General features: G+C 57.5%; 57 protein-coding genes, 3 tRNA genes and 1 pseudogene (2 of these 61 only partly in view). 29 read left to right on the top strand and 32 right to left on the bottom strand.

Features of this window, described 5'->3' with window-relative positions:
- Positions 1–337: the beginning of an AAA family ATPase gene (locus CLV87_RS12870; protein ID WP_099245897.1), read on the bottom strand. Its footprint begins 503 nt before the window's first position; the window shows 337 of its 840 coding nt (coding positions 1–337); its start codon is at positions 335–337; its stop codon lies off the left edge, out of view.
- 507 nt (positions 338–844) lie between these two features.
- On the opposite strand from CLV87_RS12870, the gene dksA reads away from it, so the two are divergent.
- The 4 genes from dksA (at position 845) to CLV87_RS12850 (ending at position 4,690) form a co-directional block, all read left to right on the top strand.
- Positions 845–1,267 (top strand): RNA polymerase-binding protein DksA, encoded by a 423-nt coding sequence (gene dksA, locus CLV87_RS12865; RefSeq protein ID WP_099245895.1) that lies wholly within the window; start codon positions 845–847, stop codon positions 1,265–1,267.
- 100 nt (positions 1,268–1,367) lie between these two features.
- On the top strand, positions 1,368–2,543 hold the full coding sequence (locus tag CLV87_RS12860) for an FAD-dependent monooxygenase (RefSeq protein WP_099245892.1): 1,176 nt from the start codon (positions 1,368–1,370) through the stop codon (positions 2,541–2,543).
- Positions 2,544–2,732: 189 nt separating this feature from the next.
- A complete protein-coding gene (locus CLV87_RS12855) occupies positions 2,733–3,701 on the top strand; it encodes an XdhC family protein (RefSeq protein WP_099245890.1) in 969 nt (322 codons plus the stop codon).
- On the top strand, positions 3,698–4,690 hold the full coding sequence (locus CLV87_RS12850; RefSeq protein WP_099245888.1) for a molybdopterin-binding protein: 993 nt from the start codon (positions 3,698–3,700) through the stop codon (positions 4,688–4,690). The genes CLV87_RS12855 and CLV87_RS12850 overlap by 4 nt, the downstream gene beginning before the upstream one ends.
- 82 nt (positions 4,691–4,772) lie before the next feature.
- Here the strand turns inward: CLV87_RS12850 and infC are convergent, their stop codons facing one another.
- Positions 4,773–5,267 (bottom strand): translation initiation factor IF-3, encoded by a 495-nt coding sequence (gene infC, locus CLV87_RS12845; RefSeq protein ID WP_235871921.1) that lies wholly within the window; start codon positions 5,265–5,267, stop codon positions 4,773–4,775.
- Between the two features lie 274 nt (positions 5,268–5,541).
- Here infC and CLV87_RS12840 point away from each other — a divergent pair, with 274 nt between their 5' ends.
- On the top strand, positions 5,542–6,666 hold the full coding sequence (locus CLV87_RS12840) for a hypothetical protein (RefSeq protein ID WP_099245887.1): 1,125 nt from the start codon (positions 5,542–5,544) through the stop codon (positions 6,664–6,666).
- 69 nt (positions 6,667–6,735) lie between these two features.
- Here the strand turns inward: CLV87_RS12840 and CLV87_RS12835 are convergent, their stop codons facing one another.
- The 7 genes and pseudogenes from CLV87_RS12835 to cobA form a co-directional block, all read right to left on the bottom strand.
- Positions 6,736–7,215, bottom strand: a complete 480-nt coding sequence (locus tag CLV87_RS12835; RefSeq protein WP_099245886.1) for a hypothetical protein — start codon at positions 7,213–7,215, stop codon at positions 6,736–6,738.
- Positions 7,216–7,303: 88 nt separating this feature from the next.
- Positions 7,304–8,152 carry a ferredoxin--NADP reductase gene (locus tag CLV87_RS12830; protein ID WP_099245885.1) on the bottom strand — a complete coding sequence of 283 codons (849 nt, stop codon included), beginning with the start codon at positions 8,150–8,152 and terminating at the stop codon, positions 7,304–7,306.
- 128 nt (positions 8,153–8,280) lie between these two features.
- Complete coding sequence (locus CLV87_RS12825; protein WP_099245884.1) at positions 8,281–8,661, bottom strand: DUF934 domain-containing protein; 381 nt, start codon at positions 8,659–8,661, stop codon at positions 8,281–8,283.
- Positions 8,658–9,464, bottom strand: coding sequence for a phosphoadenylyl-sulfate reductase (locus CLV87_RS12820; protein ID WP_099245883.1), 807 nt, complete (start codon positions 9,462–9,464; stop codon positions 8,658–8,660). Before CLV87_RS12820 ends, CLV87_RS12825 begins: the two co-directional genes overlap by 4 nt.
- Positions 9,465–9,467: 3 nt before the next feature.
- Positions 9,468–11,144 carry a nitrite/sulfite reductase gene (locus CLV87_RS12815; protein ID WP_099245882.1) on the bottom strand — a complete coding sequence of 559 codons (1,677 nt, stop codon included), beginning with the start codon at positions 11,142–11,144 and terminating at the stop codon, positions 9,468–9,470.
- Between the two features lie 87 nt (positions 11,145–11,231).
- Positions 11,232–11,531: a DUF2849 domain-containing protein gene (locus CLV87_RS12810; RefSeq protein ID WP_099245881.1), complete on the bottom strand. Its 300-nt coding sequence runs from the start codon at positions 11,529–11,531 to the stop codon at positions 11,232–11,234.
- Positions 11,531–12,274: pseudogene (cobA, locus tag CLV87_RS12805) on the bottom strand (uroporphyrinogen-III C-methyltransferase); the annotation flags it as partial. The pseudogene cobA and the gene CLV87_RS12810, both read right to left, overlap by 1 nt.
- Before the next feature lie 199 nt (positions 12,275–12,473).
- Between cobA and CLV87_RS12800 the strand changes: the two are divergent.
- The 6 genes from CLV87_RS12800 to CLV87_RS12775 all read left to right on the top strand — a co-directional run bounded on the left by CLV87_RS12800 (position 12,474) and on the right by CLV87_RS12775 (position 19,535).
- Entirely contained in the window at positions 12,474–12,929 is a 456-nt protein-coding gene (locus tag CLV87_RS12800) for an Lrp/AsnC family transcriptional regulator (protein ID WP_099245877.1), read from the top strand.
- A 52-nt stretch (positions 12,930–12,981) separates the two neighbouring features.
- Positions 12,982–14,715, top strand: coding sequence for a sensor histidine kinase (locus CLV87_RS12795; RefSeq protein WP_099245875.1), 1,734 nt, complete (start codon positions 12,982–12,984; stop codon positions 14,713–14,715).
- A 20-nt stretch (positions 14,716–14,735) separates the two neighbouring features.
- Entirely contained in the window at positions 14,736–15,983 is a 1,248-nt protein-coding gene (locus CLV87_RS12790; protein ID WP_099245873.1) for a sigma-54-dependent transcriptional regulator, read from the top strand.
- A 244-nt stretch (positions 15,984–16,227) separates the two neighbouring features.
- Positions 16,228–17,232 carry a TRAP transporter substrate-binding protein gene (locus CLV87_RS12785; protein WP_099245871.1) on the top strand — a complete coding sequence of 335 codons (1,005 nt, stop codon included), beginning with the start codon at positions 16,228–16,230 and terminating at the stop codon, positions 17,230–17,232.
- A 192-nt stretch (positions 17,233–17,424) separates the two neighbouring features.
- Positions 17,425–18,153, top strand: a complete 729-nt coding sequence (locus tag CLV87_RS12780) for a TRAP transporter small permease (protein ID WP_099245870.1) — start codon at positions 17,425–17,427, stop codon at positions 18,151–18,153.
- Between the two features lie 5 nt (positions 18,154–18,158).
- Positions 18,159–19,535 carry a TRAP transporter large permease gene (locus CLV87_RS12775; RefSeq protein WP_099245868.1) on the top strand — a complete coding sequence of 459 codons (1,377 nt, stop codon included), beginning with the start codon at positions 18,159–18,161 and terminating at the stop codon, positions 19,533–19,535.
- Between the two features lie 190 nt (positions 19,536–19,725).
- Here the strand turns inward: CLV87_RS12775 and tpiA are convergent, their stop codons facing one another.
- The 6 genes from tpiA to CLV87_RS12745 all read right to left on the bottom strand — a co-directional run bounded on the left by tpiA (position 19,726) and on the right by CLV87_RS12745 (position 23,125).
- A complete protein-coding gene (gene tpiA / locus CLV87_RS12770) occupies positions 19,726–20,469 on the bottom strand; it encodes a triose-phosphate isomerase (RefSeq protein WP_099245866.1) in 744 nt (247 codons plus the stop codon).
- 107 nt (positions 20,470–20,576) lie between these two features.
- On the bottom strand, positions 20,577–20,900 hold the full coding sequence (locus tag CLV87_RS12765; protein WP_099245864.1) for a TfoX/Sxy family protein: 324 nt from the start codon (positions 20,898–20,900) through the stop codon (positions 20,577–20,579).
- Positions 20,901–20,903: 3 nt separating this feature from the next.
- Entirely contained in the window at positions 20,904–21,281 is a 378-nt protein-coding gene (locus CLV87_RS12760) for a HesB/IscA family protein (RefSeq protein ID WP_099245862.1), read from the bottom strand.
- A 27-nt stretch (positions 21,282–21,308) separates the two neighbouring features.
- The gene (locus tag CLV87_RS12755) at positions 21,309–22,055 is read right to left on the bottom strand and encodes a DUF3307 domain-containing protein (protein ID WP_099245860.1); all 747 of its coding nucleotides are present in this window, start codon (positions 22,053–22,055) and stop codon (positions 21,309–21,311) included.
- Positions 22,056–22,095: 40 nt separating this feature from the next.
- Complete coding sequence (locus tag CLV87_RS12750; RefSeq protein WP_099245858.1) at positions 22,096–22,713, bottom strand: hypothetical protein; 618 nt, start codon at positions 22,711–22,713, stop codon at positions 22,096–22,098.
- Between the two features lie 49 nt (positions 22,714–22,762).
- A complete protein-coding gene (locus CLV87_RS12745; protein ID WP_099245856.1) occupies positions 22,763–23,125 on the bottom strand; it encodes an SUF system Fe-S cluster assembly protein in 363 nt (120 codons plus the stop codon).
- A 158-nt stretch (positions 23,126–23,283) separates the two neighbouring features.
- On the opposite strand from CLV87_RS12745, the gene CLV87_RS12740 reads away from it, so the two are divergent.
- On the top strand, positions 23,284–24,072 hold the full coding sequence (locus CLV87_RS12740) for a winged helix-turn-helix domain-containing protein (RefSeq protein WP_176556032.1): 789 nt from the start codon (positions 23,284–23,286) through the stop codon (positions 24,070–24,072).
- Between the two features lie 133 nt (positions 24,073–24,205).
- Positions 24,206–24,781 (top strand): tetratricopeptide repeat protein, encoded by a 576-nt coding sequence (locus CLV87_RS12735; RefSeq protein ID WP_099245852.1) that lies wholly within the window; start codon positions 24,206–24,208, stop codon positions 24,779–24,781.
- A gap of 21 nt (positions 24,782–24,802) precedes the next feature.
- Here CLV87_RS12735 and CLV87_RS12730 read toward each other — a convergent pair whose 3' ends face one another.
- Positions 24,803–25,573 (bottom strand): polysaccharide deacetylase family protein, encoded by a 771-nt coding sequence (locus tag CLV87_RS12730; protein ID WP_099245850.1) that lies wholly within the window; start codon positions 25,571–25,573, stop codon positions 24,803–24,805.
- Positions 25,574–25,832: 259 nt separating this feature from the next.
- Between CLV87_RS12730 and CLV87_RS12725 the strand changes: the two genes are divergently transcribed.
- A tRNA-Asp gene (locus CLV87_RS12725) sits at positions 25,833–25,909 on the top strand.
- A 36-nt stretch (positions 25,910–25,945) separates the two neighbouring features.
- Positions 25,946–26,022: transfer RNA gene (locus tag CLV87_RS12720), tRNA-Asp, on the top strand.
- Between the two features lie 360 nt (positions 26,023–26,382).
- Here CLV87_RS12720 and CLV87_RS12715 read toward each other — a convergent pair.
- Positions 26,383–26,952, bottom strand: a complete 570-nt coding sequence (locus CLV87_RS12715) for a YcbK family protein (RefSeq protein WP_099245848.1) — start codon at positions 26,950–26,952, stop codon at positions 26,383–26,385.
- Between the two features lie 353 nt (positions 26,953–27,305).
- On the opposite strand from CLV87_RS12715, the gene CLV87_RS12710 reads away from it, so the two are divergent.
- The 4 genes from CLV87_RS12710 (at position 27,306) to CLV87_RS12695 (ending at position 31,647) form a co-directional block, all read left to right on the top strand.
- On the top strand, positions 27,306–28,943 hold the full coding sequence (locus CLV87_RS12710) for a L,D-transpeptidase family protein (RefSeq protein WP_235871920.1): 1,638 nt from the start codon (positions 27,306–27,308) through the stop codon (positions 28,941–28,943).
- A 109-nt stretch (positions 28,944–29,052) separates the two neighbouring features.
- Positions 29,053–30,144, top strand: coding sequence for a UDP-3-O-(3-hydroxymyristoyl)glucosamine N-acyltransferase (lpxD, locus tag CLV87_RS12705; protein WP_099245846.1), 1,092 nt, complete (start codon positions 29,053–29,055; stop codon positions 30,142–30,144).
- A 37-nt stretch (positions 30,145–30,181) separates the two neighbouring features.
- Positions 30,182–30,442, top strand: a complete 261-nt coding sequence (locus tag CLV87_RS12700) for an acyl carrier protein (protein WP_099245844.1) — start codon at positions 30,182–30,184, stop codon at positions 30,440–30,442.
- A complete protein-coding gene (locus tag CLV87_RS12695; RefSeq protein WP_099245843.1) occupies positions 30,439–31,647 on the top strand; it encodes a beta-ketoacyl-[acyl-carrier-protein] synthase family protein in 1,209 nt (402 codons plus the stop codon). Before CLV87_RS12700 ends, CLV87_RS12695 begins: the two co-directional genes overlap by 4 nt.
- 384 nt (positions 31,648–32,031) lie before the next feature.
- Here CLV87_RS12695 and mnmA read toward each other — a convergent pair whose 3' ends face one another.
- A complete protein-coding gene (gene mnmA / locus CLV87_RS12690; protein WP_099245841.1) occupies positions 32,032–33,174 on the bottom strand; it encodes a tRNA 2-thiouridine(34) synthase MnmA in 1,143 nt (380 codons plus the stop codon).
- 121 nt (positions 33,175–33,295) lie between these two features.
- On the opposite strand from mnmA, the gene sciP reads away from it, so the two are divergent.
- The 4 genes from sciP to recG all read left to right on the top strand — a co-directional run bounded on the left by sciP (position 33,296) and on the right by recG (position 38,656).
- Positions 33,296–33,574 carry a CtrA inhibitor SciP gene (sciP, locus tag CLV87_RS12685; RefSeq protein ID WP_099245840.1) on the top strand — a complete coding sequence of 93 codons (279 nt, stop codon included), beginning with the start codon at positions 33,296–33,298 and terminating at the stop codon, positions 33,572–33,574.
- Between the two features lie 93 nt (positions 33,575–33,667).
- Positions 33,668–34,384 carry a response regulator transcription factor CtrA gene (gene ctrA, locus CLV87_RS12680; RefSeq protein WP_099245838.1) on the top strand — a complete coding sequence of 239 codons (717 nt, stop codon included), beginning with the start codon at positions 33,668–33,670 and terminating at the stop codon, positions 34,382–34,384.
- 70 nt (positions 34,385–34,454) lie between these two features.
- On the top strand, positions 34,455–36,569 hold the full coding sequence (ligA, locus tag CLV87_RS12675) for an NAD-dependent DNA ligase LigA (RefSeq protein WP_099245836.1): 2,115 nt from the start codon (positions 34,455–34,457) through the stop codon (positions 36,567–36,569).
- On the top strand, positions 36,566–38,656 hold the full coding sequence (gene recG / locus CLV87_RS12670; RefSeq protein WP_099245834.1) for an ATP-dependent DNA helicase RecG: 2,091 nt from the start codon (positions 36,566–36,568) through the stop codon (positions 38,654–38,656). The genes ligA and recG overlap by 4 nt, the downstream gene beginning before the upstream one ends.
- 433 nt (positions 38,657–39,089) lie before the next feature.
- On the opposite strand, the gene CLV87_RS12665 is transcribed toward recG, so the two are convergent.
- Positions 39,090–40,493 (bottom strand): methyl-accepting chemotaxis protein, encoded by a 1,404-nt coding sequence (locus CLV87_RS12665; protein WP_099247740.1) that lies wholly within the window; start codon positions 40,491–40,493, stop codon positions 39,090–39,092.
- Positions 40,494–40,550: 57 nt separating this feature from the next.
- Positions 40,551–41,003 carry an iron-sulfur cluster assembly scaffold protein gene (locus CLV87_RS12660; protein WP_099245832.1) on the bottom strand — a complete coding sequence of 151 codons (453 nt, stop codon included), beginning with the start codon at positions 41,001–41,003 and terminating at the stop codon, positions 40,551–40,553.
- A gap of 68 nt (positions 41,004–41,071) precedes the next feature.
- Between CLV87_RS12660 and hisI the strand changes: the two genes are divergently transcribed.
- Entirely contained in the window at positions 41,072–41,431 is a 360-nt protein-coding gene (gene hisI / locus CLV87_RS12655; protein ID WP_099245830.1) for a phosphoribosyl-AMP cyclohydrolase, read from the top strand.
- A 19-nt stretch (positions 41,432–41,450) separates the two neighbouring features.
- Here hisI and gluQRS read toward each other — a convergent pair whose 3' ends face one another.
- The 3 genes from gluQRS to CLV87_RS12640 are packed head-to-tail and all read right to left on the bottom strand — an operon-like array spanning position 41,451 to position 44,479.
- On the bottom strand, positions 41,451–42,314 hold the full coding sequence (gene gluQRS / locus CLV87_RS12650) for a tRNA glutamyl-Q(34) synthetase GluQRS (protein ID WP_099245828.1): 864 nt from the start codon (positions 42,312–42,314) through the stop codon (positions 41,451–41,453).
- Positions 42,311–43,651, bottom strand: a complete 1,341-nt coding sequence (gene trmFO / locus CLV87_RS12645; RefSeq protein WP_099245826.1) for a methylenetetrahydrofolate--tRNA-(uracil(54)-C(5))-methyltransferase (FADH(2)-oxidizing) TrmFO — start codon at positions 43,649–43,651, stop codon at positions 42,311–42,313. Before trmFO ends, gluQRS begins: the two co-directional genes overlap by 4 nt.
- A gap of 51 nt (positions 43,652–43,702) precedes the next feature.
- Complete coding sequence (locus tag CLV87_RS12640; protein WP_099245824.1) at positions 43,703–44,479, bottom strand: enoyl-CoA hydratase; 777 nt, start codon at positions 44,477–44,479, stop codon at positions 43,703–43,705.
- 89 nt (positions 44,480–44,568) lie between these two features.
- On the opposite strand from CLV87_RS12640, the gene CLV87_RS12635 reads away from it, so the two are divergent.
- Positions 44,569–44,967 carry a PaaI family thioesterase gene (locus CLV87_RS12635; RefSeq protein WP_099245822.1) on the top strand — a complete coding sequence of 133 codons (399 nt, stop codon included), beginning with the start codon at positions 44,569–44,571 and terminating at the stop codon, positions 44,965–44,967.
- Positions 44,968–45,034: 67 nt separating this feature from the next.
- On the opposite strand, the gene speE is transcribed toward CLV87_RS12635, so the two are convergent.
- From speE to CLV87_RS12620, 3 genes are all read right to left on the bottom strand, one after another.
- Positions 45,035–45,892 (bottom strand): polyamine aminopropyltransferase, encoded by an 858-nt coding sequence (gene speE / locus CLV87_RS12630; protein ID WP_099245820.1) that lies wholly within the window; start codon positions 45,890–45,892, stop codon positions 45,035–45,037.
- Positions 45,889–46,395: an adenosylmethionine decarboxylase gene (gene speD, locus CLV87_RS12625; protein ID WP_099245818.1), complete on the bottom strand. Its 507-nt coding sequence runs from the start codon at positions 46,393–46,395 to the stop codon at positions 45,889–45,891. Before speD ends, speE begins: the two co-directional genes overlap by 4 nt.
- A gap of 287 nt (positions 46,396–46,682) precedes the next feature.
- On the bottom strand, positions 46,683–46,910 hold the full coding sequence (locus tag CLV87_RS12620; RefSeq protein ID WP_099245816.1) for a DUF1127 domain-containing protein: 228 nt from the start codon (positions 46,908–46,910) through the stop codon (positions 46,683–46,685).
- 95 nt (positions 46,911–47,005) lie between these two features.
- Here CLV87_RS12620 and CLV87_RS12615 point away from each other — a divergent pair, with 95 nt between their 5' ends.
- The 4 genes from CLV87_RS12615 to CLV87_RS12600 all read left to right on the top strand — a co-directional run bounded on the left by CLV87_RS12615 (position 47,006) and on the right by CLV87_RS12600 (position 50,664).
- The gene (locus CLV87_RS12615; RefSeq protein ID WP_099245814.1) at positions 47,006–48,418 is read left to right on the top strand and encodes an aminotransferase-like domain-containing protein; all 1,413 of its coding nucleotides are present in this window, start codon (positions 47,006–47,008) and stop codon (positions 48,416–48,418) included.
- 176 nt (positions 48,419–48,594) lie between these two features.
- Positions 48,595–49,053 carry a 50S ribosomal protein L13 gene (gene rplM / locus CLV87_RS12610; protein WP_099245812.1) on the top strand — a complete coding sequence of 153 codons (459 nt, stop codon included), beginning with the start codon at positions 48,595–48,597 and terminating at the stop codon, positions 49,051–49,053.
- Positions 49,054–49,056: 3 nt separating this feature from the next.
- Positions 49,057–49,545 carry a 30S ribosomal protein S9 gene (rpsI, locus tag CLV87_RS12605; protein WP_099245810.1) on the top strand — a complete coding sequence of 163 codons (489 nt, stop codon included), beginning with the start codon at positions 49,057–49,059 and terminating at the stop codon, positions 49,543–49,545.
- 165 nt (positions 49,546–49,710) lie between these two features.
- Complete coding sequence (locus CLV87_RS12600) at positions 49,711–50,664, top strand: hypothetical protein (protein WP_099245808.1); 954 nt, start codon at positions 49,711–49,713, stop codon at positions 50,662–50,664.
- Here CLV87_RS12600 and CLV87_RS12595 read toward each other — a convergent pair.
- The 6 genes from CLV87_RS12595 to CLV87_RS12570 form a co-directional block, all read right to left on the bottom strand.
- The gene (locus CLV87_RS12595; protein ID WP_099245806.1) at positions 50,661–51,278 is read right to left on the bottom strand and encodes a TetR/AcrR family transcriptional regulator; all 618 of its coding nucleotides are present in this window, start codon (positions 51,276–51,278) and stop codon (positions 50,661–50,663) included. The genes CLV87_RS12600 and CLV87_RS12595 overlap by 4 nt on opposite strands.
- Positions 51,279–51,303: 25 nt before the next feature.
- Positions 51,304–52,173: a polyphosphate kinase 2 gene (ppk2, locus tag CLV87_RS12590; protein WP_099245804.1), complete on the bottom strand. Its 870-nt coding sequence runs from the start codon at positions 52,171–52,173 to the stop codon at positions 51,304–51,306.
- A gap of 89 nt (positions 52,174–52,262) precedes the next feature.
- A complete protein-coding gene (locus tag CLV87_RS12585; protein WP_099245802.1) occupies positions 52,263–53,213 on the bottom strand; it encodes a homoserine O-succinyltransferase in 951 nt (316 codons plus the stop codon).
- 59 nt (positions 53,214–53,272) lie between these two features.
- Positions 53,273–54,136, bottom strand: coding sequence for an ATPase (locus tag CLV87_RS12580; RefSeq protein ID WP_099245800.1), 864 nt, complete (start codon positions 54,134–54,136; stop codon positions 53,273–53,275).
- A gap of 176 nt (positions 54,137–54,312) precedes the next feature.
- Positions 54,313–54,387 (bottom strand) — tRNA-Asn (locus CLV87_RS12575).
- 108 nt (positions 54,388–54,495) lie between these two features.
- Positions 54,496–55,015, bottom strand: the 3' portion of a protein-coding gene (locus tag CLV87_RS12570) for an MBL fold metallo-hydrolase (RefSeq protein WP_099245798.1). The gene runs 398 nt beyond the window's last position; the window shows 520 of its 918 coding nt (coding positions 399–918); its start codon lies off the right edge, out of view — the gene reads right to left on this strand; it ends in the stop codon at positions 54,496–54,498.

Here is a 55,015-nt window from a genome sequence, read left to right as displayed (position 1 = left end):
GCAAAACCACCTTTTGATCCGCCTCAAAGGCCTGCCATAGCTTGCCCTTGCGGATGTAGTTTTTCACGTCATTGACGCGCTCATCACCCAATTGGCTGTCGCGCAAACGGCTGACCGCATCATATTCATACAGACCCTGCTGCGCCTTGGTGGTGGATTTGATGTTCCATTCGATCATCGGTGCCCCAAGCGCCTGCGCCACTTGACGGGCCAGCTCGGTCTTGCCGGTGCCCGGTTCGCCCTTGACCAAAAGCGGCCGTTCCAAGGTCACCGCCGCGTTCACCGCCATGGTCAGATCATCGGTGGCCACATAGGTTTCAGTGCCTTCAAAACGCATCACAAACTCCTGCTTCCTCGGGGCGCGTTGCGTAAAATCCTGATTGGGCCTTACGCAAGGTTTCAGGGCAGGGGTAGAGCGCCGCCGCAGCCTTTGCAAGTCACGCCGTAACGTCTTTTGCGCAAAGCCACTTGGTTTTAGCTTGGCCTGCATGCTGGTAACGCCTTGGGTGACATGAGTCTTTTTTCAGCGTTAGTCTTTTCCAAAGACGAGCACGAGATTTTCCTGCCAACCCCTTTTCTTTTCGATGTTTTTTTAAGCGCGGCTAGGGTCTTGTGCCTGAAATTTAACAGCCCTCTGAGGCAAAATTAACTTTATCTCCAAGTCTTGGCGTGATTATCCAAGCCTCGACATGGCACAGCAGGGGCGGAAATAGCCGCGTCCGACATGGGTGATTTTTGCCTAGTGACATCCCCCCGGCCATGCGGTAGATGCAGCGCCGAGGGGCCCCAATAGTCTGGAGAGAATTTTGACATGACGGATGTTGGCGGAGAACACGGGGGAACGATGAAACCTGAAAACTTCCTGCCGGAGGATTATCGTCCGGTCGAAGACGAACCTTTCATGAACGAGCGCCAGGTCGAGTATTTCCGACGCAAGCTCTTGGCATGGAAAACCGAATTGCTGGCCGATAGCCGCGATACCATCGAAACTTTGCAAGAGGGCACGCGCAACATTCCTGACGTGAATGACCGCGCATCGGAAGAAACCGACCGCGCCCTTGAGCTGCGCACCCGCGACCGCCAGCGCAAGTTGGTGAACAAAATCGATGCCGCCCTGCGCCGCATTGATGAGGGTGAATATGGCTATTGCGAAAAAACCGGTGAGCCGATCAGCCTGAAGCGTCTGGACGCGCGTCCGATTGCAACCATGACGCTCGAAGCGCAGGAACAGCATGAGCGGCGCGAGAAAGTCCATCGCGACGATTGATCCGATACCTGTCCAGCAATGGGCATGGCAAAACGGATGACAAGACTGAGCGCCGAGGCCTGAACAGGTCTCGGCGTTGCTATTTCAAGGGGGGGCGGACATGGCGATTGCCGGTCAGGGGATCACGATCATTGGCGGCGGTATTGGCGGGCTGACACTGGCTTTGGCCTTGCATGCCAAAGGCGCTGAGGTCCGGGTTCTTGAACAAGCGGACGCCATTCGCGAGGTCGGGGCCGGTATTCAGGTCAGCCCAAACGGCTTTGCTGTTCTGAACGCCTTGGGGCTGGGCGACGCCTTTGGCAAAATCAGCGTGACCGGGCAGGCGGTGTCTTTGCGCGATTATAAAGCGGGGCGCGAAGTGACGCGCTTGGATCTGACCGGGTTGCCCGACCCGCAAAGCTATCGCTTTGTGCACCGCGCTGATTTGATTGAGCTTCTGGCCACATCCGTGCGCGAATCTGGCGTGACCTTGCGTCTCTTGCAAAAGGCAGAGACTGTGGTCGCGGGGGCGCGCCCGCGGGTGGAATTGGCCAATGGCGATCATGTTGAGGATGACCTGATCATCGGCGCGGATGGGTTGCACTCGGTCCTGCGCCCGGTGCTGAACGGGGTCGCCGCGCCGTTTTTTACTGGTCAGGTGGCCTGGCGCACCGTGGTGCCCAACCTGATGGGGCATCCGCCCGAGGCTCGCGTGCATATGGGGCCGGGTCGCCATGTGGTCAGCTACCCGCTGCGTGGTGGCGAGGCGGTGAACCTGGTCGCCGTGGAAGAACGCCGGGACTGGCAGGCCGAAGGCTGGTCGCATACCGGCGATCCGGCGCAGCTGCGCGCGGCATTCGCCGATTTTGGCGGCATGGTGCCGGAAATGCTGCACGCCGCGGATCAGCCCGGCGTTTGGGGCCTGTTCCGCCATAACGTGGCGCGGCACTGGTTTGGCGAGAATGTTGCTCTGTTGGGCGATGCGGCTCATCCGACCTTGCCTTTCATGGCGCAAGGGGCGGTGATGGCGATGGAGGATGCCTGGGTTCTGGCGGATCGTTTGGATCGAGCCGAAGACGTGGCGCAGGGTCTGGCCGATTATCAAAACACCCGTCGGGACCGGGTTGTGAAAGTGGTTGAGGCAGCCAATGGCAATGCCTGGAAATACCACCTGAGCAATCCCTTGGTCCGCTCAGCTGCGCATTTGGGGCTGGGGATGATGGGGCGTTTGGCACCCGGCAAAATGCTGAGCCAATTTGACTGGATCTACAAACATGACGTGACCGCCGCGCGTTAGGCGCGGTTGTTACCTAGCAGCCGTGCTGACGCACGTCTTGGGGCCAGCCCCCATCCTGTCCTTCCCCCGTACTCGGGGGAAGGGAGAAAGACGCGGTCGACCCCTTGAAATCAGCCCGATTTGCAAGACTTTAGGAGGGGGCGACATTGTTGGTGCCGGTGTTAGGCTGCCGGTGGGGAGGAAATTGAGATGGAACGCTTTGACGGGATTCCGGAAACCGCTTTGGCCTGGCATCGGGCCGGCCAGGGCGCTGTTTTGGCCACGGTGATCGAAACCTGGGGATCAGCCCCGCGCCGCGTCGGGTCGCAATTGGTGATTTCCGCCAGTGGCCAGATCGAGGGCTCGGTTTCCGGCGGCTGCGTCGAGGGGGCCGTCATCGTTGAGGCGATGGAAGCGCTGGATGAAGGCGAGGCGCGCGAATTGGAATTTGGCGTCTCGGATCAGGATGCCTTTGCCGTGGGGCTGGCCTGTGGCGGTACAATCCGGGTGTTGCTGGAACCCATCGGTGCGGTGTTGTCCGAGGACATGCTTGCGCAATTGGTCCGGGCCCGACAGGAGCGCCGCGCGGTGGCCTATGTGGTCGATCTCGACAGTGGCCAGCGGCGCATTGATGCCACTGGACATGCTGACCGATTTCGCATGGATCGATCCGGTTTTGAGCCGGAGAGCCGGGTGTTTGTCGCCATTCACAATCCGCCTTTGCGCTTGATCGTTGTCGGCGCGGTCCATATCACTCAGGCCCTGATACCAATGGCGCGCATCGCAGGCTATGATCCGGTGATCATCGATCCGCGCGAAACCTTTGGCTCCGAGGCGCGGTTTCCCGGTGAAACCCTGATACATGATTGGCCGGATGAGGCGGTGGATGCTTTGGGTCTGGACGGGCGCACAGCTTTGGTTTTGCTGACCCATGATCCGAAACTGGACGATCCCGCCTTAGAGCGCGCCTTGGCCTCGGGCTGTTTCTATATTGGTGCGTTGGGCTCAACCCGCACCCATGCCAAACGGGTGGCTCGCCTGACAGAGGCCGGGTTTGGCGAGGCAGATATTGCACGCATTCACGGGCCGGTTGGGCTTGATCTTGGCGCGGCGGGACCGGCGGAAATTGCTGTGGCGATCATGGCTGAGATGACGCAAGTGCTGAGGAAAGGCGCATGAAGTTTGGACCGGTTCCGGTTGACGATGCTGAGGGCGCGATCCTGGCCCATTCCCTGAAACTTGCCAAGGGGCGGCTGCGCAAGGGGCGGGTGCTGAGCCGCGATGATGTTCAACAGCTGAGCGCTGCGGGTATTTCCGACGTGACGGTCGCCCTGTTGGAAGAGGGTGACATTGGCGAAGATCCGGCCGCTGAGCGTCTGGCGCGCGCGCTGGTTCCAGATGCCGCGCGGGCCGGGCTGCGCCTTGGAGTGGCGTCAACGGGTCGGGTGAACATCTATGCCGATCGCACCGGCGTGGTTGAGGTCCTGGCTGATCGGATCGACGCGCTGAACGCCCTGCACCCGATGATCACAACCGCCACCGTGCCGAAATGGCAGCGTGTTGCGGTCGGCGATATGGTGGCCACGGTCAAGATCATCTCTTACGCGGTGCCCCAAGCGGCGCTTGAGGCGGCATGCCTTGCCGGGCAAACGGGTTTGCGGGTGCGTGGTGTCACCTGCCAACGGGCCAGCCTGATCCAGACTCGCGTTGATGAAAAGGATAGCGGCGAAAAAGGCCATTCCGTGACCGCGGCGCGCCTGTCGCGCATGGGTGTTTCGCTGGAACCATTGCAGATGGTCCCGCATGAAATCGATCCGCTTGCCACAGCCCTGCAAGCCACTGATGCGGATATTTTGCTGATCCTGACCGGGTCGGCCACATCAGATGCATTCGACACCGCCCCCGAGGCTCTGCGCCGGGCCGGTGGCACGGTCACCCATTTTGGCATGCCGGTTGATCCTGGCAATCTGCTGTTCTTTGGCGAGCTTGGCGGACGCCCGGTGATTGGCCTGCCGGGATGCGCGAAATCTCCGGCGATGAATGGCGCGGATTGGGTGTTGGAACGCCTGCTGTGTGGCGTTCCGGTCAGCTCCGGTGACATTGCTGGCATGGGCGTCGGCGGTTTGCTCAAAGAGATCCCGCAACGCGGGCGGTTACGCGACGGCTGATCCGTTGAGACCAAAAAACTGCAAGCAAAGAAAAACCCGCCTCAAAAGGCGGGTTTCATTGTTCAATCAGCGCTGGATCGGCTTATTTGCTCAGTGGGCCGATCATCATGACCATTTGACGGCCTTCCATCTTGGGCATGTTCTCGATCTTGCCCAATTCCTTGACGTCTTCGGCCACACGCTCCAAAAGCTCGCGACCCAGCTGTTGGTGCGCCATTTCACGACCCCGGAAACGCAAAGTCACCTTGACCTTGTCGCCACCTTCCAGGAACTTGAAAACATTGCGCATTTTCACGTCATAATCGTGTTTATCCGTGCCGGGACGGAATTTCACTTCTTTGACTTCAATGGTCTTTTGCTTTTTGCGGGCCTCGGATTCGCGCTTTTGCTGTTCATATTTGAACTTGCCGTAATCCATGATCTTGCAGACCGGCGGATTGGCGTTTGGCGAAATCTCAACGAGATCCAATCCGGCCTGTTCGGCCATATCCATGGCGCGTGCGGGCGTAACAACGCCGACGTTTTCACCTTCGGCACCGATAAGGCGGATTTCAGGGGCGCGAATGCGGTCATTCACGCGGGGGCCAGTGTCGCGCTGTGGAGGCGCGTTATGTGGACGGCGGGCTATGGGTTTGCTCCGATTTGCTGTGTCAATCAGGGGGGCAAGGTAAACTTGACCTCGTGCTTGTTCAAGCGGCAAATCGCGCAAGCTGCAATATGTTAGCGCCTGATTGCGTTATGTGACAGCTCTTTCCCCCTTGCGGATAGGTTAAGGGAGCGTCAAACCCCTAGGTGGAAGCGCGTGGGGGAGTCGCTCGCGCAGGTTAAGACGTGTTCGCAAGGAGTTCGACATGAAGAACTTGATCCTGGTCCTGGTTGCCGCTGCTGCAGCGGTGGGTGGTTATTTCTGGTATACGGGGCAATCCCCCCAAGAGGTCGCCAAAGATGCGGCGGCTGCCACCGAAGAAGTTGTCAAAGACGCGGCGGATGCTGTTGTTGTGGGCGGCGAAGCGGTTGTTGAAGAAGCTGCGGATGCGGTCGACTCTGTGGCGGATGGCGCGGCTGATGTTGCAGATTCCGTTGCCGACGCGGTTGAAGAGGCAGTCGAGGATGTTGCGGATGCAGCGGGCGACGCTGTTGAGGCGGTTGAGGATGCAGCTGACGCGGCTGTTGACACCGCAGAAGGCGCGGCAGATGCCGTAAAAGACGTGGCCGAGGGCGCGGCTGATGCGGCAGTTGATGCTGTTGCAGATGCGGTTGAAGGCACGGGTGCCTTGGGTGATGCAGTTGTTGGCGCCGCCGAAAACGCGGCTGATGCGGCGGCTGACACCGTGGCCGATGCGGTGGATGGCGCGGCTGATATGGCCAAAGACGCGGCTGACGGCGTGGTCGAAGCAGCAGAAGGCGCAGCCGATGATGCGGTTGAAACCGTAAAAGAAACCGCGGATGCGGCCGCCGAAACGGCAGAAGAGACCGCCGATGCCGCAGCAGACGCGGCTGACACAGCTGTTGAAACAGCCGAAGAGACTGCTGACGCCGCAGCGGATGCCGCTGACACTGCTGTCGAGACTGCAGAAGAGGCCGCTGATGCAGCAGCTGAGGAAGCAGTAGATACCGCAGAAGAAACCGCCGACGCGGCTGCTGACACTGCCGAAGAAGCTGTTGAGACAGCGGAAGAAGCGGCTGACGCGGCTGTTGATACTGCCGAGGAAGCTGTTGAAACTGCCGAAGAAACTGCTGATGCGGCTGCCGACACGGCTGAAGCTGCGGCAGATGCGGCCACCGACGGCCCGGCCATCACCGAGCTGCTGACCGTTGACGGGTTCGACTATGACAAAGTGGCCGAATACATCGATGGTTCCGAGCTGAACGCGATTGCCAAAACCGGTGCCAAGGCGCTGCTGGAGCAAGCCAAATCCAACCCGGACGGGTTGCCAGGCATTCTGGACCAACTCAAAGGCGCTCTGGGCCTCTGAGTAAAGAGCGAGAGTTTCCCCTCGCTCTAAACAAATCAAACAACAAAGCCGCAGGTCATCCTGCGGCTTTTATTTTGGCTGTTGAGGTCCGTAGGCGGTTTTGGGGCCGTCTAGATAAGCCTCAACACGCGACTGGAACTTTTCCAGGAACGCGATGAAATCATCCCAGTTTTCGGTTGTATCCCCGGCCCGAATGGCCACCCCGCGCTGATCATTGGCTACAGCGATCATGTCCACCTGCACAGAGGCATCATAGGGCTGTCCGGTCATCTCGGCGAGGTGATCCAGGAAATCTTCGCCAAAGCTCGACAGCATCAGAATGTCGGCATTCAGCGGCTGACCGATCATCAGCATGCCCTCGATCAGGGCGTCAATTTCGCGTGGAGAAATCTTGCAGACATCATATTTGGCCATCACCTGGTCAAGCTGAATGCTCTTGGCCTTGATCTCTGAAAAGGCGGCAGAGGCGGTTTTCTCAGCCTCGGTCGCGGTGATGCCAGGGGGCGGAGCCTTGCTGGCGGGGGTGGTACGATGTGGTGTGGTGTCCATTCTGGCCTCCAATATGTTTGGAGCATAAGAGGCCAGAAATCCGTGCAAATATGGTTAAGCGCGCAGAAAATCCGCGCGCTTGTCTTGATCAGTCAAGAAACGCTTTCTCGACCACATAGTGTTTCGGGTCCGAATTGGCCCCCTCTTCCAACCCATAACCTTCGAGCATGTCCTTGATTTCAAGGTTGAAAGCCAGGTTGCCGCACACCATGGCGCGGTCATTGTCTTTGTCGATCCCGGGCACGCCAAGATCGGCAAACGCCTCGCCCGAGCGCATCAGATCGGTGATCCGACCCATCTTTGGGCTCTCTTCGCGGGTGGTGGTTGGATAATATTTGATCTTTTTCCAGAAGCCTTCGCCGATCACTTCGTTCAAAAGTTCATCAGATTTCAACCCTTCGATCAGGTCACGACCATAGGTCAGCTCGCCCACTTCGCGGCAAGTATGCGTGATGATGACCTCATCGTAATCCTCATAGGTCTGCGGTTCGCGCAGCAGCGATGCAAAAGGCGCAAAGCCGGTGCCGGTGGCAAAGAACCAGATGCGTTTGCCAGGCAGTAGCGCGTCATGCACGAGGGTACCAACGGGTTTGGGGCGCAGGATGATCTCGTCACCTTCTTTGATATGCTGCAATTTCGAGGTCAGCGGACCGTCTGGAACCTTGATCGAATAAAACTCCAACTCTTCGTCCCAGCTCGGCGAGGCAATGGAATAGGCGCGCAGCAGCGGCTTTTCCTTGCCGGTCTTTTCGTTCATCGCCATCAAGCCGATCATCACGAATTCGCCGGAGCGGAACCGCATGGAGGCCGGGCGGGTGCAGCGGAAGGAAAACAGCCGGTCAGTGTAATGCTTGACCTCGGTCACGGTCTGGGCATCCGGCATCGCCGGTTTCTTGGCTTCTTTAACGGGTGCGGGTGCGTCGGTCACTGCGGTCATCTCTTTATGATTCCTTTGCCCGGTTTCTAAACCGGTAACTCAGATTTAGCTTTGATATATGTCAGGTAAAAGCCGCCGAAAGGGGGGAGACACCCGATCGGCGGCCAAAAGCCCGAACATCTATGGCCTCAGCCGCGCATACGCGCCTGGTAATCGTTTTCTTGCCAATTGGCGCGGCTGGCCCAAAGGTCGGCGGGCTGACGCGCGGCCAGTTCCTCGCTGATTTCGACCTCGTCAAAACCACAACGGCGCGCCATGGCATATTGTTCGTTGATCACATGGCCCATGGCCCGCAGCCGGCCTTTGTAGCCGCGCAGGCGCAGATGGCGGGCAATGGAAAAGCCGCGCCCGTCGGCAAAGCTCGGGAAATCAACGCGGATCATCTCGACCCCGTCAATGTCCACGGTCACCGGATCGGCATCCGATGCCAGATCCAATACACCCTCGGCCTCAAAGCCTTTGGTCCAGTCATCTGCGGCAAAGCCGCTATCGGTCACGATCACGCTCATGCCGTTTCTCCTTTTCTTGCGTCGGGCTCTTGCCCGGGTCGCACTGCGCGCCCATTCACAAAATGAATGCCGCACTCTTCTTTCTGTTCACCACGCCAGCGCCCCGCACGGGGATCCTCGCCGGGCTTTACCTTGCTGGTGCAGGGCAGGCAGCCAATGCTGGGATAACCCTGTGCCACCAGCGGATGTTTGGGCAGCCGGTTTTCTTCCATATAGACCCGCACATCGTCCGGGCCCCAAAAGGCCAGCGGGTTCACCTTGATCCGGCCTGTCGCCTCTTCGAGTTCGAAGAACTCGAGATTGGCACGCGACGCGCTTTGATAGCGTTTGCGCCCTGTGATCCAGCCGTCATAGCCCTTGAGCGCGTTTTCCAGCGGCTGGGTCTTGCGCAGATCACAGCAGCGATCCTTGTCAGACAGTTTCAGCGCCCCGTAAGGGTCATGCTGGTCCAGCACAGCCTGTTCGGCCCGGATGATCTGCAGGTTTTCCAGGTGCAGCCTTTCGGCGATCTCCTGTTGGTAAACCAGCGTTTCCGCGAAAAGCAGCCGCGTGTCGATGAACAAGACCGGGGTTTTCCGGTCCACCATCGCCACCAAATGCAGCAGCGCCACGGATTCAGCCCCGAAGCTCGACACCATGGCGATGCGCCCAGCTTCGGGGTCGCGCAGCGCACCTTCCAACACAGCTGTCGCGGAGTGATGGCGATAGCGGTTGTTCAGAGCGTCCACGCGATCCTTGAGGGCGTCCCAATCGGGCACCGCCCCGGTGTTGCGGCCGGGAAACCCGGCTGAGGTGTCTTTCATGGCTCAGGCCGCCTTTACGCGTTTGGTTGCCGCTTCGCCATACAGCGCCTCTTTGAACGGAGGCATGCCAACACGGCGATAGGTCTCGAGGAAGGTTTCGTCCTCGTTTAGGCGCAGCTCCAGATAGGCCGCAACCAGACGCTCGACCGCTGGAACGATCTCGTCATAGGCAAAGCCCGGGCCGGTGCGGGTGCCAATGGCCGCAGTCTGCGTGGCGTCACCGCCCAGCGTGATCTGGTAGTTTTCAACGCCGGCCCGGTCGAGACCCAGGATGCCGATATGTGCCACATGGTGGTGACCACAGGCGTTGATGCAGCCCGAGATCTTGATCTGCAGATGGCCGATATCATGCTCGAGCTTCAGCTCGTCGAAACGGGTCGCGATCTGTTGCGCAACCGGGATCGAGCGGGCCGTGGCCAGCGCGCAGTAATCCATGCCGGGGCAGGCGATGATGTCAGAGATCTGACCGATATTGGCGGTGGCCAGATCATGCGCCTTCAAACGGGCATGAATCTCGGGCAGGTCATCCTTGTGGACATGCGGCAGTACCACGTTTTGCTCATGGCTGATGCGCAGCTCATTATGGCCAAATTCCTTGGCGATATCGGCCATGACGCGCATTTGCGCGCTGCTGGCATCGCCCGGCGTGTCGCCATGTTTCTTGATTGAGATCTGAGCAATCGCATAACCATCCGCCTTATGAGCAGACAGGTTGGTGTCCGCCCAGGACCGGAAGACCGGGTCGCTGTCATAGGCGCGATCAAAGTTCTCGGTGCCTTTGGAGACAAAGTCAGGCGCGGCAAACTGTGCTTCAATCGCCTTCAACTGTTCCTGATCGGTCCCGCTGAACAAAGGCTTGGTGTATTCAAAGCGCTCTTCCACCAGACGGCTGATCTCTTCGATGCCGTGCTCATGCACCGTGATCTTGATGCGGGCTTTGTATTTGTTGTCGCGGCGGCCCAGCACGTTCCACACCGAAACGATGGCTTCGGCATAGGGCAGCAGATCCGCCTGAGGCAGGAAGTCACGCAGCACCTTGCCGATCATCGGCGTGCGGCCCAGACCGCCCCCCACGATAACCTTATAGCCGATCTCACCCGCCTCATTCTTGACGATCTGGAAGGCAAGGTCATGGGCGCGCAGCACGGCGCGATCCGCCTCGGAACCCGACACGGCGATCTTGAACTTGCGCGGCATGAACTGGAATTCCGGGTGGTCGGTGGACCACTGGCGCAGCAGTTCGGCCACCGGGCGCGGATCGGCGATCTCATCCGCCGCGGCACCGGCGAAATGATCGGCGGTCACGTTGCGGATCGTGTTGCCCGAGGTCTGAATGGCGTGCATCTGCACCTCACCCAGCGCGTCCAGCATATCTGGCACATCGCTCAGCTTGGGCCAGTTATACTGGATGTTCTGACGGGTGGTGAAATGGCCATAGCCCTTGTCCCACTTATCGGCGATATCGGCCAGCTTGTGCATCTGACGCGAGCTCAGCGTGCCATAGGGAATGGCAACGCGCAGCATGTAGGCGTGCAGCTGCAGGTACAACCCGTTCATCAGGCGCAGCGGGCGGAATTCATCCTCGGTCAGCGCGCCAGAGATGCGGCGTTCGACCTGGTTGCGGAACTGACGATTGCGTTCGGCGACAAAGGCGTGGTCAAAGTCGGAATAGCTATACATGGCTCGTTTCCTCTGGGCTTGGCGGTCCAAATTCCGTCAACGGAATTTGCAAATTCCATGGATGGAATTTGGGCGCGTGTTGCGATGTCAGTGAGCGGCTTGTTTGCCGTGGAAATAGTTGGATGGGCCGGTGGCGCGAAAATCTTCGCGGAAATGCACCGGCTGCGGGCCGTTGTCACCTGCGGCCATATCGGTCAGATAGGCCCCGACGATCTTGTCTTGCTGCGCGCTGGCCTCGATCAGGCGGGCATCTGCCACGGCCTCATCGGTCAGCAGCTCGGCCTGGGCCAGATCGCGCACCCAGTCATTTGTTTCCGAGAAATAAACCACATCACCTTCGATCAAGGCATTGGCGGTGATCACTTTGGGGGTAAACGCCTTGGGCATCAGGCTAGCTCCTGTACGAGAATGTCTTGGGCGGCAGCGTCGCGCGGGGACAATCCCCACAGCATCAGTGCCGGGCCTTTCGGGTCAGCCTGATCCACGAGGTCAGGCAATTGGGTCAGGGTGGTGGCCAGGATGCGCTGATCGGCGCGGCTGGCATTTTCCACCAATGTCACGGGCGTATCGGGCGCGGCTCCATGCATCAGCAACCGGCCTTGGATAAAGCGCGCGGCGCGCTTGCCCATATAGATGGCGGCGACTTCGCCGGATTGGGCAAGGGCGCGCCAATCGTGATCGGCAAACCCCTTCATGTCGTGACCGGTCAGAATACGGGCCGAGGCATTGCGGCCCCGCTTGGTCAGCGATTGACCAATGGCCGACAGGCTGGCCGAGGCGGCGGTGATGCCGGGCACGATGTCATAGGTCAGATCGGCGGCCTCAACGGCTTCGATCTCTTCGTCCAGACGGGCAAATACGGTCGGATCGCCGCCCTTCAGGCGCACGACAGTATGCCCCTGCAAGGCATTTTCGACGATGCGGGCATTGATCTCTTCCTGCGGAGTATGGTGGCCAAAGCCTTTTTTGCCGACCGGAATGATCTTGACCGCCTTGCGCGCCAGCAGGACAATCTGGTTCGGCACCAACCCGTCATGGATCACCACATCTGCCGCCTGCAAAGCATCCAGCGCCTTGAGCGTCAGCAGATCCGGATCACCGGGACCCGCACCAACAAAACGCACTTTTCCTGGTGTCGGGGCAGGGTGTACGTTGCGCGATGATTTGAACAGCTGAGCCAGCATGGGTGTGAACCTTTGTGTTTCTGCACTGCAATATAGGAAATTTTCCCGCATCTTCGCTATATGCCTGGGCAAATAAGGAAAGATGTTCTAAGTTTCCGCAGGCGGGGGAGCCAGGTTCCTCGATTTGGCAAAAACAGGAACAAAAATGAAGATCGACGACACAGACCGGAAAATCCTCATTTCGCTGCAACGCGACGCAGCGCAATCCTTGGATGAAATTGCCCGCGAAGTGGGCTCTTCCAAGACCCCGGTTTGGAATCGCATACGCAAGATGCGCGAGGCCGGGATCATTGGTGCGCAGACCGTGATCCTTGATGCCGAAGCCCTTGGTTTTGAGGCAACTTTCTTTGTTTTGATCCGCACGTCTGAGCACGAGGCGGATTGGCAGCAAAAATTCCTCGCTGCCCTGCGTGCGCGCCCCGAGGTGCAAGAGGCGCATCGTCTGGCCGGGGATATCGATTACATCCTCAAGGTCCGCGTCGAAAACGCCCGCGCTTATGACGTCTTCTATCAGGCGCTGATTTCCGAGGTCAAAGTCCACAATGTGACCGCGCTTCTCTCGATGGAAGAGATCAAGGCAACAACCGCCTTGCCGCTCTGAGCTGCGACAGGACAGGCTGGCAGCCCGCGCCGCTTGGATGGTACAAACCCTTATGACACACCGCTCATCCCTCAGAACGCTTGGCATCGCGCTGTATCTTCTTTGCGTGGCGGCTGTGACCTGGGGCGCGTGGAGCTATTCCTATGCGCAGGCCTTGGGGCAGATCGCAGCGCGCGGGGAATCCGACCTGGCTTTGGCCTCTGACCGGTTGGTGGCGGGATTGCTGCGCTACCGCTCAACCGCCGTGCTTTTGTCCGATCATCCCGCTTTGGCGGACCTGCATTCCGGCGGTCTGCGCGCGGCCGCAGATAATCTGTTGCTGGAAACCGTGGACAAGACCGGCGCGATGATGGCGCTTTACCTTGATCGCGACGGGCAGGTCTTGGCGGCATCACATCAGGGGGATGATCGCGAGCGGTCCATCGCGCCTGTGTTCCTGCGGGCCAGCGATGGGGCGCTTGGGGCCAGCCATGGCATCAGCGATCAGTTTGGGCGCCGCGCCTATTACTTTGCCTCGCCCAGTTTCGAGGAAACGGGTGGCGTGCGCGGTATCTTGGTGGTCGCGGTGGATATCGACCGGCTGGAACAGGAATGGCGCGCCTCGCGTCCGGCGGTGTTCTTTTCTGATGATCTTGGCCAGATTTTCGTGACCAGCCGCTCAGAACTTTTATTCTGGAAGAAAGGGTTGCGGGGTTTTGTTGATCCAGCAGGTGAGTTGCATGAGGTGCGGATTGAGACCGAAAGCGGTCATGATTTCTGGCACCAATCGCTCAGCCCCTACGTGCCCTCCACGGCGCTATACCTGAAACAACCCTTGCCAGTGATCGGCATGACGGGCGAGGCGCTTTTGGATGTTGGTCCGGCCCAGCGTCTTGCGGGGTTGCAGACCGGAATTGTTGCGGTGCTCGGGCTGGTCTTGGGGGCGGTTCTGGTTGTGGCTGACATTCGTCGGCGCACCTTGGCCCGCGCCAATGTGATCTTGGAAACGCGAGTCAGGGACCGCACGCAAGATCTGGAGCAAGCCAATGACGCCCTGCGCCATGAGGTCAAAGAGCGCCAAGACGCCGAGGCCGCCTTGCGCAAGGCGCAGGCCGATCTGGTGCAGGCGGGCAAGCTGTCAGCGCTGGGGCAAATGTCGGCGGGGATCAGTCACGAGTTAAACCAACCTCTTATGGCTATCCGGCAATATGCTGAAAATGGGGAGTCTTTTCTAACTCGCGGGCGTCCGGAAAAGGCTGGTGAAAACCTTTCCCGCATTTCGCAATTGGCCACCCGCGCGGCGCGTATCATCACCAATTTGCGCGCCTTTGCCCGCAATGAAAATGAACCGATGGGCAAGGTTGACCTAGTCGGTGTGATCCAATCCGCCGTCGAATTGACCGAGGCGCGCTTGGCCAGCGACGGCGTCACGCTTGATTGGGACCCAAAGGCCACCAAAGGCCCGGTTTATGCCCGTGGCGGCGAGGTTCGGCTAAGCCAGGTCTTTGTCAACCTGATCAACAATGCCGCAGATGCCATGGCGGGACTTGAGCAGAAGAGCATCAGGATCGAGATTAACAATGGCGAACAACTCTCTGTAAATGTTTCTGATTCCGGCCCCGGGATCGCAGATCCGGATCGTATCTTTGAACCCTTTTACTCGACCAAGGAAGTTGGCGAGGGCATGGGTCTGGGGCTTTCCATTTCTTACGGGCTGGTCCAAAGCTTTGGCGGCCAGATCCGTGGCAGCAATGCCGAACATGGCGCGATGTTCACCGTAGAACTCGAATATTGGAGCTCAGATTAAGGGGATGGGAGCCAGCTAGGATGAAGGTTTTATTGGTCGATGACGATTTCGAGGTGCGCCAGGCCCTGTCGCAAACCCTTGAACTTGCCGATATCGACACGCTGACTGCCGGGTCGTTCCTTGAGGCCAAGGATCACATCACGCCCGCCTTTGACGGGGTGATCGTCTCCGATATTCGTATGCCGGGTCGTGATGGGTTTCACCTGCTGGACCATGCGCGCGCGCAGGATACGGACCTTCCCGTGATCCTGTTGACGGGCGAAGGCGACATTCCCATGGCCGTTCGGGCCATGTCGCAAGGGGCATTTGGGTTTCTTGAAAAACCTTGTGGCACCAATGATTTGCTGTCCATTGTTAATCGGGCACTGCATACGCGCGGGTTGGTTCTTGAGAACCGCCATCTCAAGGCGCAAATGGAAGACGGTGACCCGGCAGCGCGGATGATTTTTGGCGTTTCGTCCAAAGCTGACGCACTGCGTAAAAAGGCGCGCGCAGCGGCGCAGGCTGATACGGATGTGTTGATTTCAGGCGCGCCCGGATCGGGTATCTCCAAAATCGCCGAGGTCGTGCATTTATGTTCCATGCGCGCCAAAGCCCCCTTTGAAAAGCGCGCCGCAGCGGGGTTAACCCGAAGTGATCTGACACAAATCTGGGAGGCCTGCGCCAATGGTACGCTGTTCCTGGATGAAATTGGCGCGCTCTCCAAAGACGCGCAACTGGCGCTGCTGGATCTGGTAGAGCAGGGCGGGGCGACCCTGATCGGCGGCACCACCCGTGATCTGAGCAAACAGGTGGATGCGGGCGAGTTTTCGTTCGAACTGTATTACCGGCTGGATGTGATGCAATTGCGCATTCCAGCCCTCAGCGAGCGGCCCGAGGACATCCCGGTTATCTTCCGTCACTATGTCTCGCAGGCTGCGGAACAAGCAGGCCAGCCGATGCCGGAGGTGTCAGAGGACCAACTGGCCGATCTGATGGCCCGCGATTGGCCCGGCAATGCCCGTGCCTTGATGTCCGAGGCGATGCGTTTGGTGCTTGGGGTTGGCGGTGAGGCCCCTCAAGCAGGCGAAGGGCTGGGCCTGGCGGATAGATTGGCGCAAGTCGAACGCTCGCTTTTGGCCGAGGCGCTTGGCAAGGCGCAGGGGCAGGCGCGCGCCGCTGCCGAAGCGCTGAAACTGCCGCGCAAGACCTTTTACGACAAGCTGGCAAAATATGGGCTCAAGCCCGAAGATTTCAAGCCGTCCCAAGAATCGAATCGCGATTCGTGAAACTTGTGCGGAAATCCGCACAACCACCGCTAACAGTTGTGCGGGAATTCGCACAGCTTTGCTCACACCTCTGGTCACCCTCTGCCTGATTTTGCGGCAACACTCGGTTTTTGCGACAAAAATTCCCCCAAGACAGAATTTCAAACCCCGCGCTTGATCCGATTCTCTTGCCCCGGTTTTGTTAACCCGTCGGCAACCCGAGGAGGGGACGCCAACGAAAATGACAATTTTGGGGAGGATACCCATGAAGAAGTTTCTGATGTCCGCCGTTGCGGCCACCGCTTTGATGACCAGCGCCACCACCGCCATGGCGGCCTGCGACGAAGGCGAAATCGTCATCAAGTTCAGCCACGTCACCAACACCGACAAGCACCCCAAAGGCATCGCTGCCAGCCTGCTGGAGCAGCGCGTCAACGAAGAGATGAACGGCAAGGTCTGCCTCGAGGTGTTCCCGAACTCCACTCTTTACAACGACAACCAGGTTCTCGAAGCGATGCTGAACGGCGACGTTCAACTGGCCGCGCCCTCCTTGTCGAAATTCGAGCAGTTCACCAAACAGTTCCGCATCTTTGACTTGCCTTTCATGTTCAAGAACATGGATGCCGTGAACGCGTTCCAGAATTCTGACACCGGTCAGGCGATGAAAGAATCAATGACCCGTCGCGGTCTGCTGGGCCTGGCCTTCTGGCACAATGGCATGAAGCAGATGTCGGCGAACAAGCCGCTGGAAAACCCATCGGATGCCGAAGGTCTGAAATTCCGCGTTCAGAACTCCGAAGTGCTCAAGGCACAAATGGCGGCTCTGGGTGGCTCGCCGCAGCCAATGGCATTCTCCGAAGTCTATGGCGCGCTGCAAACCGGCGTTGTGGATGGTCAGGAAAACACCTGGTCCAACATCTACGGCAAAAAGTTCTTTGAAGTTCAGGACGGTATCACCGAAACCAACCACGGTATCATCGACTACCTCCTCGTGACCTCGACCGATTTCTGGGACAGCCTGCCTGAAGATGTTCAGACCCAACTGGCCACTATCATCAACGAAGTCACCGAGACACGGAACAGCGAAGCCTATACCGTGAACCAGGCGGCCAAACAGTCGGTCATCGACGCGGGCGGCGTTGTGCGCCAGCTGACCCCGGAACAGCGCGCAGCATGGGTTGAAACCATGAAGCCGGTTTGGGACCAGTTCAAAGACGATGTAGGCCAGGAAAACATCGACGCAGCACAAAAAACCAACCAAATGTTCTAAGCCCTCGGGCTTGAACTGACCCGGCCCGCCGCGTTTCGGGCCGGGTTTTTCCGAGCGTATGGTCACAGCACTCGGCAAACCTGTTTCTTCTGACATGATCAACGTTCATGGACGCCATTTGGCGTGCTAGGCTTTGCTGTGTCAGTTTTTGCAAAACGCAGAACTATCCAATTCTGGAGAACGGAGGGTGGGATGTCTGAAAAATCCCCGAACACCTCATTGATCGGCGGGTTCATCGACGAGCTTGAGGAAACCTTTATTGCGATCATCCTGGGGGCGATGACATTGATCACCTTCGTGAATGTGATCGTGCGCTATGTCTTCAACTCGTCCTGGTGGCGCTCCTTTGAAGGTGTGATCGGTATCGAGATGCCACGCTCGATGATCTCGGCGCTTGAACTGACCAGCTTTCTTTTTGCCTGGCTCGTGCTGTTCGGCATCAGCTATGCGGTGAAAAAGACCGCCAATCTGGGCGTTGACGTGGTGCTGAACATGGTCTCCCCCACAGCGCGGCGTGTTCTGGGCCTGACAGCGGCGGCGATCTGTGTCGCCTATGCCTTCCTGTTGCTCAAAGGTTCCTGGGATTACTGGGCTCCCTTCGCCGGGTTTGACGCCACATCGGGCCGCTGGTTCCCGACCGGCTTCGCCAATAGCCGCGATCAGGCCTGGTATGAGGTTGGCGATATCATCATGCCGGATTGGCTGCGCTTTATCGAGCCGATCTTCAACCAGGGCGAAGCTTATGAAAAGATCCCGCGCTTCATTCCCTATGTCATTCTGCCCGTCGGGGCAGCGCTGTTGCTCTATCGCTTTCTGCAGGCCACCTGGAAAATCTGGACCGGTGCCGAAGACAGCCTGATCGTCAGCCACGAAGCCGAAGATGCGGTCGATGACGTCGCCCATCTTAACAAAGAGGACTAAGCAAAATGGACGTCGCCATTCTCTTTATGATGGTCATTGGCCTGATGCTGATCGGTGTGCCGATCGCGGTCTCCCTTGGCTTCTCTTCGATCATCTTCCTGTTGGTCCTGTCTGACACCTCGCTTGGCTCTGTTGCGCAAAGCTTCTTTCAGGCGATGGCGGGGCATTATACCCTGCTGGCCATTCCCTTCTTCATCCTTGCCTCCAGCTTTATGTCCACCGGTGGTGTGGCGCGGCGGATCATCCGCTTTTCCATCGCGATTGTGGGTCATTTCCACGGTGGGTTGGCGATTGCGGGCGTTTTTGCCTGTATGCTGTTCGCGGCCCTGTCCGGCTCCAGCCCAGCCACGGTTGTAGCCATCGGTTCCATCGTCATCGCCGGGATGCGTCAGGTTGGCTATTCCAAGGATTTCGCCGCCGGTGTCATCGCCAATGCGGGCACCCTTGGCATCCTGATCCCACCCTCCATCGTGATGGTTGTCTACGCCTCCGCGGTTGAGGTTTCGGTCGGTCGTATGTTCCTCGCCGGTGTGATCCCGGGTCTGATGGCCGGCACCATGCTGATGATCACCATCTATGTGATCGCCCGTTTCAAGAACCTGCCCAAAGGCGAATGGCGCGGCTGGCGCGAGGTGTTCGACTCCGGCTTTGAAGCGATCTGGGGCCTGTTCCTGATCGTCATCATCCTGGGCGGCATCTATGGCGGTATCTTTACCCCAACCGAAGCGGCAGCTGTGGCAGCGGTCTATGCCTTCTTCATCGCGAACTTCATCTATCGCGATATGGGGCCTCTGGCCAATAAAGAGGGCGGCAAGAACCTGTCTCTGGCCCGCAAGCCCATCGCCATCATCACCGCCTTTTTCCACAAAGACACCAAAGACACGTTGTTCGAAGCTGGCAAGCTGACCATCACCCTGATGTTCATCATCGCCAATGCCTTGATCCTCAAGCATGTTCTGACCGACGAACAAATCCCGCAGCAAATTGCCGGCGCGATGATCAATGTTGGCTTTGGTGCGGTGATGTTCCTGGTGATCGTCAATATCATCCTGCTGATTGGTGGTCAGTTCATGGAACCTTCGGGCCTGATCGTGATCGTGGCGCCGCTGGTCTTCCCGATTGCCATCGAACTTGGGATCGACCCGATCCATCTGGGTATCATCATGGTGGTGAATATGGAAATCGGTATGATCACACCGCCGGTTGGTCTCAACCTCTTTGTGACCTCGGGCGTGGCCGGGATGCCGATGATGCGGGTCGTGCGCGCAGCCCTGCCTTTCCTCGCGGTGCTCTTCGTCTTCCTGATCATGGTGACCTATATCCCTTGGCTGTCGACCTACCTGCCGACAACCTTCATGGGGCCCGAGATCGTGACGCACTAAGCGCAATCAAATTATGCGCGTCCGCGCTCATAATTTACGAAACACAAAAAGCGACGCTCCATCCGGGGCGTCGTTTTACGTTGCAAGGTTGGATTAAGAGTATTTGGACCAAGAAGAAGCGCCTTGTGTTTCTTTGGGCCAAAAATATCCCGGGGAGCGCGAGGGGCTGGCCCCTCGCATCCGCCATCGTTTAGGCGCTTGCCGAGAGGGCCTCGATGATCGGGTTGAAATCCGCCGCTTTCAACGACGCGCCGCCCACCAGCGCCCCATCCACATTGGAGGTGGCAAAGATCTCAACCGCGTTAGACGCTTTGACCGAGCCGCCATAGAGCAGGCGGGTGCCATTTGCGATCTCGGCCCCAAAGCGTTTGGTCAGCTCGGCGCGCATGAAATCATGCACCTCGGCGATCAGCTCTGGTGTGGGGACCTTGCCGGTGCCAATGGCCCAGACCGGCTCATAGGCCACGACAGTGTTGGCAGCGCTGGCCCCATCCGGGATCGATTCCGCCAATTGGCGGCCAATCACCCGCAGGGTTTCGCCGCTTTCGCGTTCTTCCAGGGTTTCACCGATGCAGACCACCGCAATCAGCCCCGCATCCCATACAGCTTTGGACTTTGCTGCAACATCAGCGTCACTTTCTGAATGATCGGTGCGGCGTTCGGAATGGCCTGTCAGCACATATCCTGCGCCGGCATCCTTAAGCATGTCGGCGGAGATATCACCGGTATGCGCGCCCGAGACATTGGCGTGGCAATCCTGCCCACCAATGGCGATATCGCCAGACTGCGCCGCCGCAGTCGCGACCAAAGTTGCCGGAGGGCAGATCAAAACGTCAACAGCGTCAGTCACGGCGGTTTGCATTGCTGCCAGCTCGGCCAGCGATGCTTGTGTTCCGTTCATTTTCCAATTTCCTGCGGCCAGTTTGCGTCGCATGACTCTCTCCCCAATAAAATGTTGGCGCTATCATCGCCAATTTACCGCCGCGCGCAAGGCGTCGGCCCGTCGCGTGTGTCTTGCCACGAAGCGCGGCCAAGGGAAAGTCAGAGATGGCGCAGGGCTTCGCGGGCCAGATCACAGGCCTCATCGGGATCTTCAAGCGCGCTGTCGGGCAGCGTCCAATAGGGCATGGCTGCTGGTTTATGACCGGGGCGCTGATAGGTCCAATGCTCCAGGCCAAGCGACTCAAATCGCGCGACCATCTCACCCTGACCTTTGAGCCGGATCACACCGCCCGACATGACAATGGCAAAGATCACCCCGTTGCAATAGATCGCCAGCCCACCAAACATCTTGCGGGTGGTCAGCGGGGCGAGGCCCTCAAACAACTCCAAAGCAAAAGCGATTTCATCTTCGGAAATCGCCATGGCTTAGCCCTGCTGTTCAGCGCGCAGCTCTTCTACGTCTTTGAATTTGATCGATTCCCCGCAGCCGCAGGCATCTGTCACATTGGGATTGCGGAACTTGAAACCGCTTTCCAGCAACGAGGTCTCATAATCAATTTCCGTGCCAAACAGGAACATCTGCGCCATGGGCGCGATCAGCACCCGTGCGCCATCCTGTTCCACGACCTCATCATTGGGATCGGCGGCATCAACGTAATCCATGGTATATTCCATACCCGCGCAGCCGCCCTTTTTGACGCCGATACGCAAACCGTGACGGCCGTCACGGTCCATCAGCTTGGTGATCTGCTTGATCGCTGCCGGAGTCATGGTCACGGCGTTTTTGCCCGGAATGTTGAACATGGAATACCTCTTTGGTGCATTCCCTATCTAGGGCGCTTTGGTTACGATCTCAAGAAGGCCGATCATCGCATATGTGCTGCCCAGCGCCCAGGCGAAAGAGGCCATGGTGCCGATGATCACATATTCGCTGGCCTGACGCCCTTGTTTTGCGGTGTCCAGACGCAGAACCGATTTGGCGGCGATCAGGAAGCCGACACCTCCGGGCTGGCCAATGACGACCAGCAGAAAGATCATGCTGCGTTCCAATTGTCCGATCAATTTGCCCGCATCGGGCAGGCCCGGTTCCTGATCATCGACCACATTGGCCCAGCGCGCGGTCAGCATGCCGACCACGTAACCGCCTGCGGTGACGGACAAAACAAATCCGGTCAGCAAAATGGCCGGGGGCAGGGCGAGAGCGGCGTAATCGGCCCAGATCCCTTGGGTGATGGCCCCGGGCCACCAGATCGCCGCGCAAACCAGCGTCAGGATATGGGCGGCCTGATCAATCAGAAAGGCGCGCAAACCTGTGCGGATGTGATCGGGCAGGGCCCAGGTCTTGATCGCGTCGATGATCAGATGTGCAAGCGAGACCACAAGCGCCACTTGCCAGATGCCGCCCAACAGCAGGGTTGTCAGGGCAAAGACCACGGCAATATGGCAGAGCAGCACCAGCGGTTGCTGTTTACGCCGCACCATCCAATCGGCTTGAAAGGTGAAATCCGCCAGCACATGCGCCAAAAGCAGCGCGGCAAAGCTTTGTGCCACGGCAGGGTCAATCATCAAAGAAGGCATGAGAGCTTCCTTTTGCGGGAAGAAACTGGTTTTGCTTTCATCACTCTGACCAATCCAGGCTTTCCCACTGGGCAATGGCCCGTTCCAGGCCCGGATAGCCTGCGGACCACAAGGCCTGATTGACCGCAGGGCGGGAGATGCCCAGCTGTGTGGCGATTTCGGCGCGGTTGGGGGCGTTGGGGGGCAGGATCTCGGCCATGGATCGCGCCTGAGCCTGTGTCCAGCCTTGGGCGATCTGATCGGCCAGGGCTGTTACAGCATCAAAAAGGGCATTTTCCGCATGACCCATGCGGATATGCCCGGAAATACTGTCAAGAAAACGGCCCGAGGCGACAAAGGCGACCCCATGGGCGCTGTTGATATCGCCATCCTTGGGCAAATCACCGGCGCCACTGGCCAAGGCGATGCGAGTCGACAGGGATTTGTCGAGCTTGCGTAGGTTGGCCTGTAGATAAAGCGCCGCGCGCAACCCGTAATGCGGCGCGCCCAGCGCCAATTGCCAGCCATCGCCACCACGGCGCCCAAACAGGGCAGGGCGCTCATCCCAGCCAGACACAAAAGAAGCAGCCCCAGCCAAGGCCGCCATGGCCTCATCCAGAACTGCTTCTGTCAATTTCGTTGATCCGACAATATCGCCGGTGAGAACGGTGAGTTTCATGAGAAAGCTATACCACTTCCTTTGCTAAAAAGGAAGCTTAAACGCTATCTTACATAAAGCCCAATTCCAGCCGCGCCTCGTCCGACATCATTTCCATGCCCCAGGGCGGCTCCCATGTCAGGTCAACCTTGACCTGCTGGATCCCGGCCACCGGTTCAATCGCCTCTTGCACCCAGCCCGGCATATCGCCAGCAACCGGGCAGCCCGGCGCGGTCAGGGTCATGATGACGCTGACGATGTTTTCATCAGAAATATCAATCGTATAGATCAGGCCAAGATCATAGATATTCACCGGGATTTCTGGGTCAAACACGGTGCGGCACGCCTCAACGACCGAGTCGTAAAGCGCGTGATCAGTGCTAGAGGGCGCGATCAGCGGTGCGCCTTCCATTTGGGGGCTGGCATCAGTCATTGCCGGTCCTTCCACGTTATTCTTGATAAAAACATATAGGAAACTCATGGGCCGGGGTAAAGGGCCGACCTTTGCCGCATGGTTTTTACCCCTGCGACCTTTTAGGGTCTGACACCAAGGGTCGCCATTGGGTGGATATAGGTCAGATGAAACAGGTCGTGGCAATTTCTGCAATGCTCATGCTGGCACCTGCGATTGGGTCTGCCAGCGTGTTTCAGGACATGCTGGCGCGGTTGCCCGATACAAACCAAGAGTTGCGCCTGCATATTGCAAAAACGCCCGAGATTCTGGGCGTGATCAAATGGGATACAGCCGGGGAGGTGATCTTTCCCCCCGCCAACACCCTGGCATTTCACAGCGACTCGCTGGTGTTGGACAACCGGGACGAGCTGCGCGCGCTGCAGCAACAAGCCGGATCAGGCAAAACCGTGACCAGCGCCTTGTCGCCGGACCGGCTGTTTCATTGCCGCAGCACACCGGCGATTTGCCTCGTGCTTGATGCGGAACTCTTGGGGACACAACCAGAGCCGGATAATACAGGCTTTGCCTATTTCCAGCGCGCCCTGACCTGGTTCTACCTTACCATCACCCTTGCCATTGTCGGGATTGCGGCCTTCTTTTTGCTCTTGCGCCGCCGTCCCACCACGCCCAGCGATCCCGAAAGCTTTGCCATTGGGGCGGTGCAGATCAATCCCCGCCGCAGCACCTGTGTGATCGACGGGCAGGAACAGCCTTTGGGTGCCCGTGACATCGCCATTCTGCGTCATCTTCACACCCATCAGGGCGAGGTCGTCAGCAAGGATTCGCTCTATGACGCCGCGTGGGGGCGGGATTATATGCCCAATTCCCGCGCGCTCGATCAGCATATGCTGGCGCTTCGGCGCAAGCTTGGCGATACCGAATTGATCGAGACGGTCTATGGGCAAGGTTATCGCGTTCCGGGATAACCCCCTGCGCCGCCACGATTTTGCAAGTTTCTTGCAAGTCTCTCACGCCATTCTGACACATGACAGAGCAGTCTTTGTTCTGATGGCCTGAGAATCCTTGAAACAGCTCAAGGACCCCAAGAGGAGATCCAGCATGAAACCAGTCGCTTTGATGATGGGCCTTGCCCTGTATCTGACCGCACCGGGCCTTGGCGCGCAGACATACACAACCGAAGGATATAACCCGGGCGACGATCAGGGCATATTGAACCCCGAAGAGCTGTCCCTGCGCGGTGCCCTGGATCGGATGCGCTATGGCGAATCTCATCCGATGATGGGTGTGCTCGGCTATGGCGCGGCCAAAGAGGGGAATCACAAAGTCGCGCGTGAAATCTTTGAACGCATCACTCGTGAAGGCAACGTTCAGGGCATGACCTGGCTGTCCTGGATGCATGATAACGGGCTGGGTGGCCCCGAAGACCCCGAAGCCGCCGCCGAGCTTGATCGCCGCGCCATGGAGCTTGGCTCAGAGGTGGCGGCGTTCAACTTTGGGCTCGATTTGCTACGCGGGCGCGGGGTTGTGCAGGATCAACAGGCGGGCGAAGCCATGATCCGCAAAGCTGCAGAAATGGGGGATACCAGTGCCCAGCACCTGATCGACAACGATTTCGACCTCGATTCCGTCACGCCGGATGCGGATGAATGGAAATACGAACAGCGGTTGTTCTAACTCTCCGGAAAGGCGCAGAGCTTAACCTTTTTTCTGCGCCACCCGGCGGAAATTGCGTTTCTGCCACAAAGGCCAGCCCATCATCTGGCTCACAGTGCCAAAATGCAGCCCGCGCGCGGTCAGCCCGTCAAAGGTGTTCGGCATGGCTTTGACCGTGCCGCTTTGAATGTCATGGCTGAGGATAATGGCACCGGGGCGCGAATGTTTGAGGATTCGCTTGGCCACCACGCTGGCACCAGGGCGGCGCCAGTCTTGCGGATCCACCGACCAAAGAATCGTCGGCAGGTTGCGCTCTTTATACAGCATCAGGCGCTGGCGCTTGGTGAAAGATCCATAAGGCGGGCGGAAGGTCACCGGCGGGCGGCCCGTGACCTTATAGATTGCATCGGTGGTCCGATCGATCTGCGACAGCACCGAAGCATTGGAATGCTTGGCCAGATTCGGGTGTGACCAGCTGTGATTGCCAATCTCATGCCCCTCATCGGCGATCCGTTTGACAATATCGGGCCAGGTCACCACGCGATTGCCGATCAGATAGAACGTGGCGCGCAGGTTGCGGGCCTTGAGCATATCCAAAAGCTTTGGCGTCAGGCTGGGATGGGGCCCGTCATCAAAGGTCATGGCAACCACAGGTGTGCTGGTTTTGACGGCCATCACGGTCGCGGAATCACGGCGCGATGCATCCTTTGGCAAGGAAATGGCCGGGGCAGCGGCCTGGGCCATCTGGGGCTGCGCCAAAACACACGCAGCCGATCCTGCGGACAGGAACGTCCGGCGGGAAAAAGTAGTCATAGGGGGCCATCCTTGGCAGAAAATGGCAAATTAAGCAGATGTTAAGAAAAAGCCCGTCGCCTTGCGTCAAAGCAAGCTGAATCGTGGCTTCAAAGGGCTGAAACACACCCTCAGTGACCGCTAAGACACGGTTGTCTTATGGTAAAAATAGGCCCGGTGAAAAATGCTGCAAAAAGGTTTGGAAATTCGCTTGACGACCCCGGCACCTACCCATAAAAGGCCTCTCACGCCACGGCCAATATGGCTCGGGCGGCAGCGAGCGGTTGTAGCTCAGATGGTTAGAGTACCGGCCTGTCACGCCGGGGGTCGCGGGTTCGAGCCCCGTCAACCGCGCCACCGCTGCCCACCGAAACCTAGGCCTGCGTGTCATACGCGGTTGTAGCTCAGATGGTTAGAGTACCGGCCTGTCACGCCGGGGGTCGCGGGTTCGAGCCCCGTCAACCGCGCCACTTTTACTTGGAACACCAAGTAAATCGGCACTAGAACAAAGCGCTCCGTTTCGGGGCGCTTTTGTTTTTGCGGGATGCCGTTTTTCGGTCGGCCCTCAGCCGACACAGCCACCATTCATTAAAACTTGCACAAAAGGCAGGGAATCCCTGACTGTCTTTTTCGGGGCAGGGCGGGTTAACATCCCCTTACTGTCTGCTGCCACTATCCTCACTTTTACCAGACAGACCAGTTTTGGCGCATTTATGCGCGTCAGTTTCTGTGTCCCGCAGAGACTGACAGTGCATCCTAATGCCAAAACAAAAGCGCCCCGAGTGATCGAGGCGCTTGATGGGACAGATATGTGTAAAGGAAACCGGGGGTTAGCGACCCCAGCTGCGAACAGGGCCGCAATCCATATGGACAAAGTTGGATTTGGAATACCGGCCCACGCCGCCGCCGCCGCAGGACACGGCCGCCTTGTACATTTGGTTGACCGACCGCGAGGCAAGACGCAGATCAGCGGCCTGACCGCGCAAATGGCGGGAATTCTTGGCAACGCCGCTGGAACGAGAGCGCAGCATCGCGTTGGTTTTCGGGCTGCGATAGCCGGAAATCAGCATATAGGGTTCCGACGCATCCATCAGGTTATGCGCCGCCGCCATGATGTCGACCGTGCGCAGGTCCATCTTTTTGACGTCATTGGTGCGCCAGTCGCGCATGAAGTAGTTGATTTCCTTGACCGCGTCGGCAAGGTACTTGCCCTCGATCCAGTAAATCATGTCGATCCGTTCGCCGGTGCGCCCGCTATACATGCGGATACGGCGAATATCGCCACCGCCGCGCAGGAAACCTGCGGCATTTGTATATGTTGGGGCTGCTGCCACTGCCGTCGCTGCAAATGCGCCAAGAACGCCCCGCCGCGAAATGCTGCCTGAATTGAAATCTGCCATGTTTAAGCGCCTGTCCCGTCGCCATTCCTTGTTTCGCGTGTCCCGCCATGCTTTCCTGCATGTTGCGGATCACAACCTGCCATCTATCCCCAGATGTCGACATTGGTATGGCACGAATCGGGTTGCTAAAAAAGTAAGATTTGGCCGCTTTGCGAGGATCAAGGGGAAATGGGCAGTTTTCTGCCAAATTCCCCATGAACTGTGGCGAGAATGTGCAATCAACAGCTTGGCCGTGTTCTGGCGGACCCGCGTTCAAAACCTTTCACCTTCTGTCACAAATGTGAGTGGACAGGGACAGGTGTTTGAATACAAAGAGAATAGATAAAAAGGCGCGTGTGACAGGGGTTTTTTGAATGAAATTTTCAGCAATGCATCGCAGGAAAAGCTGGACAACCGCATTGATTGCAGCCGGGGCGATCTGGCTCGCGGCGGGAACGGCGCAGGCACAGGAAAATGATGGGTTCTCCTTTCAGGTCACCGCCTACAAACAGGCCGTGGCCGAACAGTTGGGCGATGATGAACAGATGGCCGCCTTTTACCGCGCCCGTGGATTCGGACCGATCTGGACCAGCGACGCCCCCGAAGATCGCGCCCGCCGCCTGGCTTTGATCGAAGCCTTTTCCATGGCGGATGATCACGGGCTTCCGGTGAGCCGTTATAATAAAGACATGCTGATGGCAAAGCTCGCCCAGGTGCAAACCGGGCGCGAGCGTGGCTTGCTCGAAGTGGAACTGTCACAGATCTACCTGCGTTTTGCCCGTGATCTGCAATCCGGGATGCTTGTCCCGGCGCGCATCGATTCCGGTATCAAACGAAAACTGCCGCATCGCGACGGTCAGATGCTGCTGCAACGCCTTGTCGACGAAGATCCGCGCGCCGTGCTGCGCAGCCTGGCCCCGAACAGCCCGGAATATGCCCGCCTCATGCGTGCCAAGCTCAAGCTGGAACATCGCATCGCTCATGGCGGTTGGGGCTCGGTTGTGCCGTCGGGCAGTTTGAAACCGGGGCAAAGCGGCGGGTCCGTCGTCGCCCTGCGCAATCGTTTGACCAAGATGGGCTACATGCGCCGCTCTTTGTCGTCGCGCTATGATGATGCCCTGCAGGCCGCCGTTCAGGAATTCCAAGAGGATCATGGGCTCAAGGCTGACGGCGTCGCCGGCTCTGGCACCATGCGCCAGATCAACACCTCGCCGGAACAGCGTTTGAAATCCATCATGGTCGCCATGGAGCGCGAGCGTTGGATCAACCTGCCTGAGGGCTTAGGCAAACGTCATGTCAAAGTGAACCTGGTCAATTACCACGCGCAAATCTTTGACGACAACAAGCTGACCTATGAAACCAAATCGGTGATTGGTCATCAGGACCTTGACCGCCGCACGCCGGAATTCTCCGATGTGATGGAACATATGGTCATCAACCCGTCCTGGTATGTGCCGCGGTCGATCATCGTGAATGAATATCTGCCGCTGCTGCGTGGCAATCCCGGTGCCGTTGGCCATCTTGAGATCATCGATGCGCGGGGCCGGGTGGTCAGCCGTGGCCATGGCTTTGCCAAATACAGCGCGCGCACCTTCCCGTTTTCCATGCGCCAGCCTCCGGGGCCGCGTAATGCGCTGGGATCTGTGAAATTCATGTTCCCGAACAAATACAACATCTATCTGCACGACACCCCATCGCAGCACCTCTTTGCGCGCGAAGTGCGCACCTTTAGCCATGGCTGCATCCGCCTGGATGATCCGCATGACTTTGCCTATGCGCTCTTGGCCAAACAGCATCATGACCCGGTCAACTACTTCAAAAGCATCCTGAATTCGCGTCAGGAAACTCATGTCGATCTTGAGGTGGATGTGCCTGTGCACCTGATCTATCGCACCGCCTTTACCAAGGCCAAAGGGCAGATGAACTATCGCCCCGATGTCTATGGCCGCGATGCCAAGATCTGGAGCGCGCTGGTCAATGCAGGTGTCAATCTGCGCACCGGCTCGATCTGAACGCATAAACAAGACGATGACCAAACCCCTTTGGCAAGCCTCCAGAGGGGTTTTCTCTTGCCCGCGCAAGGCTTACACCTGTGCCACGACACAGTAATGCGGAGCCTCTATGTCCTATTCCATCGCAGAAATCGCGCAGACGCTCAGCATTGCCTATGAAGGGGACGGCGATCTGCGGATCACCTCTGTGGCAGAACCTGCCGACGCTGCGGCGGATCAACTGGCCATTGCGATGAAACCGGAATTCGCCAAAGGGCTGGCACAGGGCAGCGCGCGGGCCGCGATGATGTGGCAAGGCGCAGATTGGCAGGGCTTTGGGCTCAAGGCAGTGTTGCTGGCCCCACGCCCGCGCTATGCCATGTCGGGCCTGTCTGCCATGTTGGATCCGGGGCCGGAGTATCCCACCGGCATTCACCCATCTGCAGTCATCTCACCCGAGGCTACCTTGGGCGAAAATGTCTCGGTCGGAGCCTTTGCCGTGATCGAGGCCGGGGCAGAGATTGGTGACAACTCCCTGATCGGCCCGCAGTGCTATATCGGCACCCAGGCGCGGATCGGGCAGGGGGCTTTGCTGCATGCGGGCGTTCGCGTCTGCCACCGCGTCACCATCGGCGATCGCCTGATTGCCCATGGCGGGGCCTGCATCGGAGCAGACGGCTTCTCCTTTGTCACGCCAGAACCCTCCGGCGTCGAAAAGGCCCGCGCCTCCTTGGGCGAAGAGGGCACCGACAGCGCCCAATCTTGGGCCCGCATTCATTCACTGGGCGGGGTGAGCATTGGTGACGATCTTGAGATCGGGGCCAATTCCTGCATCGACCGTGGTACCGTGCGCGACACACGCATCGGAAATGGCTGCAAGCTCGATAACCTGGTGCAGGTGGGCCATAACGTTGTGATTGGCAATGACTGTCTGCTCTGTTCTCAGGTCGGCGTCGCTGGCTCCAGCGTGATCGGCAACAATGTGGTCTTGGGCGGGCAATCGGGCGTATCTGACAATATCTCCATCGGCGACCGGGCGATTCTGGGCGGGGCCTCGGTGGTTCTGTCCAACGTGCCTGCGGGCCGCGTTATGCTGGGCTATCCGGCGGTCAAAATGGACACCCATGTTGAAAGCTACAAAGGCCTGCGCCGCCTGCCACGCCTGTTCCGCGACGTTGCGGAGTTGAAAAAAGCTGTTTCAAAACTCACTGGGACGCACTAAATCACTGCGAAGGCGAAACGGTTACAGGACGGGGAAGATGAACGTCAAAGACCAGGTCATCGCAATTGTTGCTGAACAGGCTCTGCTCGAGCCCTCGGATGTGACATTGGAAAGCTCACCAGAAGATCTCGGAATCGACAGCCTTGGATTGGTCGAAGCGATTTTCGCCATCGAAGAAGCCTTTGATATCTCGGTGCCCTTCAACGCCAACGATCCCAGCGAGAGCGATTTTGACATCTCCTCGGTCGCCAAGATCATCGCAGGCATCGAAAAACTGATTGCCGAGCAGGTCTCGTGAAACGGGTCGTCATTACCGGCGCGGGAACCATCAATGCGCTCGGCTTTGATGTCCCCGCCACCTATGCTGCCATGCGAGAGGGCACATGCGGCATTGGCCCTTTGGACTTTCAGGATGTGGACCGTCTGGCGATCAAGATCGGCGGGCAGGTTCAGGGCTATGAGGCGGAGACCTATTTCAACCGCCAACAGCTCTCGCTCTATGATCGGTTCACCCAGTTCACGCTTTTGGCCGCCCGTCAGGCGCTGGCGCAATCGGGGCTCGAATTTCATGGCGAGCTTGCGGATCGTTCCGGGGTGATCCTGGGCAATTCCGGCGGCGGGCTGACCACGCAGGACGAGAATTTTCGCGCCGTCTATGAAGAGGGCAAGAACAGGGTGCATCCCTTTGTGGTGCCCAAGCTGATGAACAACGCCGCTGCCAGCCATGTCAGCATGGAGTTCAACCTACGCGGCCCGACCTTTACCGTGTCCACCGCCTGCGCCAGCTCCAACCACGCCATGGGGCAAGCCTATCAGATGGTGCGCTCGGGTATGGCCCCGGCGATGATCACCGGCGGGTCCGAGGCGATGTTGTGTTTTGGCGGTGTGAAGGCCTGGGAAGGGCTGCGTGTCATGTCCAAAAAGGCCTGCCGCCCGTTCTCTGCTACCCGCAACGGCATGGTGCAGGGCGAAGGCGCTGGTGTCTTTGTCTTTGAAGAATACGAACACGCTCGCGCCCGTGGCGCTGATATCCTGGCGGAAATCATCGGTTTTGCCATGAGCTCGGATGCCGCTGACATCGTCATGCCGTCCAAAGCAGGCGCGGCTCGGGCGATTTCAGGTGCGTTGAAGGACGGCCAAATCGCGAAAGAGCGCGTCAGCTATATCAACGCCCATGGCACCGGCACGGCCGCCAATGACAAAACCGAATGCGCTGCGGTTGCGGATGTGTTTGGTGCCCATGCGGACAATCTGATGATCTCCTCGACCAAGTCGATGCATGGCCATCTGATCGGCGGCACCGGTGCCGTGGAGCTGCTCGCCTGTTTGATGGCGCTGCGCGATGGCGTGATCGCGCCAACCATCAATTACGAAGAGCCGGATCCCGAATGCGCCCTGGACGTGGTCCCCAATGAGGCGCGCGAGGCCAAGGTCGACGTGGTCATGTCCAACGCCTTTGCTTTTGGCGGGCTGAACGCAGTCATCGCATTGGCGCGACCCTAACCTATTGACGTGAGCGGGCAGGGGGCGTTGCCCCCGTCTGCAAGCAGACTCCCCCAAGATATTTTAGGCCCAAAGAAACCAAAGGTGTTCGTGTTTCTTCGTGGTGGCAAATACTCCGGGGTGAATTGCCGCTTGCGGCAAGAGGGGCTGGCCCCTTTCACCTCTCCGAAAACCGCGAAGCGGCGCGCTAGGCAATCCCTCCGAAACGCGAGCTGTTTTGTACAGATTGGGGGCTTCTGGCGTGTTTCTGGAAATTGGCGCGGTGGGGCGATCTCCCCCAAACGCGCCTTGTTTTGTACCGATTGCCCCCGTTGCCTGTTGCGCGGGCGGTGCGGTTGGTGGGGAATACTTGGCCCGGGTTGCGCAGTCAGAAGTTGAGTTCGTTTAATACCCGCGCCAGATCCAGCCGCCGCCAAAGATGCGCGAACTGTCTGGATCATAGAAAACACAGGCCTGGCCGGGGCTGACACCTTCTTCGGGGGTGATCAATTCAACTGCGGCCTCGGTGTCCGAGATTGGTCGGATGATGGCTTCGCGCGGTGGGCGGGTCGAGCGGACTTTGACTGCCACATGCCATTCCGTTCGCGATGTCAAAGGTTTATCGCCCAGCCAGTTGATTTCGCGCACGGGAATGGTTCGGGTCGCCAGCATTTCTTTGGGGCCGACAACAACCTCTTTCTTGTCCACATCGAGGCGCACCACATAGAGCGGCTCGCTCAGCCCACCAATGCCAAGCCCGCGCCGCTGACCAATCGTGTAGTGAATCACGCCATTATGCTGGCCCAACACGCGCCCATCCGCATGTACAATCTCACCCGGTTCGGCAGAACCAGGGCGCAATTTCTCGATCACACCAGCATAATTCCCATCCGGGACAAAGCAGATATCCTGGCTATCGGGTTTATCCGCCACGGCCAGCCCGTATTTCGCAGCCAGCTCGCGCGTTGCTTCTTTGGACGGCAGGTGGCCCAGGGGAAAGCGCAGGAAATCCAGTTGCTCCGGCGTGGTTGAGAACAAAAAGTAACTTTGATCGCGATTCGAATCGGTGGCGGAATGCAGCTCGGCTCCGTTTGGGCCCATTTTGCGCTGGATGTAGTGGCCGGTGGCCATGCAATCGGCGTCCAGATCCTTGGCCGTTTCCAAAAGATCTTTAAATTTGACCCTTTCATTACAACGAATGCAGGGCACCGGTGTGGCCCCGCCAAGGTAGCTATCGGCGAATTCTTCGATCACCGCTTCCTGGAAAATATTCTCATAATCCAAGACGTAATGCGGGAAACCCATCTCTTCGGCGACGCGGCGCGCGTCATGAATATCGATGCCCGCGCAACAGGCACCTTTCTTGGCCAAAGCCGCGCCATGGTCATATAATTGCAGCGTTACGCCCACCACATCATAGCCCTCTTCCTTGAGCATCGCGGCCACAACAGAGCTATCGACGCCGCCGGACATGGCAACGACAACGCGGGTTTCTGACGGCGGTTTGGGCAGGCCCAGCGAATTGAGCGGGCTTGGATCGAGCGGCATTCTGAATCTCCTGAAGACGCGCAAGAATATAGGAAAATCTGAAATACTCTCAAGGGGGCGCTTTAGCCCTCGTTAAACAGCGCATGTCTTGATGGGCGCAAATCGAGACGTGGAGTTAACAATGTTTCTGAAAAAAATTGAGGGGCCCCGTGCTGTTAAGCTTCCGGATGGAAGCATGATGACCCGGGCTGACCTGCCCCCGGCAGAAACGCGCCGGTGGGTGGCATCGCGCAAAGCATCGGTTGTCAAAGCCGTTCAAAACGGACTTTTGACGCCAGATCAAGCACTTGAGCGGTATGGTTTGAGTGAGGAAGAATTGTTGGAATGGGTGCGCGCGGCCACCGAACATGGCGAAGACGCGCTCAAGGTCACGCGTGTGCAGCAATATCGGCAACCATAAGTTGCAAATCCCAAGAACCGATCTATGTTAGTTGTGCGTTAACCTTTTTACCTCAGAGTAATCTTAACACGTACTAATTTTCGGAGACGGGACATGCGAATTCTGTTGGTTGAAGACGATCCAACAACCTCCAAAAGCATCGAGTTGATGCTGAGCCATGCGAACCTGAACGTCTATTCGACGGATCTGGGTGAGGAAGGGATCGATCTGGCCAAGCTTTACGATTACGATCTTATTTTGCTTGACCTGAACCTTCCTGACATCAACGGGCATGAAGTGCTGCGTCAACTGCGCGTGGCGCGTATCGAAACTCCGATTTTGATCCTGTCGGGTGATGACGACACCCAGAGCAAGATCAAAGGTTTTGGATTTGGTGCCGACGACTATATGACCAAACCCTTTCACAGGGATGAACTGGTCGCACGCATCCACGCCATTATCCGCCGTTCCAAAGGGCATTCGCAATCGATCATCCGCACGGGCAAGATCTCGGTCAATCTGGATGCCAAAACCGTCGAAGTCGCTGGAAAACCAGTACATTTGACGGGCAAAGAATACCAAATGCTCGAATTGTTGTCCCTGCGCAAGGGCACAACCCTGACCAAAGAAATGTTCCTGAACCACCTATACGGCGGTATGGATGAGCCGGAATTGAAGATTATCGACGTCTTCATTTGCAAGTTGCGCAAGAAACTTTCCGAAGCCACCGGTGATGATAATTACATCGAAACGGTCTGGGGGCGTGGCTATGTTCTGCGCGATCCGGAACCCTCTGCAGATGAACCAAAGGCGCTGGCCGCCAACGGGTAATTCTGGCGCTGGACCTTGCCATTGACCCCGCCTATCACAGATCATGTGAGCGAGCGAATAGGGCAGGGTCATGGCAGAGAAACCAGTCGATCAACTCAATGAAACAGAAGCGCGCGCCGAGCTGGCGCGCCTTTCGGTGATTCTGGGTGAGGCCAACCAAGATTACCACACCAAGGATGCGCCTCAGCTGAGCGATGCGGAATATGACCAGCTGAAACGCCGCAATGGTGAGATCGAGTCGCGCTTTCCCTCACTGAAACGTGCCGATAGCCCCAGTGACAAGGTGGGCGCGCAACCGGCTGACGGGTTTGGAAAAATTCGCCACGCGGTGCGCATGTTGTCCTTGTCAAACGCATTTGACAGCGAAGATGTGTCTGCCTTTGACGACTCGTTGCGCCGCTATCTGGGGCTGGCAGAGGATACGCCTTTGGCTTTTACAGCCGAACCCAAAATCGACGGGTTGTCCCTCTCATTGCGCTATGAAAATGGTGTGCTCACACAGGCCGCGACCCGCGGCGATGGTGAGGTGGGCGAAAACGTCACCGAAAACGCTTTGACCATTTCCGACATTCCACAGCGGATCGACAATGCCTCGGACATTCTGGAAATTCGCGGTGAAGTCTATATGAGCCACGCGGATTTCACCGCCTTGAATGAGCGGCAAGAGGCCAAGGGGGACAAGGTCTTTGCCAATCCACGGAACGCTGCCGCCGGGTCTTTGCGGCAATTGGATGCAAAGATCACGCGCGCGCGACCGTTGAAGTTCTTTGCCTATAGTTGGGGGGAGTTGTCAGCGCCCCTGGCGGACACACAAATCGACGCGATTGCGCGGATGAAGGCGTTAGGGTTTCAAACCAACCCGCTGACCAAGCTTTGTACGACGCCGCAAGATCTTATTGACCATTACAAAGCGATCGAAGAACAGCGCGCCACGCTGGGTTACGACATTGATGGCGTGGTCTACAAAGTGAATGATTTGGCGTTGCAGGCCCGGCTAGGCTTTCGCTCGACAACGCCCCGTTGGGCGATTGCGCATAAATTCGCGGCGGAACTCGCCTGGACACGGCTGGAAGCCATCGACATTCAGGTGGGCCGCACGGGTGCCTTGTCTCCGGTGGCTCGGCTGAGCCCGGTCACGGTCGGCGGCGTCGTGGTGTCAAACGCCACGTTGCATAACGAAGATTACATTGCCGGGCGCGATTCCAACGGCAACGACATTCGGGACGGCAAAGATATTCGCGTTGGGGATTGGGTGCAGATCTATCGTGCCGGCGACGTGATTCCTAAAGTCGCCGATGTTGATCTGTCGAAACGCCCCAGCGATGCCACTCCATTTGTTTTTCCCGAGACTTGTCCAGAATGTCAGTCCTTGGCCATTCGAGAGGAGGGCGACGCGGTGCGGCGCTGCACCGGCGGCATGATCTGCCCGGCCCAGGCGGTTGAGCGCTTGCGCCATTTCGTGTCGCGGTCGGTTTTTGACATTGACGGGATGGGCGCCAAACAGGTCGAACAGTTCTACGCCGATGAGTGGATCAAAGAACCTGCAGATATTTTTACGTTGGAAGAACGGTTTGGCAGCGGGTTGCAGAAATTGCAAAACCGCGAAGGCTGGGGCGAGAAGTCTGCGCAAAACCTGTTTGCTGCGATCCGTGACGCGGCCAAAGTCCCGCTGGGACGGGTGATTTTTTCCCTTGGCATTCGTCATGTTGGCGAAAGCGCGTCAAACCTGCTTGCCCGGCATTACGGCAGTTGGAACGCTTTTGAGGCCGCGGTTGTCGCTGCAAACGATCCCGAAAGCGCGGCCTATGGTGATTTGCTTTCAATTGACGGCGTCGGTGCAGTCATGGCGCAATCTCTGATCAACGCCATGAACCAACCGGCCGAACGTGCATCAATCGACCGATTGATTGCACAATTGGACATTCAGGATGCTGAAAAGCCAGACACAGCCGACAGTCCCGTCGCGGGCAAAACTGTGGTTTTCACCGGAAGCCTCGAACGCATGACCCGCGCAGAGGCCAAAGCGCGGGCCGAAGCGCTTGGAGCCAAGGTGTCCGGGTCTGTTTCGAAAAAGACCGACATTGTCGTCGCGGGCCCAGGTGCGGGCAGCAAGGAAAAGAAGGCGCAAGAGCTAGGGATCACTTTGATGGATGAAGGCGCCTGGCTGGAGTTGATCGCAGAATGAGCGGACGGCCGGAAATTCTCTGGCCGCTCTTTGCGGGTATCGAAGGGCTTGCGGGCATTGGCCCAAAAACGGCGCAGGCGTTTGAGCAAATCGACGTCACCACGCCGCGTGACCTGCTGTTTTCACTACCTTATTCTGGAATTGATCGGCGGGTCAAAGCCAGTGTTCTGGATGGCGATTTACCCGGTATCGTCACGGTCGAGGTAGAGGTTGGCGTTCATCGTCCAGCCCGCAACCGTGGCGGAGCTTACCGCATCGAAGCAAATGATCAGAAAACCCGGTTTCAACTGGTGTTTTTCCATGGTCGGTCAGATTACCTAAAAAAAGTCCTCCCCATGGGCGCACGGCGTTTGGTGTCTGGGAGGGTGGAATTGTTCGATGGGGTCGCGCAGATGGTGCACCCGGATCACATTCTAAGCCCGGATGAGATCGATACCCTCCCAGAATTCGAACCGGTCTACCCGCTGACATCCGGTGTGACGCAGAAATTGATGAATCGGGCGATGACCGACGCCTTGACCCGCGTGCCCGATCTGCCGGAATGGGCGGATACTGCTCTGATTGCTCAGGAAGACTGGCCAAGTTGGAAAGAGGCGCTTTTGAGCGCGCATCGTCCCCAAAACCTAAGCGATCTTGCCGCAACAGACAAAAAACGTGCTCGATTGGCCTATGATGAGTTGCTGGCACATCAGATCACTCTGGCCCTGGCCCGTGCAGACCGACGCAAGATAGCGGGCGTGCAAAGCAGTGGAACCGGTGCTTTGCGTGCCAAGGTCTTGGGCAATCTGCCATACCGTCCAACCGGGGCGCAGCAACGCGCGATGGAGGAAATTGCCAGCGATATGGCCTCAGCAGATCGGATGAACCGTTTGTTGCAAGGCGATGTTGGTGCGGGCAAAACTCTGGTCGCATTTATGGCCCTTTTGGTCGCGGTCGAGGCCGGCGGGCAGGGGGTGATGATGGCCCCGACGGAAATTCTGGCGCGCCAGCATCTGGAAAGCTTGCAACTGCTTGCCGAAGACGCGGGCGTTGTCCTGGAATTGTTGACCGGGCGTGACAAAGGGGCTGAGCGTGCGGCCAAGTTGACGGCCCTGGAACAGGGAAACATCCAAATCCTTGTGGGCACACATGCGGTTTTCCAGAAAGACGTTGTGTTTCAGGATCTACGCCTTGCCATCGTGGATGAACAACACCGGTTTGGTGTCCGACAGCGGCTTGAACTTGGGAAAAAGGGGCAGCGGGCCGATGTTCTGGTCATGACCGCGACGCCGATCCCGCGCTCGCTGGCTTTGGCGCAATATGGCGATATGGATGTGTCGATCCTCGATGAGAAACCGCCAGGTCGCAAACCGATCAAGACGGCGTTGATTTCAACGGAACGGCTGGATGACGTGACCAATCATCTGCGGCGCGCAGTTGCTGAAGGGCGGCAGGCCTATTGGGTTTGTCCTTTGGTGGAAGAAAGCGAAAACAGCGACCTGACTTCTGCCGAAGATCGCTTTCGCCGCTTGCGGGCTGATCTCGGGGAAGGGCAAGTTGGCCTGGTTCATGGCCAAATGCCACCTGCAGAAAAAGATGCGGCCATGGCCCGTTTCGTTGCCGGTGAGACCAAGGTTCTGGTGGCGACAACGGTGATCGAAGTGGGCGTCAACGTCCCCAATGCCACAATCATGGTGATCGAACGGGCCGAGATTTTTGGCCTGGCGCAACTGCACCAATTGCGTGGGCGGGTTGGCCGGGGGGATGCGGATTCAACCTGCCTGCTGATGTATCAACCGCCTTTATCGGAAACCGGAACGCGGCGTTTGACCACGATGCGCGAGACCGAAGACGGGTTTCGGATATCCGAGGTTGATCTGGAAATGCGCGGTGCAGGTGACCTGATTGGCGTCGCGCAATCAGGTTTGCCTAAGTTCAGGATTGCAGATCTCGAAAAACAATCCAGCCTGATGGCGATAGCACAATCTGACGCGCGCAAGCTCTTGGCCGAGGATCCAAACCTGACCTCAGCCAGAGGGCAGGCGGCCCGCACCCTGCTTTGGTTGATGCGTCAGGACGAGGCTATTCGGCTTATCCAAGTGGGGTAACCTTCTTTTGTTCCCCTTTGTTCTCATTTTATTCTTTACACGGGGTTAACAATGTGAGAACAAAGAGGCAACAAGATGGAACACACGGAGGACGCGCCATGTTGGAGACAGTCAAAACCGCCTTGACCCGCCAGCAACACACGCTTTGGAAGGATGGGCTTGGGGCCGTTTCTTTGGTTGTGATCCTCTATGGTGCCCTGCATCTGCCCATGCTTTGAGTTTCTGCCTGCGTTTCGTGACACTGGCCTGACTGCATCACCTGTCCCGATGCCTGCCTGTCCCCTTCGGTATCCTGCCTGACGCCGAAACCTGTCACGGTCACGAAAGATACGCATGCCTTGCCGCCGCCTCTGACCAGAGAGCGGCGGTTTTTTTTGAGCGTTTTCAATTTACCTGGAATCAGCTTTCGCTGCCTTTCGCCAAAGGCTTCGCTTTAGATCTTGTAACCGATACGGAACCCACCCCAATGGCGGCCTTGGATACGAATAGGGGCCGAAAGATCCTTCATCAGGACAAAATTGCCGCCCCCCATATCACGCCGATAGACCTGCAACAGGAAAGGTGCCTCACTTTGCCCGGCTTTCAACCCAACGCGGTCATCGAAAATGCGCCGGTTGCGACAGTTCCCGGCATTCCAGACGGGGTCGCTGCTTTGTGGTTGTGAGAATTTCTTATTGTGTGTCGGCAAGTAGCCGTTGCGGTCAATGGCAGCGCAGAAAACGATGTTGTCATCCGCCTCTAGCAAAGGTTCCTGGATCGCCGGCAGGACATTGTCGGTTAACCGCGTAAAGGCCGTTTGCACCTGCTGTGGATCGGTGTTCGCAATGGGTTGATATGTCTCATCAAACATTTGGTTGAGCGAGATTTTCCCGCTTTTGATGGCGGTTTCAAACACTTCGCTAATGCGCCCGGCCGTGTCCTGCACCAAGGTGATCATCCCTGAATCGTCGCCATTGCCGCCAAGCGCGACAGCGTGTTGAAGGATGTTTTCCGAGGTATCGACGAGCTTGTCACAGCGCCGTGTCGCTTCGTCAACGCCGGTGGCCACATCCGTGACCGAGGAGATCAGACTGGTGACGACATCGCCGACTTGATGAACCGCGTTTTGCGCCGCACTGGTTTCATCGCTAAGCCCATGAGCATCATCGCGCAATGTGCCCATATATTGTTGGATTTCATTCAGGGCCTGGTCGGCGTCGCTGCTGTGGTCCAACACCTGATTTGCTTTTTCTGACGTCGTTTGCGCCCCTTGATGCAATCGCGCCATCCATTCTGACAGGCGTTTGACCGTGGAAGAAATTGTATCCGCGGCATCAGCCGTCTTTTGGCTAAGTTCGGACACCGAATCGGCCACGATTGAAAACCCTTTGCCTGCTGGGCCAGCGCGCGCTGCTTCGATCTTGGCGTTCACGGCCAGAATGTGGACTTGCCAAGCGATGTCGGAAATTTCTGTGTTTGAACTGCGGACCGCCTGAAGCATTTCCTCGACCGTGGTGCTTTCGGCATTAACCGACCGGACCCATTCCGCCAAGTCCTGGGCATTCTGGCCATTCTGCGCAATCAGATCGGTGGATTTTCCAATGCTTCCAATAGCATCGTCCGCAGCAGTGGTCATCCGTTTGACGGCATCGACCATGCGTTCGGACACGGTTGCCAGGTTGTTCGTATGGGTTTTCACGCCCCCAAGATTATCCAACTGAGCGTGACAGCGATCATCCAGATCCTGCAAAAAACCGCCAATATCCACAGTTTCGCGGCCAAGGCCTGTCGCGGCCTTGGTTAATTTGCCAAGTTCATCTGTCGTATCGGGCGCAGCCAGATCTCGATCATGTTGCATAAAGCTGTTCCATTTCACGTGTTTCGCCTCTTTTAGCCGAAACTCGCGAATGGAAGATTAAGCCGTCTGACTTTCCTTCGCCTGAGAGGCCGCTTCGCAGGCCGCATCCAATGCTAAAAGGATCGAGGCATGGCGGTTCTTATAGGTCGCGGCAGGGCGCAGGACCTCAAGCCCGTCAAATGGTGCGGTCGGGGTGGGCCCGTCCTCTTTCAACATCGCCTTTAACGCATCGCGCGCTGCCTGGATTTGTTCAGCGGATTGCCCAACAATGGCGGCTCCGACGACCGAGGCTGACGCTTGCCCCAGCGCGCAGGCCTTCACATCCTGAGCGTAGTCCGACACCACGCCATCCTTGAGACTAATGTCAACGGTAACCGTTGATCCACACAGAGGTGAGCGTTTCTTGACGCTGGCATCCGGGGCCTCAAGACGACCCAAACGCGGAATATCCGCAGCAAGTTCCAGGATCTTGCCGGAATAGAGTTTGATCAGGTCATTTTCGCCGGACATGGGTTTTCCTTTTCCTCTGTTCCCCATAGATAGGATCATCGTAACCCAAGAAAAAGGTTTTTATTCCTATGTCCTTTGATCCTGCGACCTTGGTCTATGATGCGAATGGCCTGATCCCTTGTATTGCGCAGCAAGATGGGACTGGCGAGATCCTGATGATGGCCTGGATGAACGCCGACGCCGTCGCAAAAACCCTTGAAACCAAGCGAGTCACTTATTGGTCTCGCTCGCGCCAGTCCTTCTGGATCAAAGGGGAAACCTCGGGGCATACGCAGGAACTGATCGATCTGCGCGTTGATTGTGATCAGGATTGCCTGCTGGCGGTTGTGAACCAAGAGGGGCCTGCTTGTCACACCAATCGTCGCTCGTGCTTTTACACCTCGGTCACCGATGGTGAAGAAGTCGAGCTGATGAAGCCGATGAAATAGGGACTGGCTGCTCTCGAACTCAAAGCCCGACCATGCGCCGGATGTCTTCCGGCGTCGCGCCTTCGGCCCGGTATTTGGAAATGGCGCGCGCATCGTCCCGTTTGGCGAGGCGCTTGCCATTGTCGTCGCGGATCAGGTGGTGGTGGTGATAGCGCGGTGTCGGAAGGTCCAGCAAAGCTTGCAGGGCGACATGGATCTGCGTGGCCTCAAAAAGGTCAGCACCGCGAATGACATCGGTGATCCCTTGCGCTGCATCGTCGAGAACGACCGAGAGGTGGTAAGACCCGGGAAAATCTTTGCGAGACAGGATAATGTCGCCGATTGTTGATGTGATATCTGAGGCGGGAGTCGTGATGAACTGCGCTTTGTGATCAACCGGCTCGCCGGTTTCAAGAAAGTGCAATTGATCTTGTCCGATTGCGGCAATCGCTTTGGCCATGTCCAACCTTATTACACTGCCATCTGGATAGGCCGTGTTGCGGTTGGTCTTGTCCCGACACGTGCCGGGATAGATCAAACCGTCTGGCCCATAGTCAGGTTCGACACCTTCTTGCGGCGCATCGAGTGCGGCCAAAATGTCTTTGCGATTGCAGGTGCAGGGGTAAAGCAATTGGCGGTGCCACAGCTCCTTCAAGGCGGATTTATAGGAGGGCAAGCGGTCGGATTGGCGGATCGGTTCGGCGTCCCAGGTAATGCCAAGCCATTGCAGGTCATCATAAATCTGCTGTTCCCATTCCGGGCGTGAGCGAGTGCTGTCGATATCCTCGATCCGCAAAAGAAACGTGCCCCCACAGGCGCGGGCCATGTCATGGGCCAAGAGCGCCGAATAGGCATGGCCCAGATGCAATGGCCCGGTTGGCGAGGGGGCAAAGCGGGTGATCATTGACCCGACAGCCACTCCGACCAGACGGATTTTGCCCGATCCGTATAGGCTTTGTAGCGATCCTTGCGCCCGCGTCGGCCGCCTTTGAGCCCGTCAACCGGGCGGAACAAGCCAAAGTTGACGTTCATCGGTTGAAAGGTCTTGGCTTCGGCGCCGCCGGTGATGTGATGGATCAAGGCACCATGGGCGCTGTCCTGAGGCACCACAGGCAGCTCGGCTCCCAGGATCTCCGCAGCCGCCATGCGACCCGCCAACAAGCCCATAGAGGCGGATTCGACATATCCCTCGACACCGGTGACCTGTCCGGCAAAGCGGATATTGGGCTTGCTTTTCAACCGCATCTGGTCGTCCAGCAAGGTGGGCGAGTTCAGGAAGGTGTTGCGATGAATGCCGCCAAGACGCGCAAAGAACGCATCTTCCAAACCTGGAATCATTTTGAAAACAGCCGTTTGCGCGCCATACTTCATCTTGGTTTGGAAGCCGACAATGTTGAACAAAGTGCCCAAGGCATTGTCACGGCGCAATTGCACCACCGCATAGGCCTTTTCTTCGGGCTTATGCGGGTTGGTCAGGCCAACGGGTTTCATCGGCCCGTGGCGAAGGGTCTCGCGCCCGCGTTCGGCCATAACCTCAATTGGCAGACAGCCGTCAAAATACCCGGCGGTTTCACCGTCATGGAATTCAGTTTTGTCAGCTGCCAGCAGGGCGTCGATGAACGCCTCATACTGATCTTTGGTCATCGGGCAGTTGAGATAGGCTTTGCGCTCTTCCTCAGTCTCACCCTTGTCATAGCGCGACTGCATCCAAGCCACGGACATATCAATGCTTTCCGCGTAAACGATGGGGGCGATAGCATCGAAAAAGGCCAGACGGTCCGCTCCGGTTTCCTTTTGGATCGCGGCCCCCAGCGCCTCAGACGTCAAAGGCCCGGTGGCAAAGATCCACTGTCCCTGATCGGGCAGTTCGGTGACCTCTTCATAGGACACTTCAACATTGGGATGCGATTTCAGCTTTTGCGTGATCGTTTCCGCAAAAGGATCACGATCCACAGCCAGGGCACCGCCTGCGGGCAGGCGATGGGTGTTGGCGCTGGTCATGATCAAACTGTCCGCCGCGCGCATTTCCCAATGCAGCAACCCGACCGCGTTTTGTTCATCATCATCACTGCGGAAGGAGTTGGAGCAAACCATTTCTCCAAACATTTCAGTGCGATGGGCAAATGTTTTCACCTTGGGCCGCATCTCGTGCAGCACCACGTGAACACCTTTTTCAGCCGCCTGCCAGGCGGCCTCGGATCCGGCCATTCCGCCGCCAACGATATGTAGCTTCTCTGTCATGGCGCGGATGTAATCCAACCGCGCCCGCCTGCCAAGGTGTCTAGCGGTGTTTCAGTCCCAATCGGGTTTGCGTTTTTCAAGAAACGCTGTGATGCCCTCGTTGGTGTCGCGCCACAGCATGTTCTCGACCATGACCTCACCGGTAAAGGCATAGGCCTGATCCAGCGGCATTTGCAGCTGCTCGTAAAACGCCTCTTTGCCGATGGCCACCGCCGCGCCAAGCTTGCTGGCTACGGTTTCTGCCAGGTCCTGCGTTTCTTGCTCTAATTGATCTGCTGGGACGGCGCGGTTTATCAGGCCCAACTCTTCGGCCTGTTGGGCGGAAAGGAACCGCCCGGTCGTCAGCATTTCAAAGGCTTTCTTGCGTGGGATATTTCGGCTGAGCGCGACCATCGGCGTTGAGCAAAACAGCCCGATTTTCACGCCATTCACACCGAATTTGCAATCCTCTGCCGCCACAGCCATATCGCAACTGGCGACTAATTGGCAGCCAGCGGCTGTGGCAATGCCGTGCACCTGCGCGATCACCGGCTGAGGCAGGCGTTGCAGGCCCGTCATCACCTTGGAGCAGCGTTGAAAAAGATCGATGAAATAGGCGCGGCCCTTATCGTCGGAAGCACGCCCGGCCTGCATTTCCTTAAGATCATGGCCCGCGCAAAACGCTTTGCCCGCGCCGGACAGGATGACAACACGGATGGACGGGTCAGTTTTGAGACTGTCGATCTGCGTTTGCAGAGCAGCCAGCATGCCGTCCGAAAGGGCGTTCAGCCGTTGCGGCGCGTTCATGCGCAGATGCGCAATGCCATTTGTGTCGTGACGTTCCAACATTTCCGTCTTGCCCTTTCGTCAACCTCTCGCCAGCGTAATCACAAGCGAGCAGGGAGGGAAGCGTGCAAATAGTCGTACCAGCGGATGAGATGATGGCGTTTTTGGCCGAGGTGTTCCCTCAGGTCGATGGCATGTTTGGCATTGATCGGCTTGATGAGGAGTTGCTGGTCATGCGCCTACACGCCCATGAGCGGCATTTGCGCCCTGGCGGCACAGTCTCGGGGCCGGCCATGTTTTCGCTGGTCGATGTGGCGGCCTATGTTGCGACCATGGCGCGGGTCGGGCGCGAGGCGCTTGCGGTGACGACCCATTGTAGCATTGATTTCATGCGCAAACCCAAAGCCGGAGCGGATATTCTGGCGAAAGCGCGGGTGTTGAAGCTTGGCAAGGCGCTGAGCGTGACGGATGTGTTGTTGTTCAGCGAAGGTGAGACAGAGCCGGTGGCCCATGCCTCATTGACCTATTCAATTCCGCCAAAGCGAGGGTAGGGGGCGCTGCCCCCGTCGCCAAGGGCGACACCCCCGGGATATTTTGAGCCCAGAGAAACCAGGGGGTTTAGGGCATCAGTTTCAGAACATAGCCGGGCAGGGCGAATGCGCCTTGATGGACCTCGGGGGTGTAGTAATCCGGGGTCAGCTTTGCGGCTTGGAACCGGGTTTGCAGCGTTTCCAATGTTACATGACGTGCGTCGCTATCCGTGCCCCAGCCAAAGGCCATCGGACCCCCGGCATAGGTGGGGATGGTGGCCATGTAGCAGGTCGCGTCGGCGAACAGCGCCTGGAAGGCGCGCATGGTGTTGGTCAGCTCGTCCCCTTGCATGAAGGGCACGCCGTTTTGGGTCACCAGAATACCGCCCGGGGTCAGGGCGCGTTTGGCGTGACCATAGAAGGTGTCGGTGAACAGCACTTCGCCCGGGCCGATGGGATCGGTGCTGTCGACGATGATAACGTCGAAACGGTCGGTGGTCTCTTTCATGAAGAGCGCGCCGTCATTGATCACCAGGTTCAGGCGCGGATCGTCAAAGGCCCCTTGTGACAGGGTTGGCAGGTGCTCCTTGGAGAATTCCACAACGCCGGCATCAATCTCGACCATGGTGACATGTTCAACCGATTGATGTTTCAGCACTTCGCGCGCCATGCCACCATCGCCGCCGCCGATGATCAACACGCGTTTTGCCGCGCCATGGGCGAGGATCGGCACATGGGTCAGCATCTCGTGATAGATGAAATTGTCGCCCTCGGTGGTTTGCACCACGTCATCCAGGGTCAGGATGCGCCCGAACGTGTTGTTGCGGAAAACGCGTAGGCGCTGATGCTCGGTCTTGCTGTCGTAAAAGACCTCTTCGACCTTCAAACCCTGGCCGTAATCGGCATGCAGCGGTTCGCGGATCCAGTCAGATGTGTCCGTACTCATGCCGCCACCACTTCGGTGATGAGGCCCTCGCCACGGCGCAGGGATTTGGTGCGCACATCCTGGGTGCCAAAGGCTTCTTTCAGGACATCGACGGCCAGCCATGGCTTGGCATCGCCGCACATAAAGACATCAAACGCGCCATAGCCGATTTCCGGCCAGGTGTGGACCGAGATATGGCTTTCGCTCAGCACGGCCACGCCGCTTACGCCCTGGGGGCTGAACTTGTGAGTGTGGATATGCAGCAGAGTGGCACCGCAGACCTCGATTATCTTGCGAAAGGCGTTTTGGATGCGGGTTTCGTCATCCAGCCCGTGACCATTGACCACCTCGATGATCACATGGTTGCCCGCATAGATGCTGTCCCCTTCACGGATGAAGTGGTCATGGCGATCTTCGTTCAGAACATCGCATGCAGCAGTGATGGGGGAATCCCCCTGTTTGTCTTCCTCTTGGGCGCCTGTTGCCAGACCGTACCCCAGTTGGAAGAGGTTGGCATCGGTCATGACGCGCCCCTTCGTTACCAGCAGTTCGTTCCAGTCGGTCCCTTAGCGCCCCCCGAAAGACTTCAGGTTGGGATCGGTTCCGAAAGTGGGGGTCACTTAGGGGCTTGGTCTGAGTCGATCAAGAAGTTTTTCGCAACACTGGCAAAAAACCGGATGCAGCGGGGGCTGCACCCGGAGTGACGCGCCGGGGATGGCGGCGCAATGGGCATCCGTCCTTGTGCCGAGACGTCTGTCGCGTCACAGCATGGGGGCAACAGGGGCGGATACCCGTGGCAGGAGAACTGGAGTTACCCCTGCCAGAAACGTTTTTCGATTTCGGCGCGCGCGGCTTCGCGATCAATGCCGATATCATACAATTGATAATCGCTCAGATGACGCAACTCATTGCGCGTCGAATGGCGTTGTCCCCATTTGGTCAGCGCCGCCGCGAAACGAACCGCAACGCCAGCCAGAGCCGGCACGGCGGGTGCAGCATCAAGAAGGGAGAGGGCGGGTTTCAGCGCAGGCTGTGCCATGGGAAAATCCTTTCAATTGTATTGACACAATGCAATGTCTTGCAGTAATTGTTCTGATACAGATTGTTGATACACTGGTCGAGAGAAACATTGTAATGGATACAATTGAGACTCTTTATGCGGCGCAGACAGATGGTCCGAAATACAAGGCAGTCGCGCAATCCATCCGTCAGGCGGTGGATGTCAAAGTCTTGGCCGAACATGAAAAGCTGCCGCCAGTGCGTGACCTTGCCTGGCGTTTGCAGATCACGCCGGGCACTGTGGCGCGCGCCTATAGCATCCTGACAGAAGAGGGCGTTCTATATGCCGAAGTGGGGCGTGGCACCTTTGTATCGGGTGAGAAAACCCATGTGTCTCAACGGGATCTGAACCGCGATCGCCAATGGGAACGCCATATCGCCCCGCTGGAAACGGATAGTGTCAGCCTGTTTTCTCCGGTGCTTCCGGACCTTGGGCAGGTTGCCTTGATCCATGAAAGCTATGCCAGAATGGCAACGGATCCTAACGTTGACCTGATCTCTTATCCAGGCTTGCAGGCGGAAACGCGGGCGCATCGTGCGGCCTTGCGTTGGCTGTCGGATACGGATTTGGGGCCGGTGCAGGAACAAGACATGGTGCTGTCATTTGGCAGCCAAAACGGTTTGTCCTTGATTTTGCAGACGGTTTTGAAAGGTCCGAAGCCCGTGATCCTGGTCGAGGAACTGTCTTACCCAGGGTTTCGGCGCGCCGCACGCTTGTTGCGTGCTGAGATTGTGGCGGTTCCAATGGATGATCACGGAATTGTACCAGAAGAGCTTGACCGGCTTGCCCGCAAATATGACGCGCAGGTGCTTTGTACTTGTCCGGATGCGCACAATCCGACGGGGCTAACAACACCGCTGTTTCGGCGTCGCGAAATTGCCGATGTGGCCCGGCGGAATGGCCTCCATATTATCGAGGATGAATCCTATCGCCTACCCGAGGCGAATTGCCCAACCTATCGCGCTTTGCTGCCTGATCTGGGTTGGTTCATCACCTCGATTTCCAAATCACTCACACCTGCCTTGCGCGTCGGCTTTGTCATCGCGCCGCGCCCGTTCCGGCAAGCGATCCGGCAGACCACGGTGCATGGGCATTTTGGAATGGCGCAACCTTTGGTCTATGCGACTGAGGATTTGCTGTCACGACAGGAGACTTTTGACGTGATGGATGCCATTCGCGCCGAGATGCGGCGCTATGTGCATGCGGCTGTGAATGCGTTGGGGGGCTTTGACATAACTTGGCAGGACGATGTGCCTTATATTTGGTTGCGTCTGCCCGAGGGCTGGCGGGCCTCAGCCTTTGCCCAGGCGGCCGAGGCGCAGGGGGTGCAGGTGCGTACCGCCGAAGATTTCGTGCCCCGTACCGGTTTTGCGCCCCATGCGGTGCGTATGGCGATCAATGCGGGCGTCAGTTTGCGCAGTTTTGAGTCGGCCATGGCGCGCTTGCGGGCGCTTTTGGATAATCCTCCGGCTGGGTTTACTGTTTGATTGCGTCAAAATTGATGGGGTATAATAATACCATATTTGTAGGGTGTTGTTTTTAAACATTTAAAACGGAAGAACTGTCATTGACTGTGAACATGACATGTTTATAACCCCGCTATCGGATTTTGGGCCGGGCCAGATATGGCGCGGCCCTTGCTACTCGAAATGGAAACAGACCCATGAAAACCTTCTCTGCTACACCGGCAGACATCGAGAAGAAGTGGATCATCATCGACGCCGAAGGCGTGGTGCTGGGCCGTCTTGCCTCGATCATTGCCATGCGCCTGCGTGGCAAGCACAAGCCGTCCTTCACGCCTCATATGGATTGTGGCGACAACGTTATTGTCATCAACGCTGACAAAGTTCAGCTGACCGGCAAGAAGCGCGAAGAAAACTACTACTGGCACACCGGTCATCCCGGCGGCATCAAATCCCGCACCAAGGCCGAAATCCTGGAAGGCGCGCATCCTGAGCGCGTTGTTGTCCAGGCGGTCAAGCGTATGCTGCCAGGCAACCGCCTGTCCCGCCAGATCATGACAAACCTGCGTGTATACGCCGGTTCCGAGCACCCCCACGAGGCCCAGAGCCCCGAGGCGCTCGACGTCAAGTCGATGAACAAGAAAAACACCCGGGTATAAACAATGTCTGATCAGATCAATTCTTTGGAAGAGCTGGCCGGCGTTGCAGGCGTCGACGCCCCCGAGGCCGAAGTTGTTGCACCGCGTGAGCCGGTTCGTGACGAGCTGGGCCGTTCCTATGCCACCGGTAAGCGTAAAGACGCTGTTGCCCGCGTTTGGATCAAGCCAGGCTCCGGCAAGGTCGTCGTAAACGGCAAAGACCAGGACAAGTATTTTGCGCGTCCCGTTCTGCAGCTGATCCTGCGCCAGCCGTTCCAGGTTGCCGGTGTCGAAGGTGAATTCGACGTTTATGCAACCGTCAAGGGCGGCGGCCTGACCGGTCAGGCCGGTGCGGTCAAGCACGGTATTTCGAAAGCTCTGCAGCTCTACGAACCCGCGTTGCGCGCCCCTCTGAAAGCCGCTGGCTTCCTGACACGCGACAGCCGTGTTGTTGAACGTAAGAAATACGGTAAGCGCAAAGCCCGCCGTTCCTTCCAGTTCTCCAAGCGTTAATTTTTGGCCCTTGGCCAGAATTTGCGAAAGGGCCCGTGTTTCACGGGCCCTTTTCTTATGTGGCCTTTCGTTTGAGCGAGGCCGAGCTGTGGTTTTCTTTTGAGACCGAAGAGGTTAAGTCACCTGAACCGCCCAAGTCATTCTCGCGCGAGGAAACCGTCCCAGATGTCCGATCAGCCTATCAATTTGGAACTGGTTTATCTCTCCAGACAAAAGAATTACGGCAGTGTCGAGCTGCGGGTGTTTCAACTGGCCAGGATTATCGAGCAGCACACCAAAGGGGCAGTGTCGGTCAAGTTAGTCACTTTTCCGTCCAAATGGCGGATTCGTCAGTTGATTTGGGCCATGACGCGGCCCAAGGGCTCGGTCCTACTGTTTTCAAAATCCTGTTTGAAAGTGTTGAAACCGTCCATTTTGGCGCTGTGCAAAAGGCGCGGCTGTCAGACAATCATGGATTATGTGGACGGGGATTTGGACAATGCCCGCGACCTTGCTCCGGACATTCATCTGGCCTGCTCCTTTGAGGCGAAAGAAGAGTTAGAGCGGATCATCTCTGGTAAGAATGTGGGGGTCGGCGAAAACATAGGCCTGCTGCATCACAACACCGACACCCGCCTCGAGCATGCTCGGGTCCAGCCAGCGGAACGCCTTTCGCCGGTCTATATCGGCGATCTGGCCAATACCGTTCATGGGGCCGAATTGGACGGGCTTGTTCGCTATGTCCCGTTTGAGCGCGCGACCGAGATTTCTGATGTTGAGAAAGTCATCGAAGACACGAATTTCCATATCTGCGTGCGTAACCCGAATGCAAAGTACAAAGGCAATGTCCGCAAACCCTTTACCAAGGGCTTTCTTGCTGCCCATGTTGGCGCGCCGGTTCTCGCATGGCGGGGTGATGTCGAGGCGCATCGTTTCCTAGGCGAGGATTATCCATATTATGTGGACGAGCCGACGCCGGAGGCAATCGTAAAAGTTATTGATTTTGCTATACAAAGCTTTGGCGGCCCGGTTTGGGCGCGTGCGCTTGATCGTATGGAAGTGATCCGCCAGCAGGTGAGCAACCAGCAAATCGCGATGAGCTTGGTCGCTTTGCTAACCCAGGGTGAGGCTCAGGACTAACTATCTGGCTCGATCAGCCCAAGCCCTCGCAGATAGACGCCAATCCCGGTCTCAAGCAGATCTTCGGGCGGGAAGGGGGCCTGGGTGCCGGGGGAATTTCGGGCGAAAAGTTCGACAACACCGTGGCTCATCGCCCAGATATGGGCAGAGAACATCGCTGGAGGTGGGCGTTTTTCCGGTGGGATATGTTCTGACAGCTCGGTGGCTGCCCGTTCCAAAACGCCACGCGCCTTGGCCGACACCGCGGCCAGTTCCGGTGAATGCTGAACGCTGATGCCGCTTTCGAACATCGCGATATAGTGGCCGGGATATTTGCGCGCAAAGGCGAGATAGGCGCGACCGGTGGCCTCGAACGCGGCCAGAGCCGAGGGCTGGCCGCTGTCATAGGCATATTGCATGACATCGGCGAAAATCTCATAGCCTTGCCGCGCGGCTTCGGCGATCAGATCCTCGCGGCCCGCAAAATGGCGATAGACCGCCGCCGGTGTCACGCCCGCCAGCTTGGCCGCTTCGGACAGGGTAAAGCCCGTTGGGCCCTTTTCCTCGATCAGCGTCAAGGCGGATTCGACAAGTGCCTGCCGAAGATTTCCGTGATGATAGCCGCGTTTAGGCATATTTTTTAAAGTTCCACTTCACCTGTCAAGCCCCCCAAATTTCCGGGCCGCCGCAGATTTTTCCGTCGATTTCGCCAATGGTTTTGGCGTCTTTACGGGCATAATCGAGACTGTGCAGAACATGGCGAATGGCGGCCAGCCGCGCGCGTTTCTTGTCATCGGTTTTGATCACGGTCCAAGGGGCGGCATCAGAATGGCTGCGCTTTAGCGTTTCTGCGATCGCCTCTGAATAGGCATCCCATTTCTTCAACCCCTCAACATCAATCCAGCTCAGTTTCCACTGCTTTAACGGATCGCTTTCGCGTTTCAAAAAGCGGCGCAACTGTTCGGCGCGACCCACGTTGAGCCAGAACTTGAACAGGTGAATGCCCTCATCCACCAACATGCGTTCAAAATCAGGGGTTTGGGTGAAAAAATGCGCCCGTTGTTCCGGCTCGCAAAAGCCAAAAACATGTTCCACAACGCCGCGATTGTACCAACTGCGGTCAAAGAAAACGATCTCACCCCCGGCAGGAAGATGATCGATATAGCGCTGGAAATACCATTGCGTGGCCTCGGTTTCCGTCGGTTTGGACAAGGCCACAACCCGTGCGCCACGCGGGTTGAGGTTCATGCGAAACCGGCTGATGGTTCCGCCCTTTCCGGCAGCGTCGCGCCCTTCAAAGACAATCGCAACCCGTTCGCCGGTCTCCTTGACCCAAGCCTGCAACTTGACCAGCTCAATCTGCAAGGCGTCCATGTCACGCTCGTATTCCTTGCGCTTCATCTGCTGATCATAGGGGTAGCCCTGATCCAGCACGTCATCCTTGTCTGCCTTCGCGATGGCGTCGCGCACCTCTTTGGGGGCGTCGTTGTCATAGAACGCGGAAATGGCACCATCAAAGGGCAGGGGCATGGCAAATCCTCTCTGGTCAGCGGGCCTAGGCCCAATCACATATGGGGGTCACTATGTGATGTTAACAGGCTTAACGCAAATCCTGAGGGTTATGAGCTGGGCGCGCGACGATCTTTGACCTTGAGCCCGATATCAGCGCGCTTGAACGGCGTGGTCTGATAGATCTCATTGATCCAATTGCCATAAAGCAGATGGGCATGGCTGCGCCATCTGTTCTGCGGCTCCTGGCTCGGGTCGTCATCCGGGTAATAATTGGCGGGCACATTGATCGGTTTGTTTTCGGAAACATCCCGGTCATATTCTTCCTTCAGAGTGCCGCTGTCATATTCCAGATGGTTAAAGATATAGAGCGCGCGATGGTTGGGATCTTCGACCAGACACGGGCCGGTTTCCTCGGAATCGATCAGGATCGGCAGACCGGCATCGGTGATCTCTTCACGCAGCAATTCGGTCCAGCGCGACACCGGAATGACCATATCATCCGAGAATCCACGCAGATAGGGCGAGGCCGGATCGTTGTTGCGATGGCGCACACAGCCAAAGGCTTTGGCATCCAGAATGTGTTTGGCCACATCGTGGAAATAGTAAATCATCGCCATGCCGCCCCAGCACACGCCAAAGGTGGAATGCACATGAGTTTGGGTCCACTCAAAGACCTGTTTCAGCTCGTCCCAATAGGTGACGTCCTCGAAAGGCAGATGTTCGATAGGGGCCCCGGTGATGATCAGACCATCAAACTTTTCACCGGTCGCCAAAACATCGGAAAACGGCCGGTAAAAGGTTTCCATATGGTCGGCGGCGGTATTCTTGGTCTTGTGTTCGCTCATGCGGATCAAAGACAGCTCGATCTGCAAGGGGGTCGCACCGATCAACCGGGCAAACTGGTTCTCGGTCTGGATCTTTTTCGGCATCAGGTTCAGCAAACCGATGCGCAGAGGGCGAATATCCTGCCGCGAGGCTGCATCCTCGGACATGACCATCACGCCTTCGTTCGAAAGAACGTCATAGGCGGGCAGGTCAGAGGGCAGTTTGATAGGCATGATACGATCCTGATTTGAGGATGGGTTAAATAAGTAAGCGTTTGGTAGAGGGCAAGGATTTAGCTGCGATTTGCAAGACCTTTGCCGATCACATCTGTGAAATCCTGCTGGTCCCTGACTTCGGCCATATCTGAGGCCTCAATCGTGATGCCCCAGTTTGTCGCCATGGCCTCATATAGCGGCTGACGATGGGCCAGCGCCTTGGCATAGGTCCAGCGAATGAAGGTATCCGGGTCGACATCCGCGGCGCGCTGTCCGGATTCGTCCAAGTAATCGGACCAGGCCTTGGCCAGGAATTGTGGCTGATAGGCCATCGGTTTTGGCGCTTTGTCAAAGCGGCGGATCAATTCCTGGGTGTGATTTTCGCTGCCTTTGATCCAAACCATAAGCGCCTGATCTGACAGAGGTTTCAGGATTGGGTCATTGGGATTTTGCGGATCGACCCATTCACAAATCGACCCGCCAGTGTCACAGATGAAATGTGGGTAGCCATAAAGGTCCTGGGCGCGATCAATAAAGTATTCCGTGTCCAGCAAAGCCTGCCGTTCGGCGCGTTCGAACTGGGCCTGGCGACGTTTGTATTCGTCAATCGGCACGCCACCGCGTTCCACATTGCCCGGCTTACCCAGATAGGCCGCCACCGGTGAGAGGTTTTCAAAGCTGATATTGGAGCCGATATAGATCGAATCCGTCATGAGCAATTCGCGCAGAAACGGGTTCTTCATCGCTTCACGCTTGGCGTTGTCCGCGATGTATTCGCCCATGTAACGCGTGCCTATGCGGTAATCGATAGAGTAGTGGAACCAATCGCCACTGTCGCGCAACACATTGGACACAGTGGTTTTGCCAAGACCCGACATGGCAAACAGCACAACGCGCTTTTGCGCAGCCTGAAGCCATTCCTGTTCCGTGTTGTACCGCATGCCTGCCCTCATCTGCCGCAATCTCAGGATTGGATTACGCGGCTCAGGGCAAGAGGTCAAATATGTCGTATAGGCTGCTCAAAAAGTCCGTAAACACGTCAACGAAACCGCTGATGGCTAAAGCCGCGCTGCAGAACCAAAAAAGCCCTCAAGCTGTTCAGCTTAAGGACTTTTTATGGCTCCGGCGGTAGGGATCGAACCTACGACCAATTGATTAACAGTCAACTGCTCTACCGCTGAGCTACGCCGGAACACTGTGTCGATGATTGTCATCATCTCGTGTGAGGGGGTGTATAGCCATGTGGATTCCGGGCGTCCAGAGGGTTTGTAACAAAAATGCAGATTTTTTTCGCAGCCGCTTAAATCAGTTTGAAAACCGCCTCTTCGCCAAGAACTCCGGTAGGTGAAACGCGAGATTGTTCCATCAGATCAATGAGATGGGCAAGAACATTGCGAGAGGCAGCTGGCAAGAGCGCAGCGGGCGTATCGGTGTAAACGATCTCGGCAATCATGCGGGCACTGGCTGGACCCTGGTGCAAAGCTTTGAGAATCCCGTCTTCGCGAGACAGACGGTGATTCAACAAAAATTCGATCCGCTCCTTCGGGTCCTCAACCGGGGCTCCGTGCCCAGGAAAGAACCGAGACCAATTCATTTTCGACAGCCGTCGCAAAGACGCCATGAAAGCCCCGAGGTCACCATCCGGTGGTGACACCAAGGAGCTGGCCCACCCCATGACAAGATCCCCGGAGAACAACAGATCATCGCGCAAGGAAAAGGCGAGATGGTTGGCCATATGCCCGGGCGTGTGCAGCGCGGTCAGGCTCCACCCGCTTCCCGACACCTGATCACTATCAGAAAGGGTGATATCGGGATTGAAC

The sequence above is a fragment of the Pelagimonas phthalicica genome (assembly GCF_004364805.1).
Lineage (GTDB): Bacteria > Pseudomonadota > Alphaproteobacteria > Rhodobacterales > Rhodobacteraceae > Pelagimonas > Pelagimonas phthalicica.
This window is presented reverse-complemented; position numbering and strand designations above follow the sequence as displayed.

What these genes read in the sequence shown, in the direction of transcription:
- hisI (WP_099245830.1), top strand. Translation starts at nt 41,072, where the DNA reads ATGTCCTTTGATCCTGCGACCTTGGTCTATGATGCGAATGGCCTGATC.
- speD (WP_099245818.1), bottom strand. Translation starts at nt 46,395, where the DNA reads ATGACCGATGCCAACCTCTTCCAACTGGGGTACGGTCTGGCAACAGGC.
- gluQRS (WP_099245828.1), bottom strand. Translation starts at nt 42,314, where the DNA reads ATGATCACCCGCTTTGCCCCCTCGCCAACCGGGCCATTGCATCTGGGC.
- CLV87_RS12615 (WP_099245814.1), top strand. Translation starts at nt 47,006, where the DNA reads ATGGATACAATTGAGACTCTTTATGCGGCGCAGACAGATGGTCCGAAA.
- CLV87_RS12850 (WP_099245888.1), top strand. Translation starts at nt 3,698, where the DNA reads ATGAAGTTTGGACCGGTTCCGGTTGACGATGCTGAGGGCGCGATCCTG.
- CLV87_RS12765 (WP_099245864.1), bottom strand. Translation starts at nt 20,900, where the DNA reads ATGGCGATTTCCGAAGATGAAATCGCTTTTGCTTTGGAGTTGTTTGAG.
- CLV87_RS12700 (WP_099245844.1), top strand. Translation starts at nt 30,182, where the DNA reads ATGAACGTCAAAGACCAGGTCATCGCAATTGTTGCTGAACAGGCTCTG.
- CLV87_RS12585 (WP_099245802.1), bottom strand. Translation starts at nt 53,213, where the DNA reads ATGCCTATCAAACTGCCCTCTGACCTGCCCGCCTATGACGTTCTTTCG.
- CLV87_RS12665 (WP_099247740.1), bottom strand. Translation starts at nt 40,493, where the DNA reads ATGCAACATGATCGAGATCTGGCTGCGCCCGATACGACAGATGAACTT.
- ligA (WP_099245836.1), top strand. Translation starts at nt 34,455, where the DNA reads ATGGCAGAGAAACCAGTCGATCAACTCAATGAAACAGAAGCGCGCGCC.
- rpsI (WP_099245810.1), top strand. Translation starts at nt 49,057, where the DNA reads ATGTCTGATCAGATCAATTCTTTGGAAGAGCTGGCCGGCGTTGCAGGC.
- CLV87_RS12745 (WP_099245856.1), bottom strand. Translation starts at nt 23,125, where the DNA reads ATGACTGATGCCAGCCCCCAAATGGAAGGCGCACCGCTGATCGCGCCC.
- CLV87_RS12785 (WP_099245871.1), top strand. Translation starts at nt 16,228, where the DNA reads ATGAAGAAGTTTCTGATGTCCGCCGTTGCGGCCACCGCTTTGATGACC.
- CLV87_RS12635 (WP_099245822.1), top strand. Translation starts at nt 44,569, where the DNA reads ATGATGGCGTTTTTGGCCGAGGTGTTCCCTCAGGTCGATGGCATGTTT.
- CLV87_RS12755 (WP_099245860.1), bottom strand. Translation starts at nt 22,055, where the DNA reads ATGCCTTCTTTGATGATTGACCCTGCCGTGGCACAAAGCTTTGCCGCG.
- CLV87_RS12730 (WP_099245850.1), bottom strand. Translation starts at nt 25,573, where the DNA reads ATGACTACTTTTTCCCGCCGGACGTTCCTGTCCGCAGGATCGGCTGCG.
- CLV87_RS12660 (WP_099245832.1), bottom strand. Translation starts at nt 41,003, where the DNA reads ATGTCCGGCGAAAATGACCTGATCAAACTCTATTCCGGCAAGATCCTG.
- dksA (WP_099245895.1), top strand. Translation starts at nt 845, where the DNA reads ATGAAACCTGAAAACTTCCTGCCGGAGGATTATCGTCCGGTCGAAGAC.
- tpiA (WP_099245866.1), bottom strand. Translation starts at nt 20,469, where the DNA reads ATGCGACGCAAACTGGCCGCAGGAAATTGGAAAATGAACGGAACACAA.
- CLV87_RS12780 (WP_099245870.1), top strand. Translation starts at nt 17,425, where the DNA reads ATGTCTGAAAAATCCCCGAACACCTCATTGATCGGCGGGTTCATCGAC.
- CLV87_RS12580 (WP_099245800.1), bottom strand. Translation starts at nt 54,136, where the DNA reads ATGCGGTACAACACGGAACAGGAATGGCTTCAGGCTGCGCAAAAGCGC.
- CLV87_RS12800 (WP_099245877.1), top strand. Translation starts at nt 12,474, where the DNA reads ATGAAGATCGACGACACAGACCGGAAAATCCTCATTTCGCTGCAACGC.
- rplM (WP_099245812.1), top strand. Translation starts at nt 48,595, where the DNA reads ATGAAAACCTTCTCTGCTACACCGGCAGACATCGAGAAGAAGTGGATC.
- lpxD (WP_099245846.1), top strand. Translation starts at nt 29,053, where the DNA reads ATGTCCTATTCCATCGCAGAAATCGCGCAGACGCTCAGCATTGCCTAT.
- CLV87_RS12640 (WP_099245824.1), bottom strand. Translation starts at nt 44,479, where the DNA reads ATGTTGGAACGTCACGACACAAATGGCATTGCGCATCTGCGCATGAAC.
- CLV87_RS12810 (WP_099245881.1), bottom strand. Translation starts at nt 11,531, where the DNA reads ATGCCCAAGGCGTTTACCCCCAAAGTGATCACCGCCAATGCCTTGATC.
- CLV87_RS12735 (WP_099245852.1), top strand. Translation starts at nt 24,206, where the DNA reads ATGAAACCAGTCGCTTTGATGATGGGCCTTGCCCTGTATCTGACCGCA.
- trmFO (WP_099245826.1), bottom strand. Translation starts at nt 43,651, where the DNA reads ATGACAGAGAAGCTACATATCGTTGGCGGCGGAATGGCCGGATCCGAG.
- recG (WP_099245834.1), top strand. Translation starts at nt 36,566, where the DNA reads ATGAGCGGACGGCCGGAAATTCTCTGGCCGCTCTTTGCGGGTATCGAA.
- CLV87_RS12820 (WP_099245883.1), bottom strand. Translation starts at nt 9,464, where the DNA reads ATGAAAGACACCTCAGCCGGGTTTCCCGGCCGCAACACCGGGGCGGTG.
- sciP (WP_099245840.1), top strand. Translation starts at nt 33,296, where the DNA reads ATGTTTCTGAAAAAAATTGAGGGGCCCCGTGCTGTTAAGCTTCCGGAT.
- CLV87_RS12790 (WP_099245873.1), top strand. Translation starts at nt 14,736, where the DNA reads ATGAAGGTTTTATTGGTCGATGACGATTTCGAGGTGCGCCAGGCCCTG.
- ctrA (WP_099245838.1), top strand. Translation starts at nt 33,668, where the DNA reads ATGCGAATTCTGTTGGTTGAAGACGATCCAACAACCTCCAAAAGCATC.
- CLV87_RS12815 (WP_099245882.1), bottom strand. Translation starts at nt 11,144, where the DNA reads ATGTATAGCTATTCCGACTTTGACCACGCCTTTGTCGCCGAACGCAAT.
- CLV87_RS12825 (WP_099245884.1), bottom strand. Translation starts at nt 8,661, where the DNA reads ATGAGCGTGATCGTGACCGATAGCGGCTTTGCCGCAGATGACTGGACC.
- CLV87_RS12830 (WP_099245885.1), bottom strand. Translation starts at nt 8,152, where the DNA reads ATGACCGCAGTGACCGACGCACCCGCACCCGTTAAAGAAGCCAAGAAA.
- CLV87_RS12595 (WP_099245806.1), bottom strand. Translation starts at nt 51,278, where the DNA reads ATGCCTAAACGCGGCTATCATCACGGAAATCTTCGGCAGGCACTTGTC.
- ppk2 (WP_099245804.1), bottom strand. Translation starts at nt 52,173, where the DNA reads ATGCCCCTGCCCTTTGATGGTGCCATTTCCGCGTTCTATGACAACGAC.
- CLV87_RS12795 (WP_099245875.1), top strand. Translation starts at nt 12,982, where the DNA reads ATGACACACCGCTCATCCCTCAGAACGCTTGGCATCGCGCTGTATCTT.
- CLV87_RS12840 (WP_099245887.1), top strand. Translation starts at nt 5,542, where the DNA reads ATGAAGAACTTGATCCTGGTCCTGGTTGCCGCTGCTGCAGCGGTGGGT.
- CLV87_RS12835 (WP_099245886.1), bottom strand. Translation starts at nt 7,215, where the DNA reads ATGGACACCACACCACATCGTACCACCCCCGCCAGCAAGGCTCCGCCC.
- speE (WP_099245820.1), bottom strand. Translation starts at nt 45,892, where the DNA reads ATGAGTACGGACACATCTGACTGGATCCGCGAACCGCTGCATGCCGAT.
- CLV87_RS12860 (WP_099245892.1), top strand. Translation starts at nt 1,368, where the DNA reads ATGGCGATTGCCGGTCAGGGGATCACGATCATTGGCGGCGGTATTGGC.
- CLV87_RS12710 (WP_235871920.1), top strand. Translation starts at nt 27,306, where the DNA reads ATGAAATTTTCAGCAATGCATCGCAGGAAAAGCTGGACAACCGCATTG.
- mnmA (WP_099245841.1), bottom strand. Translation starts at nt 33,174, where the DNA reads ATGCCGCTCGATCCAAGCCCGCTCAATTCGCTGGGCCTGCCCAAACCG.
- CLV87_RS12715 (WP_099245848.1), bottom strand. Translation starts at nt 26,952, where the DNA reads ATGGCAGATTTCAATTCAGGCAGCATTTCGCGGCGGGGCGTTCTTGGC.
- CLV87_RS12775 (WP_099245868.1), top strand. Translation starts at nt 18,159, where the DNA reads ATGGACGTCGCCATTCTCTTTATGATGGTCATTGGCCTGATGCTGATC.
- CLV87_RS12760 (WP_099245862.1), bottom strand. Translation starts at nt 21,281, where the DNA reads ATGTTCAACATTCCGGGCAAAAACGCCGTGACCATGACTCCGGCAGCG.
- CLV87_RS12855 (WP_099245890.1), top strand. Translation starts at nt 2,733, where the DNA reads ATGGAACGCTTTGACGGGATTCCGGAAACCGCTTTGGCCTGGCATCGG.
- CLV87_RS12600 (WP_099245808.1), top strand. Translation starts at nt 49,711, where the DNA reads ATGTCCGATCAGCCTATCAATTTGGAACTGGTTTATCTCTCCAGACAA.
- CLV87_RS12620 (WP_099245816.1), bottom strand. Translation starts at nt 46,910, where the DNA reads ATGGCACAGCCTGCGCTGAAACCCGCCCTCTCCCTTCTTGATGCTGCA.
- CLV87_RS12750 (WP_099245858.1), bottom strand. Translation starts at nt 22,713, where the DNA reads ATGAAACTCACCGTTCTCACCGGCGATATTGTCGGATCAACGAAATTG.